Raw genomic sequence first — 55,837 nt, forward strand, 5'->3', positions numbered from 1 at the left:
GAGATCCTGAAGTACTGGTCGACGGACATGCTCGATGCTCCTTGGTGCCTGAATGATCAGTGTGCGGATGCAGGCTGGATTGTTCCTGCGTTGAACGCGTTTCAGGTCTCACCCGTGTTACGGATCAGGGGTCGCCCCGTCATACAACGTTCGAAGGCCCGTACGAGAACACGCACTCGGTCACTGCTACGCTTCCGGATCTCCGCCCGGCCACCCCCGGACGATCACATGTCATTCACATGACACACAAGGGAGAGGGAGCCCGTGGGCACAGTCGTCGACGACGCCGCCTCCGTGGAGTTCCACGCCTTCTTCGAGCGCCACTACGCCGAACTGTCCCGCCTCGCCCAGCTGTTGACCGGGGAGCCGGACGCCGCCGACGACCTTGCGGCGGACGCGTTGCTGGCGCTGTGGCACCGCTGGGACCGGGTGCGCGCGGCCGACCACCCGGCGGCGTACGCGCGCGGAGTGGTCGCCAACCTCGCCCGCACCCGTATCCGCAGCGCGGTCCGTGAGCGCCGTCGTGTCGCCCTGTTCTGGTCCCAGCGCGAGGAGAAGGTCGAGAACCCCGACGTGGCGGGCGCGGTCGACGTCCAGGAGGCGCTGCGCAGGCTGCCGTTCCGCAAGCGGGCGTGTGTCGTGCTGCGGCACGCCTTCGATCTCTCCGAGAAGGACACCGCGCTGGCCCTCGGGGTGTCGGTCGGTACGGTGAAGAGCCAGACCTCCAAGGGGATGGCCGAGTTGCAGCGGCTGCTGGGTCCCCGGAACACTCCGCTGAAGGTGCATGCCACGATGGCGCGCACCGGTGACGCCGGAGGAAGGGACCGATGACCATGCAGCGGGACGCGCACCGCGAACTGCGCGCCCGGCTGCGGGACGCGGCCGAGGCGCACGAGCCGAACCGCGAGCGGATGCTCGCCCGGATCGAACGCGGCATGTCGGAACAGACCCGCCCCGACCACCGGGCGACCCGGCCGCCGGTCTACGGCTGGGTACGGGTGGTGAGCGCCACCGCCGCGGTCGCGTGTGTGCTGGGCTTCGGCGGTTATGCGGTGGCCTCCGCCGTGAAGGACGAGCCGCCCGCGCAGAAGTCGGTCGCCGCCACGGGCACACCCACCCCCTCCCCCGACGCGACGAGCCGCCCGCCCGCCCCGTCGGCGGATCCGACGCCGCGCACCACCCCCACCCACAGGGCCGAGAAGCCGAGCGCCACACCCTCGTCCACGCCGACCGCCTCCACCGGGGTGCGGGCCTCCGGCGTCGAGGACGGCCCGCTGTGGTCGGACGGCTCGGTGGACCCGCACAGCAACGAGTTCTGGGCGCAGAGCAATCTGACCTTCAAGACCTCCGAGCAACTGACCTCCCTCAGGGTCGAGTTGAGGATCGCCCAGACCGGCGGGGTCACCAACGCGGGCGCCTGGCGCTCGCTGCCGGAGGACGACTTCACGCTGACGGTCGCCGAGAAGGACGGCTTCCTCGTATACACCTGGGTGCTCAAGGACGGCCGTACGGTCCCGAAGGGCGAGTGGGTGTTCGCCGGACAGTACGACCACAAGCGCGGCGGCCGGGACGCCAAGGACGACAGCTACACGGCGACGGCCACGGCGAAGTCCGGGGACCTCGCCGTGAAGGGCGGCTTCGCGGCGCAGGACGCCAGCACGGACGAAGGGGACTCGTAGGCCCTCGTGCCGGAGTCTCACGAAAAAGTCTCCTCGGGGCGGCAACCTTTTCCCCGCCAGTGGCCACTCAAGGGGTGCACGGCCGCTGAATGACTGCGTTTCGGTCATCCCATGGCTCCCACCCAGCCCAACACCCGCTCCTTCAGCACGAGTTCGCCCAATGGGAACAACCATTCGCCAGTCTTCGACGTCCCTAGTAATGACCTGCTGGACCGAGCCCCCCTCGGCCCGGCAGCTGCCGGCTGGAGCCCCCCTCGAGCCGGCACGAGGAACGCCCCGCCTGTGACGACAGGCGGGGCGTTCCGTCGTCGTCCCTCAGTCCATCGTGGTGCCGAGGGCGGTGGATCCGGTGGTCAGAAACGTCGTCGAGGGCAGCGAGCCGTCCGTATCGCGCGCGCCGTACGCCTGGCCGGCATCCGTCGACCTGAACGCGGGGGTCGCCACCCCGGCGTCCCAGCTGTTCGCCGCGGACACGGTGGACGAACCCAGCTTCGACGACCCGCCCTTGTCGCCCACCGCGAGATTCCGGGCCAGCCGGGCCTTGCCCGTGGCGAAGTAGAACCCGGCCCCGGCGTTGGCGTACGCCGTGTTGCGGTTCAGCGCGATCGCCCCGCTGTTGGAGTTCTCGGTGAAGCCGTGCAGCGCGTTGTCCCAGGCCGCGTTGTCGTTGACGAGGTGCGCCACCGTGACGCCGCCGCCGCCCAGCTTGAACCCGTTGCCGTTGCCCTCGAAGGCGCTGTCCCGCCATCGGTTCCTGCCGTTCCCGAAGGCCCAGCTGTGCTCGACGGTGACCGGCGAGGAGAACTGCCACAGGTCGATCCCGTCGTCGGAGTTGTCGTAGAGCCGTGCCCCGGTGATCCGGTTGCCGGTCCCGGAACCGAACTTCACGGCGATGCCGTCGGCGTTCTGACCGTGTCCGGCGGGGTCGTAGTTGCCGTGACTGTCCAGGTTCTGCACGAGGTTGTCGCTGGTGCCGTCCCCGCGCAGGGTGAATCCGGAGTCGCCGTTGTCCGCGGTGACGAGGTTCTTGAAGACGCCGCCGACGGAGGAGGTGACGACGAGGCCCTGGGCCGGCGCGTTCTGGAAGGTGAGGTTCTGGACGGTCCAGTAGTCGCCGTGGATCCCGGCCAGCCAGGACCCGGCGGGCAGCTCGGACCCGTCGATCCGCACCTTCTCGCCGCCGTACGCGCGCAGCGTGATCCGTGCCGAACTCGTCCCGTTCGCCGTGGACTTGAGGGTGGCCGACGGGGTGTACGTCCCGGCGCGGACCTGGATGACCGTACCCGCGGTCGCGTTCCTCACCGCCGCCTCCAACTGGGCCGTACGGGAGACGGTGACCGTCGTGGACGCGGCCTCGGCGCCGCCGCCCGACAGGCCGAGGTACACACCGCCCGCGCCCGCGGCCAGGGCGACCGCCGCCGCGATGGAGAGCGTGCGGGTCCGGCGGTGGCGTCCGGTGCTGTGACGCACGGGGCGTTCCTTTCGTCGCGAATGAGGATGCCCTGAAGTCGCCGCCATGACCGGTGAGGTTGCCGCGCCTCAACGAAAACAACCGAAACTTTCGCTGCGCCTCATCGCGCACCCACCGATTGACGTGCTGTTTCCCGCTCGTAACACTCCGAAGGCGCGCACAGCCCCCAACAGAAACCCCCACACCCCCACACCCTCAGGAGCGACATGCGCCCACGTATCCTCCTCGTCGCCTGTCTCTCGCTACTACTGGCCCTCCTCACCGCACCGCCCGGTTCCGCCCACTCAGGAGCACCACCCGTGAGCCACCCCAAGTACGCCGGTTACCTCTTCGCCTACTTCACCGGCGAGGGCACCGCGGACGGCGAGCAGATCCGCTACGCCCTCAGCCGCGGCAACGACCCCCTGCACTGGCGCGAGCTGAACCAGGGCAGGCCCGTCCTGACGTCGACGACCGGCGAGAAGGGCCTGCGCGACCCGTTCGTGATCCGCTCCCCCAAGGGCGACAAGTTCTATCTGATCGCCACCGACCTGCGCATGTACCGGAACAGCAGCGGCAGTTGGGACGACGTCCAGCGGCACGGCAGCAAGTCGATCATGATCTGGGAGTCCACCGACCTGGTCCACTGGACCGACCAGCGGCTGGTGAAGGTGGCCCCGGACAACGCGGGCAACACCTGGGCGCCGGAGGCCTACTGGGACGACAGCCTCGGTGAGTACGTCGTCTTCTGGGCGTCGAAGCTGTACGCCGACGACGACCCCGGGCACACGGGATCGACGTACAACAAGATGCTGTACGCCACCACGAAGGACTTCCGCACCTTCAGCGCGCCGAAGGTCTGGGACGACCCCGGCCACTCGGTGATCGACTCGACGGTCGTGAAGTACAAGGACACCTACTACCGCTACACCAAGGACGAGCGGGATCCCACCTCCAGCTCCCCCTGCGCCAAGTTCATCACCGGCGAGAAGTCGACGAGCCTGACCTCCACCACGTACGACCTGGTCGGCGAGTGCATCGGCAGCGGGGCGATGGACCGCGGTGAGGGCCCGACGGTGTTCAGGTCGAACACCGAGAAGAAGTGGTACCTGTTCATCGACGAGTGCGGCGGCCGCGGGTACGTCCCCTTCGAGACCACCGACCTCGACTCGGGCAGGTGGACCCCGTCCACGGACTACCAGCTGCCCGCGAGTCCCCGGCACGGCACCGTACTTCCGGTGACGCAGAAGGAGTACGACCGGCTGCTGGCCGCGTATCCCTCGACACCGGCCTCGGTGGTGGACGTGACGGCCACGGAGCAGAAGGGGTACGCGATCGTCACGGAGGCCGCGTCGAAGGTAGTACTGCCGATGCGGCCGGGCACCGATCTCGCCCGTCTCGCACCCGAGTTGGCGGTCGGCGCGGGCGCCAGGGTCACCCCGGGATCCGGTACCCGGCGCGACTTCCGCAAGCCGCAGCCGTACACCGTCACCGCGGCCGACGGCACGACCCGCAGGTGGACCGTCGAGGCCGTGCCGACCGGCAGCCCCGTCCTGCCCGGTCTCCACGCCGACCCGGACGTGCACTACCTGAACGGCGAGTACTGGATCTACCCGACCACCGACGGCTTCAACGGCTGGAGCGGGACCAGGTTCAAGGCGTACTCGTCGAAGGACCTGGTCCACTGGAAGGATCACGGGGTCGTCCTCGACCTCGGCGCGGACGTGTCGTGGGCCGACCGGTACGCGTGGGCACCGGCGATCGCCGAGCGGGACGGGAAGTACTACTTCTACTTCTGTGCCGAGCAGCAGATCGGCGTGGCGGTGGCGGACTCCCCGGCGGGCCCGTTCAAGGACGCGCTGGGCAAGCCGCTGGTGGCGAAGGGCGGTTCACTGCAGGGTCAGATGATCGACCCGGCCGTCTTCACGGACGACGGCGGGACGTCGTACCTCTACTGGGGCAACGGGCACGGGTACGTGGTGCCGCTGGACGGCGACATGACCTCGTACGACCCGGCGAAGATCGAGGACATCACCCCGGACAACTTCCGCGAGGGTTCCTTCGTGATCAAGCGGAACGGCACGTACTACTTCATGTGGTCCGAGGACGACACCCGCAGCGAGAACTACCACGTCGCCTACGCGACGGGACCGTCCCCGCTCGGCCCGTGGACCAAGAAGGGGACGATCCTGTCCAAGCGTCCCGAGTACGGCATCTTCGCCACCGGCCACCACTCCGTGGTGAACGTCCCCGGCACCGACGACTGGTACATCGTCTATCACCGGTTCGCCCTGAACGGGCCGGGGAAGCCCGGCGGCGACGGTATGCACCGCGAAACCACCGTCGACCGCATGGAGTTCGCGGCGGACGGCACGATCAAGCCCGTGGTGCCGACTCTCGAGGGGATCCGGCCGGTGCGGAACTAGCTCACGAAGTACGTCGGGTTCGGGAGCTTGTACGTCCGGTCGGCGTAACCGCCGTCGAGGTCGGAGTACTGGTCGCCGAAGTTGGCGATGATCTCGTACCCGAGGTCCTTCTCGATGTGCGCGCGGGTGCCGGACTTGTACTGCACGGTGGTGCAGGTCCAGGTGCCCGGCGTGGCACAGGCGTTCAGGTAGGACGGCGGGTTCGCCTTGTCCTTGAGGAACATGTGGTCGGCGTCGAGGTTCACATCGGCGCCGATCTTCTTCAGGTTCTCGACGGCGGCGGTCCGCTGCGCCTCGCTCAGACCCGAGTTGTAGAAGACCTCGACGCCCTTCTTCTCGGCGTACTGCACCAGCTCGGCGCTGCCGAAGACCCCCGGACGGTCGGCCTTGTTCACGTAGTCGGCCCAAGTGGTGCCGTTGTACGTGTAGTTGTAGCGCTTCTCGTAGTCGAGGCTGAGCAGCAGCGTGTCGTCGATGTCGAAGACGACGGCCGGCTTCTCGCCCCTGTGGTGGGTCTTGCGGGCGGCCTGGTCGATGTACTTCCTCGCGGCCTTGTCGATGGCGGCGAGGTCCTTGGCGTACGGGCTGGTGGCGGACGCCTGGTAGACACCGTTCGCGTCGGCCGTGGTGCCGTAGTAGGTGTCGATGTCCTTGACCAGGAGCCCGATGTTGTAGGGCTCGTGCGTGGAGTTCGCCGTGGACTGGTGGGCCGTGGCCGCACCGGCGCCGTACACGGCGACGCCGACGACCGCACAGGCGGTGGCGACGGCTGCGATACGCAGTGACTTATGCATGACAGACGTTCTACGCGCGTCACCATGTCGGGCGCGAGACCCGCCCGGTAAAAAACGGGTCAAGCGCCCTGGAGGTGTCAGTTCATGGTCGCGCCGATGGTGGTGCTGCCCGTCGTCAGGAACGTGGTGGCGGGCAGGGTGCCGCTGGAGCTGCGGGCGTTGTACGTCGTCGAGGCGTCCGTCGACTTGAACGCGGGGGTGCTGATCCCGCTGTCCCAGTTGTTGCCGGACGAGCTGACCTTGGAGCCCTTGCTGACCGAGCCGCCGCCGTTGCTCACCGCGAGGTTCTTGCCGAGCTTCGCGGAGCTGGTGGCGAAGTAGTAGCCCCACTTGCTGTTGGCGTAGGCGGTGGTGCGGTTGATCACGATGGCGCCGGTGTTGGAGTTCTCGGTGAAGCCGTTGCCGGCGTTGCCCCAGGCCGCGGAGTTGTTGATGACGTGCGCGACGACCTCGCCGTCGCCGCCCAGCTTGTAGCCGTTGCCGTCGCCCGCGAACGCGGAGTCGGACCAGCGGTTGACGCCGTTGCCCATGGACCACGTGTGCTCGATGGTGACGGGTGAGGAGAAGGACCAGAAGTCGATCCCGTCGTCCGAGTTGTTGTAGAGACGGGCGCCGGTGATGAGGTTGCCGGTGCCGGAACCGAACTTCACGGCGATGCCGTCGGCGTTCTCGCCGTGGTTGGCAGCGTCGTAGTTGCCGTACGAGTCGATGTTCTTGACGGTGTTGTTGACCGTCCCGTCGCCGGTGAGCGTGAAGCCGGAGTCGCCGCCGTTGATGGTCTTGATGTTGTTCCAGACCGTCCCGGTGCAGGACTGGCAGACGACCGCGCTGTCCGGGGAGTTCTGGAAGGTGATGTTGGAGACGTTCCAGTAGTCGGCGGTCAGCTTGAAGATCCAGTCGCCGGCGGGCAGGGACGAGCCGTCGATCTTCACGGTCTCCGAGCCGTACGCGGTGAGCGTGACGGGTGCGGAGGAGCTGCCGTTGGCCGTGGACTGGAGGGTGGCCGTCGGGTAGTAGGTGCCGCCGCGGACCTGGATCACCGTGCCGGCGGTGGCGTTCTTGATGGCGTTGGACAGGTCGGTCGAGTTGCTGACGACGACCGTCGCGGCCTGGGCCTGGGTGGGGAGGACGGCGAGGCCGGAGCCGAGGGCGAGGGCGGCCGTGGCGAGGAGAGCGGTACGACGAGACATGGAGAGCGGTCCCTTCTCGTGCGGGTGGGGGGATGGTTCACAGGACGGCGTCGAGCCAGTGGAAGACCTCGTCCTGCATGCGGTCGACGAAGACATGGCCGAGGTCGGGCCAGGTCTTCAGGTGCAACCGCTCCTCGGCGTGGCGGGAGTGCCAGACGGCGCGCAGCTTGTCGAACGCCACGTGGACGCCGTCGGCGGGGAACAGCGGGTCGAGCCCGCCGTTGAAGAAGAGCATCGGCCTGGGGGCGGCGATGCTCGCCACGTCGGGGAAGTCGAGGAACCGGGGCAGCCCGGGGTGGAGCATGTAGTAACTGGACTGTCCGCGCAGGGTGTTGTTGCCGGGCACCATCATGTCCTTGAGGCCGGTCATCCAGCAGACCGCGGCCGTCGCCTTGACGGCGTCGGTCAGCGCGGCGGTCTGCCAGGCGCGGTAGGCGCCCATGGAGAACCCGACGGCGGCGACACGGCGGGCGTCCACCTGGTCGAGGCCGGCGAGGAAGTCGGCGGCGCGGGCGTCCTCGCGGGCCATGAGGCCGGCGAGCGAGGAGCCGAGGTTGTAGAAATTGCCGGCCAGGGCCTGCTGCTGGTCGTAGGTGATCGGTCCGCGGTCGCCCCAGCCGAGGGCGTCCGCGCACAGGACGACGTAGCCGCGCCGGGCCAGCTCGTCGCCGACGAACCGGCCGCTGAAGTACTTGTCGGCCCAGGCCTGCGCGGAGGCGAGCCGGGGGTCGTCGTACCAGGGCCGGACCAGCTTCTCCTTGCCGATGTCGAACTTCGCCCCGTGGTCGTGGAGCAGCAGCACGGCGGGGAACGGGCCGGGGCCGTGCGGGGTGAGCAGGGCGGCGCGGACGCGTTCGTGGTGGGTGAGGGAGAGGGTGACCAACTCCCTTGTGTAACCGTCGCCTTGTGCGACCTGACCGCGCTCGGGTGCGTACGGCGTTCCGCCCTCGCGGTCGACGAGCAGGTGCTCCTCGACCTTGGCGCGGGCCTGCCGACGCCAGGTGCGGAAGTCGCGGACCGGTGAAGTCCCCCAGGCCAGCGGGAAGGTCAGCTCGGCCTTGAGCGCCTGGTGGAAGTCGGGCAGCGGGCCTTCCACGACCCCGGCTTCGGCGGGGCTCACCGCTCCCCCGGCCAGCACGGCCGCTCCGGTGCCCACGACGAACGCCCGCCGTCCCATCGGCTCACCGGCGCCCATAGGGCCTCCAGTCCCCGAGATACGTCCGCGGGGTGTGCCCGGCGGCCTCGCCGGCGGTCAGCTGGGGCCGGTTGTCGGGAACGGTGATCACCGCGCCGGGGCCGGAGTTGGCGTACTCGCGAAAGCGCATGGTCTGCCAGGGGTAGGCCTCGCGCATGTTGGTGTAGGGCGCGATCGGGTCGATGCCGGGCCCGAGCCGGCTGTCGCGCACCACCAGCGAGGGCCAGGCGGTCGTCTCGTACGACGGCACCCAGGGCCGTGCCAGTTTGTACGCCCCGTCCTCGGCCCCGGAGGTGATGCGGGAGCGGACGGCAAGGATGCCGTACGGGTTGGCGCGGGCCGTGGAGGGGGCGAAGACCATGCCCTTGGGGGTGAAGTCGACGTCCCGCTGGAGGGTGTGGAAGTGGCACTCCTCGAAGACGGCGGTGGCCCGGCCGAAGACGAAGTCGACGTCACCCTCGATGTAGCAGCGGCGGAAGTACTGCCGGTCGAAGGCGGTGAGCGCGCTCGTCTCGACGAAGAGGGTGTCCTGGTGGGCCAGGAGCCGGACGTTCTCGAAGTGGGTGCGGTCACCGTAGGTGTAGGCGGCGACCGCCTGGGTGCCGGTGATGTCGGGGTGGTCGGCGCGCAGCCAGTCGTTGGCGAGGGTGAGGTCGCGGACGGTGAGGCCGGGGGCCGCGGAGGTGAAGGTGGCGGAGCCCGCGGTGCCGTAGGTGCCTGAACCGTCGGGCTTCCGGGTGCCGTTGGCGTTGTCGTACACGATGACGGCGGCTCGGGGGTCACGGCTCGCGCCGCACAGGGTCAACTCCGCCGCGGTGGCCGGGATGTCGACGAGCTCGCGGTAGGTGCCCGGGTGCACGACGATCGTCCAGCCGGGTCCGCTGACCGCGTCCACAGCGGCCTGGACGGAGTCGCCGGGGCGGACGTGGAGGACGCGGTGGCCTCCGGTGGCGAAGGCGGGTGTCGCTCCCGCCGCGGCGAGTCCGAAGCCGGCCGCGAGAAGGGTACGTCTGCGCATCAGCATGACTCCTTCCAGGGCCGCCAGTCGCCGAGGTAGGTCTCGCGCGTCGCCGACTCCGCCTGCTCCGTGGTGAGTTGGGGCCGGTTCTCCGGGACGGTGATCCTCGCGCCGGGGCCGGTGTTGCGGTACTCGGCGAAGCGCTGGTTCTGCCAGGGGAAGGTGTCCGACATGTTGGTGTAGGGGGCGGCCGCGTCGATCCCTGGGCCCAGCCGGGTGTCCCGGACCACGAGCGACGGACGGGCCGTGGTGTCGGAGCTCGGCACCCACGGACGGGCCAGCTTGTAGGCGGCGTCCGGGGCTTCACTGGACACCCGGCCACGGGTCACCAGGTACCCGCGCGGGTTGGCGCCCGCCGTGGAGGGCGCGAAGACGAAGCCGTACGGCGCCGCCGCCAGGTCGGTCCGGTTCAGGGTCCGGAAGTGGCAGTTCTCGAAGACCGCCGTGGCCCGGCCGAAGACGAAGTCGACGTCTCCCTCGGCGTAACAGTGCGCGAAGTACTGGCGGGCGAAGGAGGGCAGGGCGATCGAGTCGGCGTACAGGGTGTCCTGGTGACCGAGGAAGCGGCAGTGGTGAAACGCGGAGCGGTCGCCCTGGACCTTGAGGGCGACGGCCTGGGTGCCGGTGATCTCGGGGTGGTCGGCGCGCAGCCAGTCGTTGGCGAAGGTGATCCAGCGGGCGGTGAAGCCGTCGGCCTGCACGGTGGTGGTGGCCGACCCGGTGGTGCCGTAGGTGCCGCCGCCGGGCTTGGGGGTGCCGGCCGCGTTGTCGTAGACGATCACGACGTCCCTGGGGTCCTCGGAGGCGCCGATCCAGGTCGCCTCGGTGCGGGTGGCGTCGACGGCGACGGTCTCCCGGTAGGTGCCGGGGGCGAGGACCAGGGTCCAGCCGCTGCCGGTGGCCGCGGTGACGGCGTCCTTCACGGTGGTGTGGTCGCCACGGCCCCGCGGGTCGACGTAGAGCGTCTGCGGGGTGAGCCGGGCGGCCGGGGATCCGAAGCGGCCGAAGGGGCGTCGGCCACCGGCGGCCCGAGCGGGGCTCGACATGAGCGCGAGCGAGGCTGCCGCTCCGGTGCTCGCGAGCAGGAATCCCCTTCTGGGCAGGGGGAGTTGTGCGTGGTGCGAGGACATGCGGGTGCTCCTAGGGAACGCGGCTCAGTGGTGGGGTTCCTCGCGTGGGGGGTGAGGTGGCCGGGGCGGCCGCTGGATTCCGCCCCGGCCGGTCAGGGGGCGGTGTCAGCAGACGTTGCCGGCGCCCGCGCCGCGGTCGACGATCCCCGGCACCTTCTTGACCGGGTCGACCTTCGTGCGCAGGGTCGGCGTCCAGCCCGCGCCGGACGACAGGGTCTCGGCGGGGATCTCCGCGTTGTGCACGGCGATCAGGTCGGTGGGCTTGCCGTTGACGTAGTTGTCGGTGGCGGTGAGCGGGGAGACGTTCCACCGCTTGAGCACCTTGGCCGCGCTGACCCCGTCCGGCAGCGTGAACGCGTTGTGCTCGGCGACGAGTTGGGACTCCTTGCCGATGCCGAAGCTGTAGGCGTAGTCGCTGTTCGCCACGAAGTGGTTGTTGTAGGAGTCGACCTGTCCGAAGCGGACGCGGGGTGCGCGCTCGACGAGGTCGGAGAACAGGTTGTGGTGGAAGGTGACCTTGAGCTTGCCCCGGTCCCCGGCCGCCGTGGACTCGCTGTCGCTGTTGCCGATCAAAATCGTCTTGTCGTGCTCGGTGAAGACGTTCCAGGAGGCGGTGACGTAGTTCGCGCCCCGGACGATGTCCAGCTCGCCGTCGTGCTGCTGGTAGAGCATGCCGAAGTAGGTCGGCGCGGCACTGTCCGGGTGGCTGCCGTCGGTGAACGTGTTGTGGTCCAGCCAGACATGGGTGGAGCCGTAGACGACGGCGGTGTCGTACTCGGAGTTCCAGTTGCCCTTGTCGCCGTCGGTCGGGTCCCACTGCGGGAAGCAGTCGATGGGGCTCTCGAAGGTGAGGTTACGGACGATGACGTTGTCGACGGCCTTGATCTGGAGGCTCGCGCCCTTGAACCCGGCGTTCTTGCCGACCCCGATGATCGTGGTGTTGGCGGGGACGTTCGCCTTGATGGTCTGGTCCTGGTTGGCGGCGGAGGCGCGGCGCAGTCCCTCGGGGCTGTCGTCGGGCTCGGCGCTCAGGTCGGTGTCCAGGCCCCACGCCTCGGGCGAGTACTTCGCCAGGTAGGCGTCGAAGTCGTACCCCGGCGCGGCGAGGGAGTCGCAGCCCTCGGAGACCGCGTCGATGGCCCCCTTCACCTTGATGATCTTCGGGGCGGTCCCGCCCGCGGCGAGGGCGGCCTTGAAGCCGGCCCAGTCGGTGACGGTGTACACGTGGGCGGCGTCGGCGGCGGCGCCTCCGGTCGTGCCGGTGCCGTCGGAGGCCCAGCCGTCGCCGGTGGCGAGGGTGTCGCGGGCGACGTCGTGCCCCTTGGCCTGGGCGGTGGTGCCGGTGACCGCGAGGACCAGGGCGGCGCAGCCCGCCACCGCCATCGCCTTTGTCATGACATGCCCATGCCATATCTGTGCGTTCATTGTGCGGCTCTCTTTCGACTGCGAAGAAGGTGGGGTCAGACGGTGGCCGGCGACGGCCAGGTGATCCAGGACTCCGGGATCTCGGCGTCCAGCCGGCGCACGTCCCGGGGCGCCAGCAGGCGGTGCCGCAGCAGTTCACGGGCGACCAGACGCGCCACCGCGATGGCACCGGGCGGATTGAAGTGCGTGTTGTCCTGCTCGGTGTCGGTCCAGTTGAAGTACTTCTTGGTCTCCTCGACACCGAGCTGCTGCCACAGCGCGATCGACAGCGCCTGGATGTCGAGCAGTGTCACGCCCTCTTCCTGGGCGAGCGCACGCATGGCCGCCGGGTACTCGCCATGGGTCGGCACGGCGTTGCCGCTCGCGTCGAACTTCCGGCGCTCCACGGGTGTGGCGAGCACCGGCCGGGCACCCTTCGCGCGGGCGCCGTCGATGTACCGGCGCAGATAGTCCTGGTAGGTCGTCCAGGGCTCCGTGTAGCGGGTCGGATCGGCGGTCTTCTCGTCGTTGTGCGCGAACTGGACGAGCAGGAAGTCGCCGGGCCTGATCAGCCCGAGAATCGCGTCGAGCCGTCCCTCGTCGACGAAGGACTTCGAACTCCGCCCGTTCACCGAGTGATTGGCGACGGGCAGATCCTTCTGCAGGAAGAAGGGAAGAGCCATCCCCCACCCGGTCTCGGGAGCGGCGTCGGAGTACTTCTGGGCGGCTGTGGAGTCACCCGCGATGTAGAGGGTGCGTGTTCTTCGAGGAGCGGCCTGAGCGGTACTGGTCGCGCTCAGAGCGACGGGCACGGCGGCCATCGCCGCAACGGTGACCTGCCTACGGGTAAGAGACATTTCAGGTGCACCTTTCTGTCTTCAGGGGCGCGGGGAACTGCGCGACCAGCCACAACCGGCCGGCAGCTCCCCACAACCGGAACCACCCGAGTTCTCAGCCGTTCTGTTCCTTCCACTCCGCCTGAGCCTTGTTCAGCTGCTCGGCCATGGTGTCCAGGAAGTCCTTGGCGCTCATGTCGCCCAGCAGCACCTTCTGGAAGTTCGGCTCGTTGTCCGCCTTGGAGATGGTGTTCCAGTCGGGCAGGTAGTACGGCAGCTGAACGATGCTCGTGGAGCCGTCGGTCAGCGCGGCCGCCGCCAACTTCGTGGGCTCCGCCTCAGAGATCCAGGCGTCCTTGGCGGCGTCGTTGTTCGACGGCACCTGCCCGGCGGACTTGTTGAACTTCGAGTTCTCCGCGTGCGAGGTCGCGAACTCGATGAACTTCCACGCGGCGTCCTTGTTCTTCGAGCTCTTGAACACGCCCAGCCCGTCAACGGGGTTGGACACCTGGACCCGCTTGCCGCCGGCGCCGACGGGCTGCGGGATACCCCGGAACTTCCCGGCGCCGAGCGCCTTCAGATGGTCCTGGTACGACCCCAGGTTGTGGTTGAGCATCCCGATCGTGCCGGAGTCCCACTGCGCGACCATCTTGGTGAAGTCGTTGTTGAGATCGGCCGCCGGAGTGTCCTTCTTGTACAGCGCCGCGTACTTCTCCAGCGCCGCCACGTTCTTCGGGTCGTTGAGGGTGGTCTTGTCACCGTTCCAGAAGGAGGTGATCCCGCTCTGCCCGTACGCCGCGTCCAGGGCCTGGGCGATGGAACCGGCGCCGCCCCGGATGGTGTAACCGAACTCGTTCTTCTTGGAGTCGGTGAGCTTGCCCGCGGCCTCGTAGAACTTGTCCCAGGTCGTCGGCTCGTCGAGGCCGGCCTTCTTGAACAGGTCGGTCCGGTAGTAGAGCACACCGTTGTTGGCGGAGGTCGGGATCGAGTACAGGGTTCCGTCCCCGCCCCCCGCCGCCTTCAGCGAGTCGACCATCTTCTCGTTGAGCTTGCCGCTCAGCGAGGACTTGGCGAGCCGGTCGTCCAGCGGCTCCAGCGCGTTCTGGGCGGAGAACCCGGCGAGCATGGCCGCACCGACACCGCCGACGTCCGGCAGGCCGCCGCCCTGGATGGCGGTGTCGACCTTGGACTGGTACTCGGTGGACGCGATGCCGACGTACTCGACCTTGATGTCGGGGTTCGCCTTCTGGAAGTCGGCGATGACCTCCTTCCAGATGTCGGTGCGCACACCGCCGTTGTTGTCCCAGAAGACGATCTTGCCCTTGCCGCTGCCCGCGTCGCCCTTGTCACCGCCCGACCCGCTGCCGTCGTCACCGCAGGCGGTGGCGGTCAGCGCCAGGACGGACCCGAGGGCGACGGCTATGGCAGCGCGCCTGCTTCTGCGGATACTGATCTTCATTGATCGGCTCTCTTCTTCTGATTCCAGCGGAGACATGAAGCTGTGGGGGGAAGTCAGTGGCGGGTGTGGGGGGCCCAGCCGTCCGTGCCCTTGAGGTAGTTCGTGACGGTGTACGTCCTCGCGTCGGCGCCGGCGAGCTGCGGCCGGTCGGCGCTCGGGGCGGCTCCCGGCCCGGAGTTGCGGTACTCGGCGAACCGCGCGTCCTTCCACGAGAAGCCGCTCATGTCGGCCCACGGCGAGGTCTTCACGGCGGCCGGCAGTTCGGTGTCACGGATCAACACCTGGCCCACGGCGGCGGGTTCACCACCCGGATGCCAGGGCCGCCCCAGGTGGAAGCTCTGGTCCGGGGCGTCGCTCACGACCTTCGACCGGGTGATCAGGAACCCGTACGGATTGCCCGTCCAGGTCGAAGCGGCGGTGACGTAGCCGTTGTTGGTGTCCGAGCCGCGGCTCAGCGCCCGGATCACGGACCGCTCGATCACGGTGGTCGCCCGGCCGTAGACGAAGTCGACATCGCCCTCGATGTACGAGTCGCGGATGTAGACCCGGCTGATCACGTCCAGCTTGGGGCTGTCGGTCATCAGGGTGTCCTGGTTGCCCAGGAAGGCGGTGTCCTCGAAGACGATCCGGTCGCCGGTCGTCTTCATCGCGAGGGCCTGCTCGCCCTTCAGCTCGACCGCGGCCTCGTCGAAGTCGTTGCTGAAGGTGAGGTGGCGGGCGGTGACGTCGTTCGCGGCGATCCGGACCGTCGCGCTGCCCGTCGAACCGCCGTACTCGGCCGGGGTGTCGTAGACGATGACGGTGTCGGACCGGTCCTGTCCAGTCCCCTGGAGCACGATCTTCGGCTTGGTCGCCGGGATGTACACCTTGGCCCGGTAGGTACCCGGCGCGACGGCGATCGTCACCGGCACGGTGTTCTGGTCCGGCACGGCGTCCACGGCGGCCTGCACGGTCGGGTAGCCCCCGGGGACGTGCAGGGTCACCCCGATCCGCTGCTGCGGGCCGGAGAACCGCGACACCAGCGCGGGCACGGCGGCAGCCGGGTCCAGCCGGTAGGCGTAGAAGGACCGCGGGTCGAACGCCGTACCCCACGCGTCCGTCCGCCCGGTCGTGTTCTTCAGGATCGACCCGCGCTGCACCAACTCGGCGGTGGTGTCGGCCTGGTAGGGATGCTGGACACCGTCGTAGTAACTGTTCTCGATGACCATCTTGGTCCGGCCGCGCGACCAGTTCCCGTACGTCCACACCGGGTCCCCGTCAGCGACCTGGGCCGAGAGGTAGTTGTTGTAGAGGTGGGCGTAGGCGCAGTTGTCGGCGGACGGATTGCGCTGCTTGGTCCCGGTGAACCAGTTGTGGTCGATGGTGATCTGGGTCAGCACATTGGGCGTCCAGCCGATCCCGAACGCCTTGTTGTGGCTGCGGAACTGGTTGTACGAGACGGTGACGTACTGGCTGTCCTTGCGGATGTCGAGCAGCCCGTCGCCCATGTGCTCGAAGCGGTTGTGGTCGATCCAGACGTGGTCGGCCGTGTCCATCTGGATGGCGTCGAAGTCGGTCGTCTTGCCGTCCCAGTCGCCCTCGACGTACGAGTCGCGGATCGTCAGGTTGCGGATGATCACGTTGTGCGTGCCGGGGTCGAGGTGCAGCTCGCCGTGGACGATCTCGCCGGTGTCGCCGACGCCGATGATCGTCTTGTTCGAGCCGACCACGATGTCCGAACCGAAGGGCTCGACGGCTATCGCGCCCGAGACCCGTATGACGTACGGCTCCTCGGCCGCCGCGTACCGCGCCAGCGCGGCCTGGTCGGTGACGGTGACGACCTTGCCGCCGGCCCCTCCGGTGGTGCCGCCGGCGAGGGAGGCGAAGCCGTGCGGCCGGTCGTCGAAGCGGTCCACGGAGGCCGACGCGCCGGAGACCTGCGCGGCGGGGGCCGCCTTCGCCTCTCCGGCCGCCCCGAGGCCCAGGGCGGCCACGAGGCCGAGTACGGCGGCCACGACTCTGCCGTACCCCGGTCTCTGCAAGCGCTTGCTATGAAGGTGCTGCGTCATTGCGGCTCCCAACAGGCTTACGGGTTCGGTCCGTTACAGGTGGTCGATCCTGAAGTGCGAGAAGGTTGCCGCGCCTGCGTGCCCTCCTCCGACGGGCGCGAGGGCGAACAGTCCGAGCAGGGCTCCGACCCAGCGCCAGGGGGTGGCGGCGAAGACGGGTCCGGAAGAGCGCGGGCCGTCGCCGAGGTCGTAGAAGAACCGGCAGCGGGCCCCTGCTCCGATCTCGATGCGCAGCCGCACCTTTCCGGTGGGTGCGGAGCGCGGATGGTCGGCGTCCCGCTCCTGCTCGGCCACACCCTCGGCGAACCGGTGCACGAGATGGACGCTCCCGTCGGCGCCCCGCTGGAGCCCGATCCAGCTGAAGGCGTCACCGAGGACGGCGAGTCCGGCCCGTGCCCCCGGCTCCTCGCTGTGCAGTTGCAGTTCCACCTCGACCGCCGAGGGCGTACCGGGCAGCCGCTGGGTGAGGACGTTCGGCAGTTTGCGCAGGTCGTGCGCGTCGGCCGAGCGGACGCAGGTGAGCCGCAGGCCGTCGCCGGAGTGGTGGGTGGCCCAGCCGTGCTGTGGGTTGGCGGTCCACTGCCACTGACGGCCGAAGCGTCCGCCGGGGAAGTCGTCGTCGGTGGCGGGCGCCGCGTCCGGCTGCGACGGCAGGTCGGGCCTCTCGTGTACGGCGACGGGGGCGCCCGCGTCGCCGAGCACCGGCCAGCCGTCGTCCCCCCAGCTCATGGGCTGCAGGTGGACGACCCTGCCGTAGGCGCCCTTCTGCTGGAAGTGCACGAACCAGTCCTGGCCGGACGGGGTACGCACCCAGCCGCCCTGGTGCGGTCCGTTGACCTCGGTGTCCTCCTGTTCCAGGACGACCTTCTCCTCGTACGGCCCGAAGAACCCGCGCGAGCGGAAGGCGCCCTGCCAGCCGGTCTCCACTCCCCCCGCGGGAGCGAGGATCCAGAACCAGCCGTCGTGCCGGTAGAGCTTGGGGCCTTCGAGGGTGAACCAGCCGGGAATCCGGTCGCCGTCGACGATCACCTTGCCCTCGTCGAGGAGTTCGCGGCCGTCTAGGTCCATCCGGTGACCGGTGAGGCGGTTCTTGACACCGGAGCGGGACTTGGCCCAGGCGTGCACCAGGTAGGCCTCGCCGCTCTCCTCGTCCCACAGCGGGCACGGGTCGATCAGGCCCTTGCCCGACTTGAGGAGGTGCGGGCGGGTCCAAGGGCCCCTGATCTCCGGGGCGTTGATCTGGAAGATGCCCTGGTCGGGGTCGCCCCAGAAGATCCAGAACCGTTCGTCGTGATAGCGCAGCGAGGGCGCCCAGACCCCGCAGTCGTGCCGGGGCTTGGTGAACTCCCCCGCCGGTTCAAGGCGTTCGAGGGCGTGGCCGATCAGGGTCCAGTTGACGAGGTCGCGGGAGTGCAGCAGCGGCAGGCCGGGGACGCGGCCGAAGCTGGAGGCGGTGAGGTAGAAGTCGTCGCCGACGCGGACGACGTCCGGGTCGGACCAGTCGGCATTCAGGACCGGGTTCGTGTACGTCGTCGCCGGGTTCGGGTGCGCGGGTGTCACTGGCTGACCGCCTTCCGTACCAGGGCCGCCGCTTCGAGCCTGGGCAGGCGTCCGTCGGCCACGACGGTGACGATCCGCCGCACGACGGTCTCGCCGGGCGGGATCGGCAGCCTTGAGTCGTGGGCGAGCGAGGAGCCCACACCCGGGTACTCGTCGGCGCGCACGAACCACGGGTCGTGGCGGGTCTGCTCGGTGGCACCGGCGAAGACGAGTGTCCAGGTACTGCCCGTGAGCGCGACCCAGTCGGCGCGGGTGCCGTGGATCGCCGCCTCGCCCTCACGGTCGGCGGTGAAGACGTCCGGTGCGTCCTGTTCCTTGCGGGCCCGCCAGAAGAAGCCGCCGTAGGCGGCGCCCGGGCGGCCGTTGGTGGCCGGGCTGCCGATCGACAGGGGGTCCTGGGTGACGTTGGTGAGGGAGAAGGTGAAGTCCAACGCCCAGGCGGCGCCGGTCAGTTCGGTGGCCGCGACGGTACGGCGCTCGCGCAGCAGCTCCGCTCCCGAGGCGACCCAGCGCAGCTCCTCCACGAAGCCGTCCGGGTCGCGGAGCTGGAAGGAACTGTGGCGCTGGGCGCCGTGGTTGTCGAGCTCGGTCGGGCCCTGGTCGCGGACGTAGGTGCGGCCGCCCCAGAAGTTGTGCCCCTCGACGTCGGGAACGGCGACACCGACGCCGAGGTGGTGGATGTGGTCGGCGGGGCTGAGTTCGGTGACCGCCGTGCCGGCCAGGGTGGTGACGGGGTGCAGATAGGGGCGCGGGGAGAGCCGGGCGGGCAGCTCGGGCCGGGTGACGTAGCGGCCGACCGGGCGGCCCGCGACACGCAGGACCGGGGAATCGGGGGTCGTCATGTGCTCACCTCGTTCGCGACGTGTGGCCGGGCCCAGTCGGCGCCCAGCTCGGAGTAGAGGGCGAGGTTGTCGGCGGCGGCCGCGACGAGTCCGTCGATGCCGGGGACGACCCGGCGGTCCTCGTCGGGGAGCAGGTGCCAGGCCGTGGCGGGGAGCGGGGTCGGGTCCGGGGCCAGCCGGATCGCCTCGACGACCTTCATGAAGGCGCCCGTCACCTCGGGGACGACCAGGAGCTCGTCGCCGTCGGTGACGTGGGCGACCAGGTTCTCCAGCAGGTCGGTGCGGCCGTGCTCGTACTCCTCGGGGCCGTGGCCGGCCCGCTGGAGCAGCACGCGGTCCTGCTTGTACCAGTAGGTGATCCGGCCGCGGCTGCCGTGCACGACGACGTACGGCTCGTCGGGGTCCTCGGCGCACAGGGTCGCCGCGACGGTGACCGGGATGCCGTTCGCGGTGGTGACGCGGACGCAGGAGGTGTCGTCGGACTCGATGTCGTTGGCGCGCAGCAGCTCGGTCTCGATGCGGGTGACGTCCTCGGCGCGGGTGGTGCCGTTCAGGGCGAGCGCGGTGGCGACGGCGTGCGCGAGCGGGTTGGTCAGCACTCCGTCGATCACGTCGACGCCGTTCATCCGCCGCTTGCCCGCCCAGGGAGCCCGCCGGTAGTACGCCTCGGCACGCGCCCAGGCACCGGCCCCGCCGACCCCGGTCACCTCGCCGATCGCGCCCTCCCCGACCAGCTCCCGGATCGCGGGCACGGCGTGCGAGCCCAGCGACTGGAAGCCGATCTGGCAGGCGACACCGGCCGCGGCGACCCCGTCGGCCATGCGGCGGAACTCGGCGTACGACGGCGCCGGGGGCTTCTCCAGCAGGATGTGCACGTTGCGGCGGGCCGCTTCCAGCGCCAGGTCCGTGTGGGTCGGGATCGGTGTGCAGATCACCGCGATCCGGGCGCCGGTGGAGTCCAGGAGCGCGCCGAAGTCCGCGGACTGCTCGGGCGTGCCCAGGCCCTCGGGGATCTCGTCGCCGGTCAGCGGGGTCAGCTCACAGATCCCCGCCAGCCGTACGATCCCCTTGTCCTGGAGCCCGCGGATGTTCTCCAGGTGCCAGCGGCCGTGCCCGCGCGCGCCCGCCAGGACGATGTCCACGGTGCCCATGGTGTCTACGTTGTTCATGGCATCCTCCCTGCGCCCGCGCCGCGTGCCACCTGTCGGTCGGCCACTGCGGCACTGTCGATCTTTGTGTGCAGGGTAGGCGTCCGGCCGCCGTCGGCCGTGAGGTCACGCTCGCTGCCGTTCCAGCTGTTGACCAGGTCGGCGGCCTCGGTGTGGCCGGGGGTGTGGAAGGCGTTGTCCTCGGCGTGGATCGCGGACTCGGTGGAGACGCCGAGGGAGTGGCGGTGGTCGTCGCCTCCGGCGGGATACCGCGTCCGGTCGATGACCGCCGCACCCGGTGTCTCGGGCACCCGTGCGTCGCTCCTCCTCAGGAGGACCCGGCCCACGGTTCGCCCCTCGCACCGGACGACGACACCCACCAGGCCCAGCACCAGGCCCCCCACCGCGATCCGACGGAGTGTCATCCCTTCACCGCCCCCGCGCTGAAGCCCGTGATCAGCCACTTCTGGATGAAGGCGAACACGATCACCACGGGGACCGCCGCGATGATGCCGCCGGCGGCGAGCGCGCCGAGGTCGACGCTGTCCGCGCTCATCAGGGTGTTGAGTCCGACCGGGATCGTCTGCTTGTCCTGGTTGTTGAGGAACATCAGGGCGAACAGGAAGTGGTTCCAGGAGTGCACGAAGGCGAAGGAACCGACGGCGATCAAGCCGGGGCGCAGCAGGGGCAGGACGACGATCCTGAAGGCCGTCAGCCTGTTGCAGCCGTCGACCCAGGCCGCCTCCTCCAGGGAGTACGGCACGTTCTTGATGAAGTTGCTGATAAGGATCATCGAAAGCGGCAGCTGGAAGACCGTCTCGGCGATGATGACACTGCCCAGCGAGTTGATCATCTTCAGCTCGGCGAAGATCTCGAACAGCGGCACCAGGAGCAGCGCGCCCGGCACGAACTGGGAGCAGAGCAGGGCCAGCATGAACGCGTTCTTGACCTTGAAGTCGAACCGGGCCAGGGCGTAGCCGCCGGCCAGGGCGACGAGTGTCGTCATCACCAGGGTGGCGAGGCCGACGTACACGCTGTTCTCGAAGTAGGTGCCGAACGCCCGTTCCGTCCACACCTTCTCGAAGTGGTCGAAGGTGATCGGCCAGGGCACGAGCGAGGTCGAGCCGGCCGGGCGCAGCGCGAAGAGGAGGATCCAGTAGAAGGGGATGAGCGTGAAGACGAGGTAGATCGACAGGGGCAGGTAGATGTGCCAGCGCGGGACCTCGTCCCAGGAGCGGCGGCGCTTCACCGACCGGGGCGGTTCGGGTGTCTCGCGCAGGGGTGCGGGGGCGACCTCCGTGGCCTCCTTGGTGATCACTTGGAACCGCCTCCGAACTTGCTCAGCCGCAGATAGACCATCGAGCAGAAGAGCAGGATCACGAACGCGACCGTGGTCAGGGCGGACGCGTAGCCGAAGTTGTGGGCGTCGACGCTGGTGTTGGCGATGTAGAGCGGGAGGGTGGTCGTCTCCCCCGCTGGTCCGCCGCCGGTCAGGGTGTAGAGCAGGTCGACGTTGTTGAACTCCCACACCGCGCGCAGCAGCGTGGACAGGATGATCGCGTCTTTCAGGTGGGGCAGCGTGATGTGCCAGAACTGCTTGATCGTGCTGGCCCCGTCGACCTCGGCGGCCTCGTACAGGTCCTTCGAGACGGACTGGAGGTCGGCGAGGATGAGGATCGCGAAGAAGGGGACACCGCGCCACAGGTCGGCGACGACCGCCGCCGAGAAGACGGTGGAGGTGTCCGACAGCCAGCTGGTGCCGTAGGAGCCGATGCCCATGTCGGCGAGGTAACGGGTGACGCCCGTCTGGGAGTTGTAGAGCAGCACCCAGATCGCGGAGGTCAGCACGCCGGAGACGGCCCACGGGGAGAAGACGAGCGCGCGGCCCACCGCCCGGCCCACGAAGGTCTGGTTGACGATCAGCGCGAGCGCCAGACCGAACAGCAGCTGGAGGCCGACCTCGACGAAGACCCACTTGGCGCTGAAGGTCAGCGTGTCCCAGAACTGCGGGTCCTTGGTGAAGATCTGGACGAAGTTGTCGAAGCCCGCGTAGCCGTTCCGCCATGGCTTGGTGGGGTTGTAGTTCTGCAGGCTGTAGTAGAAGACGCTGATCACCGGATAGGCGATGAAGCCCAGCATCAGCAGGGCCGCCGGCGCGATCAGCAGGTACGGCAGCCTGCGCGGCGTGGCGGAGGCACGGCGCCGCCGGGGTGGCGCGGGCGGTTTCGCCACGGCTGCGGCTTGGGCCATGACAGGGGCTCCGTTCTCGGTGCGGAAAGCGCTTTCTCGATGTGCATGGGTGCCACTTGCTGTTGCGTGGCGGGTGCGGGTGCGTTGTGGCTGGTCGCGCAGTTCCCCGCGCCCCTAGAGGTGGGACCAGTCACCCTGCATACGGATCTGGGACCTTGCCTTGCCTGGCCAGGAACTCGAAGTCGCAGCCCGTGTTCGCCTGGGTGATCTGGTCGTTGTAGAGGGCGCCGTAGCCGCGTTCGTAGCGGGTGGGCGGGGGTGTCCACTCCGCCCTGCGGCGCTCCAACTCCTCCTCGTCGACGTTGAGTTGGAGAGAGCGTGCCTCGACGTCCAGTGTGATCGAGTCGCCCGTGCGTACGAGGGCCAGCGGTCCGCCGACGTACGACTCCGGTGCCACGTGCAGCACGCAGGCGCCGTAACTCGTCCCGCTCATCCGGGCGTCGGAGATGCGGACCATGTCCCGCACGCCCTGCTTGAGCAGGTGGTCGGGGATGGGGAGCATGCCGTACTCGGGCATGCCGGGGCCGCCCTTGGGACCGGCGTTGCGCAGCACCAGCACGCTGTCGGCGGTGATGTCCAACGCCGGGTCGTTGATGGTGCGTTGCATGGTCTTGTAGTCGTCGAAGACGACCGCGGGCCCGGTGTGCTTGAGCAGGTGCGGCTCGGCGGAGATGTGCTTGATGACGGCGCCGTCCGGGCAGAGGTTGCCGCGCAGGACGGCGACCCCGCCCTCGTTCGCGACCGGGTTCTCCCGGGTGCGGATGACGTCGTCGTCGTGGACGACGGCCCCCTCGATCTGCTCGCCCAGGGTGCCGCCCACGGTCGGCCGGTCCAGGTGGAGCAGGTCGGTGATCCGGGAGAGGAAGGCGGGCAGGCCGCCGGCGAAGTAGAAGTCCTCCATCAGGTACGTCTGTCCGCCGGGCCGGACGTTGGCCAGCACCGGCACGGTACGCGCGATGCGGTCGAAGTCGTCGAGGGTGAGCGTGACCCCGCAGCGTCCCGCCATCGCGATCAGGTGGATGACCGCGTTGGTGGAGCCGCCGAGCCCGAGCACCGTGGTGACGGCGTCCTCGAAGGCCTCGCGGGTCAGGATCTCGGACGGCCTGAGCCCCGTCCAGGCGAGCTCGACCGCGCGGCGCCCGGAGGCCGCGGCCATCCGCTCGTGCGCGGAGTCGACGGCCGGGATCGAGGATGCGCCCGGCAGGGTCATGCCAAGGGTTTCCGCCGCCGCGGTCATCGTGGACGCGGTCCCCATGGTCATGCAGTGGCCCGGAGAGCGCGCCAACCCGCCCTGCAGCTCCCGCAGTTCGCAGTCCGTCAGGTTGCCCGCGCGGTGCTCGTCCCAGTACTTCCACATGTCGGTGCCGGATCCGAGAGTCTCCCCGCGCCAGTGCCCCGGCAGCATCGGCCCCGCGGGCACGAAGATCGAGGTGACGTCCGCCGAGGCCGCGCCCATGAGCAGCGCGGGTGTCGACTTGTCGCAGCCGCCGAGCAGCACCGCCGCGTCGATCGGATACGACCGCAGCAGCTCCTCCGTCTCCATGGCGAGGAGGTTGCGGTAGAGCATGGGGGTGGGCTTCTGGTAGGTCTCCGAGAGCGTGGCGACCGGGAATTCCAGCGGGAAGCCCCCGGCCTGCCACACCCCCCGCTTGACCGCCTCGGCGCGCTCGCGCAGGTGGACGTGGCAGGGGTTGATGTCGGACCAGGTGTTGAGGACGGCGATCACCGGACGGCCCCGGTACTCCTCCGCCTCGTAACCGAGCTGGCGCATCCGGGCGTTGTGCGACCAGGTCCGCAGCTGGCCCTCGGTGCCGTACCACTGGTGGCTTCTGAGCTCTTCGGGACGCTTCCTGTCGGTCATATGGACCACCCGGCGGCTATCGCGGCGACCTCGGAGCGCTCGGCCTCGGGCAACTCGCGGCTCGGCGGGCGCACTTCGCGGCGGCACAGGCCGAGGGAGGCGAGGGCTTCCTTGACGACGGTGACGTTGTCGGCGGAGCCGTTCGCCGCGCGGAGTTCCTCGAAGCGGCGGATCTGCTCCCAGACCTTCATGGCGGCCGGGTAGTCACCGGATCGAAGCGCTTCAATCATGTTCAGCGAGACGGCGGGGGCGACGTTCACGAGCCCGGAGGTGAAGCCGGTGGCGCCCGCCGAGAAGTAGGAGGGCGCGTACGGCTCGGCGAGTCCGGCGACCCACACGAAGCGTTCCAGTCCCGCGTCTCTCGCGAAGGCGGCGAACTTGGCCGCGTCCGGGACGGCGTACTTCACGCCGATCACGTTGGGGCAGGCGTCGGCGAGTTCGGCGAGGCGGTCACCGGCGAGCTGGGCGTTGCGGATGTACGGGACGACCCCGAGCTCCGGGACGGCCGAGGCGATCGCGCGGTGGTAGTCGATCCAGCCGCCCTGCGAGACATAGGGGTGGACGGGCTGGTGGACCATGACCATCCCGGCGCCGAGCTCCCGGGCGTGGCGGGCGGAGGCGACCGCGGTCGGGACGTCGTGTCCGACGCCGACGAGGACGTCCGCCCGGTCCCCGGCCTCCTCGACGGTCAACTCCGTGACCAGGCGGCGCTCTTCGGGGCTGAGGGCGTAGAACTCGCCGGTGTTCCCGTTGGGGGTGAGGGTGGTGATCCCGCCGTCGAGCAGCCGACGCAGCAGGGCCCGGTGGGTGTCCTGGTCGATGGTGCCGTCCTCGGCGAACGGGGTCACCGGGATCGCCACCACGTCGGCCAGGGCCGCCCGCTGGGTCTCGAAGGTCTCGCTGCTCATTCCTGGCCTTCCTGGTCCAGCACTCCGGGGAACGCTCGTTCCACGAAGGACGCGATGTGGGCGTGCAGGGCGCGGGCCGCGCCGTCCGCGTCACCGTCCAGGGCGAGCCGCAGGATCTCCCGGTGCTCGCCGGCCTCCCGGTCCCAGGAGGGCGAGGCCGCCCAGGCGACCGCGGAGACCAGGGCGGCCTGGTCGCGGACCTCGTCGAGCATCCGGCCGAGCAGCGGATTGCCGCAGGGCAGGTAGAGGGCGCGGTGGAACTCCCGGTTGGCGAGGGAGCGTTCGGCGGTGTCGGTCGCGTCGTCGGCCTTGGTCAGGGCGTCGCGCGCGGCGTCGAGGGAGGCCCCGCGCCGCACGGCCCGCTTGAGCGCCTCGGGTTCGAGGAGCAGCCGGACGTCGTAGACCTCGCGCGCCATGTCCGCGTCCACCATGCGCACCGTGACGCCCTTGTACTGGCTCATCACGACGAGCCCGGTCCCGGCCAGGGTCTTGAGCGCCTCGCGCACCGGGGTCTTGGACACCCCGAACTGTGCGGCGAGTTCGGTCTCGACCAGGGCCTGACCAGGCGTCAGGCGCCCGGTGAGGATGCGGCGTTTGATCTCCTCCAGCACGTACTGCGTGCGGGAGGGGATCGGCGTGGGCACAGAGGTCATGCGCGCCTCTCGGATCTCGCGTATCGGATCTTGCGTATCTGATCTCGCGTATCGCGTCTCATATATGACGTACGAAGTACGACGCGTTGAAGGTAAGAGGACGGTGTTGTTTCGTCAATGCTTCTGGCAGACGAAGCCGAAGTTTCTGCGCGGGCGCCTCAGACGAGCCGGGTGGCACCCTCGAAGGCCGTACTGGTGCGCCCGGCGAACGCGACGGCCGCACGCCTGGTCGCCGCCTCCCTGGTGAGCGTGGGTCCGACGTGGGTGACGACCAGCTCGCGCACCCCGGCCTTGCGGGCGATGTCGCCGGCGTCCTCGGGGGTCAGATGGACTTGTTCGCCTCCGCGATGACGGTCGATGTCCGCCTCGCACAGGAACACGTCCGATTCCGCGGCGAGTTCGACGAGGGCGGCGCAGGGTCCGCTGTCCCCGGAGTACGCGAGGACGCGTCCGGCGCAGTCGGCACGCAGGCCGTACGCCTCGGTGTCGTGCGCGACGGCCCGCGCGGCGAGCCGGAGGTTCCAGTGCCGGACGTCATGACCGTCGTACAGGGGATGGAAGTCGAGGATGCCGTCGAGGAAGCGCACGTCGGAGCGGCCGAAGAAGCCAGCGAGCCGATGGGCGCAGCCGGGCGGCGCGTACACCGGGATCGGAGCGGGCAAGGCGAGTCCGCCGTACGTGAAGGCGTAGACGGCGGAGAGCAGATCGGCCGTGTGGTCGGCGTGCAGATGGGAGATCCAGATCGCCGTCAGCCGGGAGGGATCCGTGTGCCGCTGCAACTCCGCGAAGGTTCCGGGCCCGGCGTCCACCCACACCTCGGCGCCTCCGCCGCGCAGCAGGTAGCCGGAGCAGGGGCGGCCCGGCGCCGGGTGCGGGGAGGCGGTACCGAGGACGGTGAGGCTGAGGGGCGGCATGGTGGGGAGCGTACGGTCCGGGCCTGCCGCCCGCCGCCGGTTTCCCCGCGTCTACGGCACTCTCGGACCGGTGTCTACGGCGTCCGGCCCGGGTCGCGCCCGCTGAGTCCCAGGGCCCGGTCCAGCAGTGACGCGTCCTGCGGCACCGGGACGACGGGGCCGAAGATGGCGTCCCGGCTCGGGGCGTCGGCGCAGGCCTGCAGGAAGGCGTACGACGCCGCGAGCGCGGCGGGGTCCGGGTCGTACGACTGACCGGTGGCGCGGGCCAGGTCCCAGCCGTGGACGACCAGTTCGTCGACGGCGACGGCCGCGGCGATCTCGGCGGGCAGATCGACGCCGCCCGCGCGGGTCATGCCGGTCCAGGCCGCCGGGTCGCGCCAGGCCTCGGCGAGTTCGTCGAGGACCTTGGGGAGTTCCTCGCGCCAGCCGGGGCCGATGTCCGGGACGGAGTCGGTCGGCGGGGTGTCGGTGGTGGCGCCGAGGTCCTTGCGGGCGGCGTCGCGGAAGGCGGCGGAGAGATGGAGCAGGTGGCCGAGGATGTTGCGCACCATGTACTGCGGACACGGCGTGGCGTTCCCCAGCTGATCATCGGTGACCGCTTCGGCCAGCCGGGCGATGACCTGGGTCTGCGGTCCGAGGTCCAGGGTCGGGACGGTCATGCGGTGCTCCTCGTGGTTCGCGGTGTGGTGAGGGGTTGACCGTCGCGGCTCCGAAAACTCATCGCCCGGCATCTACGGCACCTGCCCCATCCCGACGCGGGGGCCTTAGGCCCACGATGTCCAGGCATGACGAAGACATGGGCGGTGCTCCGTGACCGCAATGCCAGGCTCTACCTCACCGGAGTTCTCGTCTCCGGCTTCGGCACCTCGGCCCTGTGGCTGGTGTCCGGTGTCTGGGTCAAGGACCTCACCGGCTCGGACGGCCTGGCGGCGCTGTGCATGCTCGCGATGTGGGCGCCGACCCTCGCGGGCCCGCTGCTCGGCACGCTCGCCGACCGCGTCCGCCGCAAACCCCTGCTGATCGGCGGCAACCTGCTCCTGGCGGCCCTGCTGCCGCTCCTCCTGGCCGACCGTGCCCCGGTCATCCTCGCGGTCCTTCTGGTCTACGGCGCGACAGGCGTCGTCCATGACGCGGCGGAGTCGGCCCTGGTCGCCGGTGTCGTCGCCCCGTCCCTGCTCGGCGACTTCAACGGGCTGCGCATGGCGATCACCGAGGGCCTGAAACTGGTGGCCCCTCTGGCGGGAGCAGGTCTCTATACCCTCTTCGGCGGACCCGCCGTGGCGCTCCTGGACGCGGTCACGTTCGTGCTCGCCGCCCTCCTGTACGCCGGGCTCCGGGTCCGGGAGGACAAGCCCGAGCCGCCCCACGGCACCCCGTTCGCCGTAGGCGCCCGCCACATATGGGCCCACCCCACACTCCGCCCCCTGATCCTGGCCGGCGGCACCACCATGCTCTGCGCCGGGCTCAACGGCGCCCTGCTCTACGCCGTGATCGACGGCCTCGGCCACTCCCCCGCGTACGCCGGTGCGCTGTACGCCGTCCAGGGCGCCGGTTCCGTGGCGGTGGGGCTGCTCTCCGGGCCGGCCCTGCGCCGGCTGGGCGAGCGCCGGTTCGCCGCGTACGGCATCGCCCTGACCGCCGTGGCCGCGGGGCTGCGGGCGGTGCCGTCCGACCCGCTCGCCCTGGTCTGCAGCGCGGCCATCGGCGTGGGCCTGCCCTGCGTGCTGATCGCCACGCTCACCGCCGTGCAACGCGAGACGCCGGACGCACTGCTGGGCCGTACGGTCGCCACCGCCAACACCCTGGTGTACACCCCGAACGTGCTCGGTCTCGCGGCGGGCGCGGCCCTGGTCGAACCGGTCGACCAGCGGCCGCTGTCGGCCGTCCTGGGCGTGGCCTGGCTCGCCACGGCCCTGCCGCTGTTTCAGCGGTCGGCGAGCCCTTCCCGGATCGCGGACAGGTCGCCGTCCGACGCCAACCCCGCGTGATACAGCCGCACTTCGCTCGCCCCGGCCTCCCGCGCGCGGGCCACGTCCGCCGCGAGGGTTCCCGGAGCGCCGCCCATCTGCGAGACGACGGGGAAGTTGGCGGCGATGACCGCGTCCTCGCGGGCCCGGGCGAAGGCGGTGAGCAGGTCCGGTCCGCCCGCGCAGGGCACGACGACACCGTCCGCGACGGACAGGATGTGCTCGGGGTCGACGCCCGGGTTGGCCCCGACGTGGTACGTCACGGGGTCGGCGTGCAGCAGGATCTGGAAGCCCTCGGGAGCGGCCGCGCGGACCGCCCGTACCGTCGTTTCCTGGAGCGTGCGGGCGGTTTCGTCGCGCCACGCGCGTGTGGCCGCCGCCGTCCCGGCGCCGAGCAGCTTCTCGACCCCGGCCCAGCCCCCGTCGTCCGGCGCGCCCTGCCACAGCGGCTCCAGCGCGGCCCGTACGGCGGCGGCGAGCGAGTCGGCGTCCAGCCCCTGTTCGCCGTACCCCTCGCGGCACGTCCCGCAGAAGCAGAGCGCCATGAGGTACATCCCGGCGTCGCCGAGGGGCACCCCGCCGATCTTGTCGTGGGCGTGCAGGTGCTGGAGGCCGTACCAGCCGAGGGACTCCAGTTCGGTGCCGACCGCGCCCGGGCGCAGCGCCGCCTCGACGGCGAGGTCGACGAGGTACGCGCGCGTGGCGGGCTGTGCGATGCACGGGGCCCACGGGTAGCGGTCGCCGTAGGCGTTGACGACGGACGTGCCCGGGTGCTCGGCGCCCAGGCGGGAGTTGTGCGCGAGGACGACCCAGGTGTGCACTTCGAGACCGGCCCGGGTGAGTTCCGACAGAGCCTCCCCGAAGGCGTCGCCGGGCGCCCAGTCGCCGGCCGGGTACGGACGCAGGTCCCGGCCTTCCCAGCGGGAGTCCGTCGGGTACAGCACGGCCGCGTGCTCGGCGGTGACGATGCGGTGGCGCGGGTGACGGGGGGTCAACGCGCGCGTGGAGTGGTAGGCGGAGGCGAGGGTCGCCTGCTGCACACCGAGTCCCGCGATGCGGGCCGCGGCCTCCGGGTCCCCGTTGACGTCCCAGGGGTAGACGAACGTCGACGCCTTCACCGTGCCTCCTCCAGCAGCGCGTACCCGCGCTCGATGATCTCCGCGAGCTGCTTCACATGATCCTCCCCCGGCTCGTGCAGCGGCGGGCGGACCTCCCCCACGTCGAGGCCGCGCATCCGGACACCCGCCTTGACGAGGGAGACGGCGTAGCCGCGGCCACGCGCGCGCAGTTCCACGAAGGGACGGTAGAAGCCGTCGAGCAGACGGTCGGCGGTGGCCCGGTCGCCGTCGGCGAGCGCCCGGTGGAAGGCGAGGGCGATCTCGGGGGCGAAGCAGAAGACGGCGGACGAGTACAGGGGGACGCCGATGGCCTGGTAGGCGAGCTGGGTCTGCTCGGCGGTCGGCAGTCCGTTGAAGTAGAGGAAGTCGCCGGGCACCTCGGTGCGTACCGCGCTGACGATCCGCTGCATCAGGTCGAGGTCGCCGAGGCCGTCCTTGAGGCCGATGATCCCCTCGGTGCGGGCCAGTTCGACGACGGTCTCGGGGGTGAAGACGGCGTTGTCGCGCTGGTAGACGATCACCGGCAGGGCGGTCGCGGCGGCCACCTCGCGGTAGTGCCGCAGCAGCCCCTCCTGCCCGGCGACCACGAGGTACGGCGGCATGGCGAGCAGTCCGTCGGCCCCGGCCGCCTCGGCGAGCCGCGCGTACCGTACGGCGAGCGCGGTGCCGTATCCGGCGCCCGCGACCACCGGCACGCGCCCCGCCGTCGCCTCGACGGCCGCCCGGACGCACGCCTCGAACTCCTCGGGCGTGAGCGCGTGGAACTCCCCGGTGCCGCAGCACGCGAACACGGCCGCGGCCCCCGCGTCCACGCCTCGGCGTACGTGCGCCTGATACACGGCCAGGTCGACGGATCCGTCCGGTCCGTAGGCGGTGACGGGGAAGAACAGCGGCCCACTGGGGATGCCGAGTCGGTGGGCGAGGTCGGCGGACGGCGTCACAGGCTCTCCCTAGAGTGGCATGCAGAATACTGATCAGAGTTTATGTTTATGAACACACATCGCGCCACCCTTGACGTGGACAAGACCGAATCCCAAACTTGTCCACGCATGTGAATACCGTACTCATGAGGCCGTTCAAGGAGACCCTAGAATGCCCGCTCCCCGTACCGTTCTGCTCACCGGCGCCGCCGGCGGGCTCGGCACCCTGATGCGGGATCTGCTCCCGGCCTACGGTTACGACCTGCGTCTGCTCGATCTGCGGCCCATCGAGGGCGAACCGGACGCGGTCGTCGCCGACCTCGCCGACAAGGACGCCGTGCGCGAGGCCGTGCGGGGTGTCGACGCGATCATCCACCTCGCGGGCATCTCCCTGGAAGCCCCCTTCGAGAAGATCCTCAAGGCGAACATCGAGGGCACCTACCACCTGTACGAGGCCGCGCGCGCGGAGGGCGTCGGACGGATCGTCTTCGCCTCCTCCAACCACGCCGTCGGCTACACCCCCCGGCCGCAGGGCGACGACCCGCTGATCCCGATCGACCCCCCGCGCCGCCCGGACACCTTCTACGGCCTGTCCAAGTCGTTCGGTGAGGACCTCGCGCAGTTCTACTGGGACAAGCACGGCCTGGAGACCGTCTCCGTGCGCATCGGCTCCTGCTTCCCCGAGCCGACCAGCGTGCGCATGCTCTCGCTGTGGATGAGCCCGGCCGACGGCGCCCGCCTCTTCCACGCGGCCCTGACCGCCGAGCAGGTCGACCACACCGTGGTCTACGGCTCCTCCGCCAACACCCGACTGTGGTGGGACCTCACCACCGCGCGGGCCCTCGGCTACGACCCCCAGGACGACTCCGAGCCCTACGCGGAGAAGCTGATCGCCGAGCAGGGCGAACTCCAGGACGGCAACGAGGGACACGCCTACCTGGGCGGCCAGTTCGTGACGGACCCGCCGATCTGGCCGTACTGACACCCCTGACAACGACGGGCGGGCACCGAACGGGCCCGCCCGCAGCCATTCCGGGCACGGGCTGCGACCCTTGATGGTGGCGCGCCGGCGCCCCATCAGGGGCGCGGGGAACTGCGCGACCAGCCACAACAAACCCGCAGCCGCCACCCGACCGCACCACCCGAGGTCGTGGGCCCACGCCGCCCGAACGGGCACACGCGGGCACTATCCCCCTCGTAACAGACCTGGTCACCGCCACCCACCCGCTGTAGAACTTCCCCCATAGGGCCCGAACGGGCAGACGGCGAAGGAAAGCGGGTGACCACATGTCCGCAACCGCGGAAGAACGCCAGCGGCACATCGTGCATGCCGCCCGCACCACAGGCGCCGTCGACGTCAACACCCTCGCCACCCAACTCGGCGTGGCCAAGGAAACCGTGCGCCGAGACCTCCGCGCCCTGGAGGACCACGGTCTGGTCCGCCGTACGCACGGTGGGGCCTACCCCGTGGAGAGCGCCGGGTTCGAGACCACGCTCGCCTTCCGCGCCACCAGCCATGTGCCCGAGAAGCGCCGGGTCGCGGCCGCCGCGGCCGAACTGCTCGGGGACGCCGAGACGGTCTTCGTCGACGAGGGCTTCACCCCGCAGCTCATCGCCGAGGCCCTGCCCCGGGACCGGCCGCTGACCGTGGTCACCGCGTCCCTGCCGGTCGCCGGCGCCCTCGCCGAGGCCGAGAACACCTCCGTCCTGCTGCTCGGCGGCCGGGTCCGCCCCGGCACCCTGGCGACCGTCGACCACTGGACGACCAAGATGCTGGCCGGCTTCGTCCTCGACCTGGCCTTCATCGGCGCCAACGGCATCTCCCGCGAACACGGCCTCACCACCCCCGACCCCGCGGTCAGCGAGGTCAAGGCGCAGGCGATCCGGGCCGCGCGCCGCACGGTGTTCGCCGGAGTGCACACCAAGTTCGGCGCGGTCAGCTTCTGCCGGTTCGCGGAGATCGGCGCGCTGGAGGCGATCGTGACGAGCACCCTGCTGCCCTCTTCCGAAGCCCACCGGTACTCCCTGCTGGGACCCCAGGTCATCCGCGTCTGAACGTCCAACTGACGGGCTCAGCGGGCCTTCCATGCCGCGAAGCGCCCTTTATATCCCTCTATGTCCAGGAGCGATCCATGCGAACCCAGAGCCGACGACGGCCACCGCGAGCCACGCTCGCCATGGCCGCCGCAGGGACGCTGCTCGCCCCGCTGCTCTCCGGCTGCTGGGTCGGAGCCGGCGGGGCGGGGTCGGGCGGTGACGCCATCAACGTCCTGATGGTCAACAACCCCCAGATGACCGAGCTGCAGAAGCTGACCCGGGCCCACTTCACCAAGGAGACCGGGATCAAGGTCAACTTCACCGTCCTGCCCGAGAACGACGTCCGCGACAAGATCAGCCAGGACTTCGCCAACCAGGCCGGCCAGTACGACGTGGCGACCCTCTCGAACTACGAGATACCCATCTACGCCCGCAACGGCTGGCTGCACGAGATGGACTCGTACGTGGCCAAGGACCCGTCGTACGACGAGAAGGACGTCCTGGCGCCGATGCGCCAGTCCCTGACCGGCGACGACGGCAAGCTCTACGGCCAGCCCTTCTACGGCGAGTCGTCGTTCCTGATGTACCGCAAGGACGTCTTCGCGCAGAAGGGCCTGACGATGCCGGCCCGTCCCACCTGGCAGCAGGTGGCCGACCTGGCGGCGAAGGCCGACGGGGCTCAGCCCGGGATGAAGGGCATCTGTCTGCGCGGCCTGCCGGGCTGGGGCGAGGTCATGGCCCCGCTCACCACGGTCGTGAACACCTTCGGCGGCACCTGGTTCGACAAGAGCTGGAAGGCCCGGCTCGACTCCCCGGAATGGGAGAAGGCGACGAAGTTCTACGTCGACCTCGTGCGCGAGCACGGCGAGTCCGGCGCCGCCCAGTCGGGCTTCGCCGAGTGCCTGAACAACATGACCCAGGGCAAGGTCGCCATGTGGTACGACGCCACCTCCGCGGCCGGTTCCCTGGAGGCGAAGGGCTCCCCGGTCAAGGGCAAGGTGGGCTACGCCCCCGCCCCCGTCGAGGAGACGAAGTCCTCCGGCTGGCTCTACACCTGGGCCTGGGGCATCCAGGACGCCTCCCGCAACTCCGGCAAGGCCTGGAAGTTCGTCTCCTGGGCCTCCGGCAAGCAGTACGAGCAGCTGGTCGGCGACCGGGTCGGCTGGTCCGACGTCCCGGCCGGCAAGCGCGCCTCCACGTACACCAACCCCGCGTACGTCAAGGAGGCCGCCGCCTTCCAGGAGATGACCAAGGAGGCCATCGAGCAGGCCCGGCCGAACGACCCGGGTGTGCAGCCGCGCCCCGCGCCCGGCATCCAGTTCGTCGGCATCCCCGAGTTCACCGACCTCGGCACCAGGGTCTCCCAGGAGATCAGCGCGGCCATCGCCGGACGCCAGTCCGTCGAGTCGGCCCTGAAGAAGTCCCAGCGGATCGCCGAGAAGATCTCCGAGGAGTACGAGGGACGATGACCGCGACCACCACGGCCCCCCTGGCCACCCCGACCGTACGCACCGCGCGGCAACCCTCGGGCCGACTGCGCGCCTGGGCCACCCGCGGCCCGCTGCTCCCCGCCCTGGTCTTCATGATCGTGGTCACCCAGCTCCCCTTCGTGGCCACGGTGGTGATCTCGTTCTTCGACTGGAACTCCCTCTATCCCAAGGCCCGGCACTTCACCGGCGTCGACAACTACCAGGAGGTTCTCACCGACGCCGACCTGCGCCACTCGGTGTGGACGACGGTCCTGCTGACGGTCACAGTCGTCCTGGTCAGCCTGGTCCTCGGACTGCTCCTGGCCCTGCTCCTCGACCGCCGCTTCAAGGGCCGGGGCGTGGTCCGCACCCTGCTGATCGCCCCCTTCCTGGTGGTCCCGGTGGCGGCGGCCCTGCTCTGGAAACACGTGCTCTACAACCCTGAATACGGCCTGCTCAATGGGTTGTTGCACTATGTGGGCGGCCCACAGCCGGACTGGATCTCCAGCACCCCGCTGCTCGCGATCGAGGCCTCCCTGGTCTGGCAGTGGACCCCGTTCATGATGCTCATCCTGCTGGCCGGCCTGCAGAGCCGCGACCAGCAGCAGATGGAGGCCGCGCGGGTGGACGGCGCGAGCGACTGGCAGATCTTCCGCTATCTGACCCTCCCGCATCTGCGCAGGTACCTCGAACTCGGCGCCCTGCTGGGCTCGATCTACATCGTCCAGAACTTCGACGCCGTCTTCACGATCACCTCCGGCGGCCTCGGCACCGCCAACCTGCCCTACACCGTCTACCAGAGCTTCTACCAGGCCCACGAGAACGGCCTCGCCTCGGCCGCCGGCGTCCTGGTCGTCATCGGCTCGATCATCATCGCGACCTTCGCCCTGCGCGTGGTGTCGTCCCTGTTCCGCGAGGAGGCGGGCCGCGCATGAGCAACACGATCGCCGTGAAACGCAAGGGACTTGGCCTGGGACTGGTGGCCTGGCTGCTGGGGATCGTCTTCTTCCTGCCGATCGCGTGGATGGCCCTCACGTCCTTCCACTCGGAGACGGACGCGGCCACCAACCCGCCGTCCTTCGGCGCCGCCCTCACCCTGGACGGCTACCGCGAGTTCTTCGGCACGGGCGGCGGCGCGAGCCCCTGGCCGGCACTGATCAACTCGACGGTCGCCTCGCTGGCCTCGACCCTCTTCGTCCTGCTCCTGGCCCTCCCGGCGGCGTACGCGCTCTCCATCCGCCCGGTCAGGAAGTGGACGGACGTCCTGTTCTTCTTCCTGTCGACGAAGATGCTGCCGGTGGTGGCGGGGCTGCTGCCCATCTACCTGTTCGCGAAGAACACGGACATGCTCGACAACATCTGGCTGCTGGTCATCCTCTACACCTCGATGAACCTGCCGATCGCCGTCTGGATGATGCAGTCCTTCCTCGCCGAGGTCCCGGTCGCGGTGATCGAGGCCGCGCGCGTGGACGGCGCCCGCCTTCCGACGATCCTCGCGCGCGTGGTGGCCCCGATCGCCCTGCCGGGCATCGCGGCAACAGCCCTGATCTGCTTCATCTTCAGCTGGAACGAACTGCTCTTCGCGAGGGTGTTCACCGGTGTGGTCGCCGAGACCGCCCCCGTCTTCCTGACCGGCTTCATCACCAGCCAGGGCCTCTTCCTGGCGAAGGTGTGCGCCGCGTCGCTCGTCATCTCCCTGCCGGTGCTCGCCGCGGGGTTCGCCGCCCAGGACAAACTGGTCCAGGGCCTGTCGCTGGGAGCCGTGAAATGAAGGCCGCCGTCATCGAGTCCGTGGGCCGTGCCGTCGTCACCGAGGTCCCCGACCCGACACCCGGCCCGCGCGAGGTCGTCGTCGAGGTCGCCGCGTGCGGCCTGTGCGGCACCGACCTGCACATCCTCCAGGGCGAGTTCGCCCCCGAGCTGCCGATCGTGCCGGGCCACGAGTTCGCGGGCGAGGTGGTCGGGGTCGGCTCCCGGGTCACCGAGCTGGCAGTGGGCGACCGGGTGGCCGTGGACCCGTCCCTGTACTGCCACGAGTGCCGGTACTGCCGTACGGGCCACAACAACCTCTGCGAACGCTGGGCCGCGATCGGCGTGACCACGGCGGGTGGCGCGGCGCAGTACGCCCTCGCGCCGGTGGCCAACTGCGTACGGCTGCCCGAGCACGTCCGCACCCAGGACGCGGCGCTGGTGGAGCCGCTGTCCTGCGCGGTCCGGGGCTACGACGTCCTGCGGTCCCGCCTGGGCGCCCACGTCCTGGTCTACGGCTCGGGAACGATGGGCCTGATGATGCTGGAGCTGGCCAAACGGACCGGCGCGGCGAGCGTGGACGTGGTCGACGTGAACCCGGCCCGCCTGGAGACGGCCCGCAAGCTCGGCGTCTCGGCGTCCGCCGCGAACCCGGACGAGCTGGACCGTCCGCAGGGCTGGGACCTGGTCATCGACGCGACGGGCAACGCCGCGGCGATCCAGGACGGCCTGGACCGGGTGGCCAAGGCGGGCACCTTCCTCCAGTTCGGCGTGGCCGACTACGCGACACGGGTGACGATCGACCCGTACCGCGTCTACAACCAGGAGATCACCATCACCGGCTCCATGGCGGTCCTGCACAGCTTCGAGCGCGCGGCGGAACTCTTCGCGACCGGTGTCCTCGACCCGGAGGTCTTCATCAGCGACCGGCTGCCCCTGGACCGGTATCCGCAGGCGCTGGAGCAGTTCGCCTCGGGGGTGGGACGCAAGATCGTGGTGGTGCCGCAAGCCACGAAAGATTAAGGGAACGGTAAAGCGGCGTCGCTCGTTCACCGGGCATGACAGCTATGACCCCCGGCTCGAACATCCCCCTCCCCGTCGCCCGCGTGACGGTGGACGTCTCCGCACCGGTGCGGCTCGACGTATCGGGCCTGCTGCTCACCGCCGACGGCAAGGTGCGCTCCGACGACGACTTCATCTTCTACAACCAGCCGACGGGGCCGGGGGTCACCTACCGGTCGGGCGGCGGTACGGCGCCGGACGCGATCAGCGTCGACACCGCCGCCCTGCCCCCGGGCATCGAGAAGATCGTCGTCACCGCGAGCCCGGACGCGGCGGGCCAGACCTTCCAGGGCATCGAGCCGACGGCGACGATCCGCAACGCGGACGACAACAGCGAGCTGGCCACGTTCACGCCGCCGCAGCTCGGCACCGAGACGGCGCTGGTGGTCGTGGAGATCTACCTGCGCAACGGCGCCTGGAAGGCCCGCGCCGTCGGGCAGGGGTACGCCAACGGGCTGGCGGGCATCGCGACGGACTTCGGCGTCTCCGTGGAGGAGCCCGCCCCGACGCCGGTGGCTCCGCCGGTCACGCCGGCCGTACAGACCCCGGTGGCTCCGCCCGCCCCGGCCGTGGACCCCCGGATCGCCGCGCCGCCGGCGCCCGCCGCTCCTCCGGCTCCGCCCGCTCCCGGTGCCGGGAAGATCAACCTCGACAAGGGCCGGGTCAGCCTCCAGAAGAACCAGACCGTGTCCCTGGTCAAGGGCGGCCGCCCCCTCCTCTCCCAGGTCAAGATGGGTCTCGGCTGGGAGCCGGCGTACCGCGGCAAGGACATCGACCTCGACGCGTCGGTCATCGCCTACGGCCCGCAGCGCAACCACATCGACAGCTGCTACTTCGGCAAGCTGTCCATCGTCGGCGGCGCGATCAAGCACTCCGGCGACAACCTCACGGGTGAGGGCGGCGGTGACGACGAGGTGATCGTCGTCGACCTCGGCCGGCTCCCCCAGGAGGTCACCGGCCTCGTCTTCACGGTCAACTCCTTCTCCGGCCAGAAGTTCACCGAGGTCGCCAAGGCGTACTGCCGCCTCATCGACGCCGCGAGCGGGGAGGAACTGGTCCGCTTCGACCTCACCAACGCGGAGGCGCAGACGGGCGTGATGATGGCCAAGCTGATCAAGCAGTTCTCCGGCGAGTGGGAGATGACCGCGATCGGCGACTTCGTGAAGTCCCGCACGGTGCGGGGGATGGTGAAGCCGGCGGCGCAGGCGCTGTAGGGGTGAGCCCCCCTGAGGGGGTACAGCCGGGCATGCCCGGCTGTACCCCCTCAGGGGCGCGGGGCTGTATCAATCTGCGGCTCCGCCGCGGGGCGCGACCAGCCCCCGCTCACCCGCAGCCCCTCCGTGAGCAGGGTCAGGTACCGCCGGATCGACTCCCCACCCCCGTCACCCAGCTCCGCCGCACCCGCCACCCCGTGCGCCAGCCGAAGCAGCTCCACCGGCTCGACATCCCCCCGCAGCGAGCCTGACTCCTGTGCCGCCGACACCAACCGCTGCGCCGCACCCCGCACATGCGTCCCGCACACGGTGACCGCCGCGTCCGTCATCGCGGACCCCAGCAGCGTCTTCAGCCCGCGCACCTCGATCGTCCCGACGCACAGCTCGTACAGCCACTCCCCCAGGGCCTGCCCCGGCGGCAGCTCCCGCGCGAGCTCGTCGGCACGCCGGGCGAACCCCTCTACGCGGTCCAGGTACGCCGCCTCCAGCAGGGCCTGCCGGGTCGGGAAGTGCCGGTAGAGCGTCCCGGACCCCACCCCCGCCCGCTTGGCGATGTCGTCGAGCGACGCACCCTCCCCATGCTCGGCGAACGCCTCCGCGGCCACCTTCAGCAACCGCTCGTAGTTGCGCCGAGCGTCCGCACGCATGGGCCTGACCTGCGTCATCCAGATACTCCTTGCGAACCGGGGGCTCGCTCCGCATGGTATCGAAATGGTATCGAACGGGCTAGAACAGGGCGCTGTACCCGTTGAGCGCCGGCTGCCCGCCGAGGTGGGCGTAGAGCACGGTGGAGTCGGCGCCGATCTCCCCGCGCCCGACGAGGTCGATCATCCCGGCCATGGACTTGCCCTCGTACACGGGGTCGGTGACCATCCCCTCTGTGCGGGCGGCGAGCCGCATCGCCTCCAGCGTGGTCTCGTCGGGGATGCCGTAGACACCCGCGTGGTACCGCTCGTCCAGCTCCACGTCCTCCTCAGTCAACTCCTTCTGTACGCCGATGAGTTGCCCGGTGTTGTGGGCGATCCGCGCGATCTGCTCCCGGGTGGTGACGGGCTTGGCGGAGGCGTCGATGCCGAGGACCCGCCGGGGCCGCCCGCCCGCCTCCTCCAGCGCCCGGAACCCGGCGACCATGCCGGCCTGGGTGGACCCGGTCACCGAGCAGACCACGACCGTGTCGAAGAAGACACCCAACTCACGCTCCTGGTCCGCGACTTCGTACGCCCACGCGGCGAAGCCCAGGCCGCCGAGCGGGTGGTCGGAGGCACCGGCGGGAATGGCGTACGGCTTGCCGCCGCCCTCCTCGACGTCCCTGAGCGCCTGCTCCCAGCTCTCCTTGAACCCGATCCCGAACCCGGCCTTCACCAGCCGTACGTCGGCCCCGGCGAGCCGGCTGATCAGGATGTTGCCGACCTTGTCGTAGACGGCGTCCGGCCAGTCCACCCAACTCTCCTGCACCAGCACGCACTTGAGCCCCGCCCGGGCGGCGCAGGCGGCGACCTGGCGGGTGTGGTTGGACTGGACGCCGCCGATCGAGACGAGGGTGTCGCAGCCCTTGGCGAGCGCGTCGGCGACCAGGTACTCCAGCTTGCGGGTCTTGTTGCCGCCGTACGCGATCCCGGAGTTGCAGTCCTCGCGCTTGGCCCACAGCGCGGCCCCGCCGAGGTGCGCGGTGAGGCGCTCCAGGCGGTGGACGGGGGAGGGTCCGAAGAGGAGGGGGTAACGGTCATAGGACGAAAGGGGCATGGGGACCTCCCGGGTGGGTCGCGGTGGGCTCAGTCGCTGTCGGCGAGTTCGGCCAGGCCCCGCCAGATCTCCGCCGTGACCCGGACCGCCTCGTCCACGTCACCGGCAGCGCAGGCCTCGATCAGCCGGTCGTGCAGACCTGCCGAACGGCAGTTGCCGCCCTCGCCGAAGCGCCTGCGCTCCAGCCGGCGGATGAGGGGGGTGTAGCGGGCAGTGGTGGCGGCGGCCGCGCGGTTTCCGCTGACGCGGACGAGGACGTCGTGGAGTTGGTCGTCGGCGTGCAGGGCGGCGTCCACGTCACCGGCGGTGACGGCGGTCGCGAAGCGTTCGTTGGCCGCGCGCATCGTCTCGATGTCGGCGGCGAACAGCCGGGGCACGGCGACCCGCGTGACCAGTTCGTGCATGGCCCCGACCACGGCGGCGGCGTCCCGCACGTCGGCGGCGACGACCTGGGTCACCCGGGTGTAGCTCTGCGGCTTGCTCTCCAGCAGCCCCTCGTCGACCAGCCGCGTGAAGGCCTCCCGCACCGGCGCCCGCGACAGCCCGAGCCGCTCGGCGAGCTCGGCGTCCCGCACGACCGCTCCGGGCTCGATCTCCCCGGCCACGATGGCGTCCCGGATGGACGCGTAGGCGCGGTCGCGGAGGAGGGTGCGAGCGAGTGGTCGTATGGCCTTCATGAACTGAAATGTTAGATGTCAGTTATCCGGACAGGCAAGGGTGGGCAGGGGTGGGCAGGGGTGTGGCCCGCACCCCCGTGAAGTGCGGGCCACGTTCGGGGCTCAGACCGCCCAGGGCCAGTCGGCGTCCTGGGCCGCCTCGAGCAGCGGAACCATCCGGAAGGCCGCGTCCGTGAGGCCTCCGAAGGTGTGGCGGTTACCGGTGCCGGAGGGGCCGTGGCCCGCCCGGTAGCCGGCGAGGTTCCAGGTGTAGACCGGCACGTCGGCCGGGACCTGCTCGGTCGGGCCGCCGTGGCGGTTGTACGAGTACTGCTCGTCGGTGACGATCAGCACCCGGTCCTGGCCCCGGTAGTGCGCGCGGATCGCCGAGGTGGTGTCGGTGCCGCCCAGATCGCCGAAGCGGCCGAGGATCTTCAGCACCGACTCGCCCCTGCCGATCGTCAGCCGCCGGTTGCTCGTGCCGAACTCGACGAGATCCGCGTCTTCCGCACGCAGCGCGAGCGCCGTGCCGAAGATCGCCGCCGCGTCGGCCCGGTTGAGCTGGGAGCGGTCGGACAGCCGCGCCCACATCGAGCCCGAACGGTCCACGAGCACCAGGGTCCGGCCGGGCAGTGCGGGCACGTTGGCCAGCGAGTGGCCGAGCGCCTGCTCCAGCGGGTACGCCCAGCGCAGCGAGGGCGCGTGCTGGTAGGCGGCGAGGTACCGGAAGGGGAACTGCCGCGACCGTACGACCTCCGCCGGGTCGCTGATCCGGGCCGCCACCTGAGCCGCGACCTCGTCGCTGACTCCGGCCTCGTCGAAGTTCCTCAGGTTCCTGACGAGTGACATCGCCCCCATCGACGGAATCACGGCCTCCCAGGCCGCCTTGTCCATCGGACCCTGCAGCCAGCCCGCCAGCGCCTCCCACGTCATCCCGGCCGCGGCCAGCCGCTCGGCCCCGCTCTCGGACGTGACCACGGCACGGCGCCGCTCGACCGGCAATGCCATCAGCTCGCGGTGCGCGGTGAGCAGACGGCTCGACTCGGGCGGCACGGCCGTGTCCGGGTTGTGCCGCCGGTCGAGGGCGTACTGGAACAGCTCGCCCTGCCACGGCTTGTCCGGGTCCGGGGCCGCGTGCACGAGGTTGAGGATGTCGCCGAAACGGTAGCCCTTGGACGCGGTGTCGTACTTCAGCAGCGACTTGCCGCTGTAGAGCCGCCGTACGGCGTCGGCGATCCCGCGCTTGACGGGCTTCGGGACGTTACGGCCGTACTGTGCCGTCCAGTACCCGAGGAACTCGCCGGGCTCGTCGGGCCGCTGGAGTACGGAGGCCACCACCTGCCGGTTCGAGGGACCGTCGGTGACACCCGCGTCGAGTCGCGCCTTCACGTACTCGGCGGCGCCCACGAGCGAGGCGGTACGGAGGTTGCCCTCGCCGCGCAGCCAGCCGAGCAGGCCGGCGGTCCAGGTCGGGTCGGTGACGGCGAGCTGCCCTACGAGGCCGGCGAACCGGTCGTCGCGGTCCGCGCCGGACTCGTAAAAGGTCTGCTGGGAAACGAAGTTGGCGACCGCGAGCAGAAAGAGCTCGGAGCGCGCGTCCCGCTCACGGCCGAGGCCGCCCTCGTAGGTCCGCAGAACGCGTCCCGTCGAGGTGATCCGGGAAGCGGGACGGGCCCGCGCGGCCTTCTTGTTGAATCGCGCCATGGTGAATTCCCCCGAATTCGTTGCCGTTTCGGAAGGAGGCGCAGCAAAAGGAGGGTGTCCGAGGTCGAAGTCGACTGCGGTGCTTATAAACTGGCGCGTCTTCCGTTCCGCCACATCGGCCTGAGCCGATGACGGGATTCGAACCCGCACGAGGGATGTACCCCCACCAGTTCCCGAAGTATCCGCTGCCTGCGCACCGGGCACCCACCATGAGCTGCGCCTCCCGAGATCAAGTCGGCGGCGGCGTGGGATTCTTTGAGAGAGAAGTAGCCGCTGCCTTCGCACCGGGAGGTGCGCTGTCTTGATCTCACTGTAGGAGGCACAACTCGGGGGTGGCGACCGAATTAACTAGCCGCGCTTCTGCCGCTTCCACGGCCCCGTGATCGCCAGCATGATCCCCGGAGTCTGGATGTTGGCGTACAGCGTCCTGCCGTCGGGCGAGAAGGTGACGCCGGTGAACTCGCTGTACTCCGGCGCCTCTTCGGTGCCGATGTTCAGCTCGTTGCGGGCGATCGGGTAGGTGCGGCCGCTCTCCGTGGCGCCGAACAGGTGCTGGACGCCCTCGCCGTCCTCGGCGATGACGAGGCCGCCGTAGGGGGAGACGGTGATGTTGTCGGGGCCGTCGAAGGCGCCGTCCTTGGACGGGTCGGGGTTGACGCCGAGAAGGACCTTCAGGGTGAGGGTGCGGCGCTTGGGGTCGTAGAACCAGACCTGGCCGTCGTGCTGGACGGGGCTCTCCTCACGGGCGTACGAGGAGACGATGTACGCACCGCCGTCTCCCCACCACATGCCCTCCAGCTTGCGGGCGCGAGTGACCTGGCCGTCGGTGAACTGCTTGCGGACCGAGACCGTCTTGGCATCGCGGTCGGGTACGTCGACCCAGTCGACGCCGTACACCGTGCCGATCTTGGTGGCGCGGGAGAGGTCGTCGACGAACTTGCCGCCGGAGTCGAAGCACTTGAAGGCCTGCAGGACCCCCGCGTCGTCGGCGAGGGTGCGCAGCTTGCCGCGGCCGTGGTGGAAGCCCGCCGGCGGAGTCCAGCGGAAGAGCAGGCCGTTGGGGCCGGATGCGTCCTCGGTCAGGTAGGCGTGGCCGCGCTTGGGGTCGATGACGACTGCCTCATGGGCGTACCGGCCGAACGCCTTGACGGGCTTGGGGTCGCGATTGCCGCGGCGGTCCTCGGGGTCGACCTCGAAGATGTAGCCGTGGTCCTTGGTCATGCCGTTCTGGCCGGCCTTGTCCTCGGTCTCCTCGCCGGTGAGCCAGGTGCCCCAAGGGGTGCTGCCGCCCGCGCAGTTGGTGGAGGTGCCGGCGATGCCGACCCACTCGGCGACATGCCCGTGGCGGACCTCGACGACCGTGCAGCCACCGGAGGCGGCGGGGTCGTAGACGAGGCCCTCGGTGAGCGGCACGGGGTGAGGCCAATTGGCTCGCGGGCCTTTGAGCTCGTGGTTGTTGACCAGGAGGGTCGCGCCGCGGGGGCCGCAGAAGGTGGCCGTGCCGTCGTGGTTGGAGGGGGTGAACTCGCCGGACTCCAGCCTGGTTTTGCCGCTGTAGGTGATGACGCGGTACTTGAACCCGGCGGGCAGTGCGAGCAGACCGTCGGGGTCGGCGATCAGGGGGCCGTAGCCGACGCCGCCGTGCGCGCCCGCGGACTGCGCGTCCGCGCTCTCGACGTCGGTGGCCGCGAGCGCGTTGGGGGCGGTGGCGAGGGCGCCGACCGTGCCCGCCAGTGCGACACCGGCCCCGGTGATCGCGGATTTCGCGGCAAAGTCCCTGCGGGTGAGCGACATGGTGTCTCCTGAGACGGTGGGTATGCCGTGGAGGGTGGGGGACCTCGAATCGGCGCAACCGTCTCGCCCATGTCTGAACAGCGGTTGAACAGCGGGAGGATTCAGTGGACCAACTTCAATGAATCAACAAAGGATGCGGAAAACCACCCAGGGGCGCGGGGCTCTGCCGATGTGCGGCTCCGCCGCGCGGGCGCGACCAGCCACAGCGGACCCGCACCCGCACCCGCACCGCTCAACCCCCCTGCTGCGACCGCGCCTTGAACGCCGCCTTACGGGCCTCCTTGGCCACCTTCTTGTCGGGATGCAACCGCCCCATCGCCTCCAGCACATCCGCGGTGGCCGGATGATCCACTCGCCAGGCCGCCGCGAAGAACCCGCTGTGCTGCTGGGCCAGCCCTTCCACCAGCCCCTGCAACTCCTCGGAGTTCCCCTCCGCGGCGAGCTGCGCGGCGATGGTGTCGACGGTCAGCCAGAACACCATGTCCTGGGAAGGCGCGGGCACCTCCCCGAACCCCCGCTCGGCCAGCCAGACCCGGGCCAGCCCACCCAGCTCGGCGTCGTCGAGGACCTCCCGCAGCGCGGGCTCGGCGACCGCGCCGACCAGCGACAGGGCCTGCTGGCAGCGCAGCCGGCGCAACGGCGCCCCCGCGTCGCTGCCCCGGGCCGCAGCCAGCAACTCCCGCGCGGCCACCAGAGGTTCACGCCGGTCCAGCCACTGCTCGGTCTCGGCCTGGGCGGCCGAAGGGGGAAACGCCCCAGTCCCGTCCAGCAGCACGTCCGCCCCCTTGTCGGCGAGGTCACCGACGGCCGGTGCCGGGATGCCCGCCTCCAGCAGCCGTGAGCGGAGCCCGTACAGCCCGAGCGGGGTCAGCCGCACCATGCCGTACCGGGAGACATCGGTCTCGTCGACGACCGCGGCGGGCTCCTCGTCGGCGTCGGCCATCAGCGCCTCGTCGACGGGCTGGTACTCGACGATCCCCACCGGCTCCAGGATCCGGAACTGGTCGTCCAGCCGCATCATCGCGTCGGACACCTGCTCCAGGACGTCGTTGGTCGGCTCGCCCATGTCGCTCGGCACGATCATCGACGCCGCCAGGGCGGGCAGCGGCACGGGTCCGTCGCCGGGGCCGTCCGCGCTGACCGTGAGCAGGTAGAGGTTCCCGAGCACACCGTCGAGGAACTCCTGCTCGGCCTCCGGATCCCAGTCCAGGGAGGCGAAGTCGACCTCGCCCCGCTCGTCCAGGGCGTCGACCAGGTCGTCCAGATCCGGCACGCTCGCGTCGGCCAGCGCCGTCTCCAGAGCGGTCGTCCACACGCCGAGCACGTCCTGCGGGGACCCGGACAGCAGGGCCAGGTCCGCGCCCGTGGCGACGGTGCCCTCCTCCTCGTCGACGATCTCGACGAGCCCGGTGTCGACGGCGACCCGCCAGGCCTCGCTCGCGTGGGCCGCCGCCTCGTCGCCGGTCAGTCCGAGGTGCGCGGCCGCCGCGGGCAGTTGCTCCTCGACGAGTCCGCCCCCGGCGTCGACCCGCGTGTCCTCGCCGGCCCAGCGGGCGAGCCGGGCGGCCCGGGCGAGCAGCGGCGTGGACAGGGCGTCGCGCGCCAGCTCCGCTTCGGGATGCAGCCGCACCGGCGGCAGGGGGGAGCTGTCTGACATCGGCTGGTTCTCCTCGGACGCGTCGTGCCACTCAGCCGCTCAGCCTAGACGGATATCGACCCATGCCGCCCGGTTCATCTCCCCGACCACTCCCGTCCATGGCTGAAACCTTGACAACTGGACTGACCAGGCAGGAGATTGACGCGCGTAGAAATCCGGCGGACATCTGTTCACTGTATTTTCTACGCGCGTCGCAACCGCCCCCACAGGTCGCGGCTCCCACCGTTCCACGTTCACCCTCGTCCCGGCGCCTACGTTCGTCCCCGGAGGGATCCCGTTGCCGAGCAAGAAGTCCGCGCGTCTCGCCGCGCTCACCGTCGCCGCCCTGTCCGCGGCCTCCACCGTCGTCCTCGTGTCGCCCGCACACGCGGCCGCCGTGAGCATCCATGACATCCAGGGCGCGACCCGGATATCCCCGTACGCCGGTCAGAAGGTCACGGATGTGGCCGGAATCGTCACCGGCGTCCGCACCTACGGCTCCTCCAAGGGGTTCTGGATCCAGGATCCGAACCCCGATGCCGACCCGGCCACCAGTGAGGGCGTGTTCGTCTTCACCAGCTCCGCCCCGAAGGTCGCCGTCGGTGACGCCGTCACGGTCACCGGCACGGTCTCGGAGTACGTCCCGGGCGGCACGTCGTCCGGGAACCAGTCGGTCACCGAGATCACCAAGCCGACGGTCACCGTCGTCTCCAGCGGCAACGCGGTCCCGGCGGCCACGGTGGTCGACGCGAGGTCGGTGCCCGCCGCGTACGCCCCGGAGGGCGACCCGGCCGCGGGCAACTCGGTCAACGCCCTGACCCTGCAGCCGAAGAAGTACGCCCTGGACTTCTACGAGTCCCTGGAGGGCATGAACGTCCAGGTCAAGGACGTCCGTGTGGTCGGCGCGACCGACCCGTACACCGAGCTGTGGGTGACGGTGAAGCCGCGCGAGAACGCCACCGAGCGCGGCGGCACGCTCTACGGCTCCTACAGCTCGCAGAACACCGGCCGGCTCCAGATCCAGTCGCTGGGCTCGACCTCGGCGTTCCCGGTCGCGAACGTCGGTGACGTCCTCACCGGCACCACCGCGGGCCCCCTCGACTACAACCAGTTCGGCGGCTACACCCTCGTCGCGGGCCAGCTCGGCACGCTGAAGAGCGCCGGTCTCCCGCGGGAGACCACGCAGAAGCAGCGGAACGGCGAGCTCGCGGTCGCGACGTACAACGTCGAGAACCTCGACCCGACCGACGCCACCTTCGAGGAGCACGCCTCCGCCATCGTGAACAACCTGAAGTCGCCCGACGTCGTGTCCCTGGAGGAGATCCAGGACAACAACGGCGCGAAGGACGACGGTACGGTCGCCGCCGACGTGACGGTGAACAAGCTGATCGACGCGATCGTGGCGGCGGGCGGCCCGAAGTACGACTGGCGCTCGATCGACCCGGTCAACGACCAGGACGGCGGCGAGCCGGGCGGCAACATCCGCCAGGTGTTCCTGTTCAACCCGGAGCGGGTCTCCTTCGTCGACCGCGCGGGCGGCGACTCGACGACCGCCGTCGGCGTCACCAAGGTGCACGGCAGGGCCCAGCTGACAGCCTCCCCCGGCCGGATCGACCCGGCGAACGACGCCTGGAAGTCCAGCCGCAAGCCGCTGGCCGGCGAGTTCGTCTTCCGCGGCCGCACGGTCTTCCTGATCGCCAACCACCTCAACTCCAAGGGCGGCGACTACGGCCTGACCTCGGCGACCCAGCCGGTGCCGCGCAGCTCGGAGATCCAGCGCCACGCGCAGGCGACGCTGGTGAACGCGTTCGTCAAGAGCATCCTCGACGTCCAGAAGAACGCGGACGTCATCGCCCTCGGCGACATCAACGACTTCGAGTTCTCCGACACCGCGAAGATCCTGGAGGGCGACGGCGAGCTCTGGTCGGCGATCAAGTCGCTGCCGAAGAGCGAGCGTTACACCTACGACTACCAGGGCAACCAGCAGGTCCTGGACCAGATCCTGGTCAGCCCGTCGATCCGGCGCGGCTGCGACTTCGAGTACGACAGCGTGCACATCAACTCGGAGTTCAACGACCAGATCAGCGACCACGACCCGCAGGTGCTGCGCTTCAAGCCGTAACCCGCGGAGGGTCAGGCCTGGTTGAACACGCCGTTCAGCCAGGCCTGCCACTCGTTCTCGCACTCCTTGATGTCGGAGTCCGCCGCGAAGTCGTGCAGGGAGATGCCGACCGGGTGGCCCCAGTGGTTGCGCCCGAAGACGCGGGTGAGGCCCCGGTCGGTGCGCAGTCCGATGAACCAGGGGTTGCGGAAGTCGACGACGGCCTCGAAGGTGTCCGGGCCGTGGACCGTCACGCGCGTGCCCGCGGCCACGTCCTCGCCGACACCGAGCGCCCGTCCCACGACGGCGAGGGCGTCGGGGGCCTTGGACGCCTCGGGTCCGTCGAAGGTGGCGAAGGCGGCCGGGCGGGGCGCGAAGTGGGTCAGGTACTCGCGCAGGGTGTGCAGATAGAAGTCGGTGTGCTTGGCGGCGCCGTCGTACTGGTTGTCCCAGTCGTCGACGAAGATCCCGCTGTGGACGTAGCGCACCCAGGCCCGGCGGCCCTCGTCGCGGGGTTCGACGGTGTAGTCGAGCTGGTTGAGGGTCTGTTCGGTGATGCCGTCGACGTTCTCGACCCGGTTGGTGTAGCGGTGCGGCGGGTCCCAGGCGGTGACCTTGGATCCGAAGGGGCCGGTGCCGCCGACGCGGGGCTCGGGCGGCTCCATCGGCCACAGGTAGCCGCCGGTTCCGGTGGTGATCGCCTCCCACACCTGCTCGGGGGTGGCGTCGACCTCGAACTCGCGGGCGATCTCGAACTCTTTGGACATGGTCTACTCCAACTCGGTCTGTTCGGTCTTCTTGAGCGTCGGGTGGACCGCCACGACGATCCGGTGGTCCCTTCCGCCCTCGGCGTCCGGCGCGTCGTACTTGCGGATCAGGGCGGTGACCCCGGCCGTCAACTCCTGGATGAACGCGGCCCGTTCGGCGGCGGAGGCGAAGCGCACCTCACCGTCCAGCGCGTAGGTCGCCAGCCGCCGCCGGGCCTTGGCCGCCCCCGTGATCAACTGACCGACGTCCCGCACCAGTCGGGCCCCGAGGGCGAGCAGCCAGCGCGCGGAGAGCTGGTCGCGGAAGCGGTCCGGGTCGGGCTGCACGGCGGCGAGGGCGAGCGGCGAGATCACGTACGACGCCGCGGTCGCCCGCATCAGCCGCTCGGTGACGTTGCCCTTGCGGCGCTCCCCCGCGAGCTCGACCAGGCCGTGCCGCTCCAGCGCCTTCAGGTGGTAGTTCACCCTCTGCCGGGGCAGCCCGACCTTGCCGGCCAGCATGGCGGCCGACGCGGGGCCGGCCGCCAGCTCGGCCAGCAGCCTCGCCCTTATGGGGTCCAGGGAGACGGCTGCGGCCTCGGGGTCCTCGATCACGGTGACGTCCAGCATGGGTCCACCCTCTCACCGAACACTTTTTTTGTCCAGACGAGTGGAGTTGTCGGACGGGGTTCTATCCGGGGAGCAGACCGAGGACGTGGTCGTACCGGCTGACCACGCTGCTCTTCAGCCCCGGCCAGGTCTGCACGCGCTCCCAGCGGTCCGAGCCCGAGCCGATCCCGTCCCCCGGGGCGGCGAGCGCGTCGAGGTGGGCCTGAGCGCTCTCCCACTCGGCGTAGTTGAGGACCCGGGTGCCGTCGGTGCTGAGGTGGAAGTGGCCGCTGATGCCGCCGGGATGCGGGTTCGGTTCGCTCTCCAGCGCCTCGATGACGGCGTCGACCCAGGCACGCTGCCGGTCGGGGTCAGGGCCCTCGAACTCGATGTCGACGATCACTATGCAGCCCGGAACCCGCTGGTCACCGTCCTGGGCGACGCTGCGGTAGCGCCGGTACCGGCCGAGCCCCACCCGCTCGATGCCCGGGACGGCGGTGTCGATCTCGTCGACGCGCTCCAGCCGCTGGGTCCGCGCGAACGCCTCGTAGGTCTGCTCGTCCGTCCACTGCGAGTGGTGCAGGAGGCTCGCGGTGTCGTGTCCGGTGTAGACGTGGTAGCCGAGGAGCCCGTCGGCGGGCCACGGCCGGCGTTCCCAGGCGCCGGCGATGGCCTCGACGGTCTGCCGCTGCCGCAGCGGGTTGCCCACCCGCCAGGTGCTGAAGAGGGACGCGCCCACCTCGGGCCGGGCGGGGTCGGGATGGTCGTGGGTTCGGCGGGTCATGCGGGACCTCCTCGGATCACTGCTCGGTGTGTGCGCCACCCACCCTCCGACCTCAACCGAGATTCAGGTCAAGTCCGCTGTTCAGGAGGCGATTCGAGCGGGGGTTTCGGGAGACCCGCCTCGGCATGGACGAGCAGGCCGAGGAACAGCCGCACAGCCCCTCCAAGTTGCCCGCGCGATCCTGGCGCGCGGTGCTGCGGCGTACGGCGAAGGAGTTGCTGGACGACGAACTCGCCGACCGTGCGGCGGCGTTGACGTACTACGGTGTCCTGTCGCTGTTTCCCGCCCTGCTGGTGATGGTCTCCCTGCTGGGCGTGGTGGGACAGCGCGCCACGGACAAGATCCTGGACAACATCGGGGACCTCGCGCCGGGCCCGGCCCGGGACATCCTGCGGGACGCGGTGGTCCAGCTCGGCGACAGCGGCGGCACGGGCAGCGTGCTGGCGGTCCTCGGACTGCTCGCCGCGCTGTGGTCCGCGTCCGGGTACGTCGCCGCCTTCATCCGTACGTCCAACGCGGTGTACGACCTTCCCGAGGGGCGCCCGGTGTGGAAGCTGACGCCGCTGCGGCTGGCGCTGACCGTGACGCTGATGCTGATGCTGGCGGTGAGCGCGCTGATGGTGGTGTTCACGGGCCCACTGGCCATGGGGGTCCCCCCGGTCGAACGAAGTTGAGACTGGGGGAGGGCGGGCCGGGCAGTGGGGTTCGGCGACGCGGCGATCGCGATCTGGGGGGTGACCAAGTGGCCGGTGCTGCTGCTCCTGGTCGTCGTGATGATCGGGCTGCTGTACTGGGCCGCCCCCAACGTCCGCGGCGGGGGCTTCAGCTGGATCTCCCCGGGCAGTGTCCTCGCCACCCTGGTCTGGCTCGCCGCCTCCCCGGGTTTCGCCCTCTACGCCGCCAACTTCGGTTCGTACAACAAGACGTACGGCACCCTCGCCGGTGCCATCGTCTTCCTGGTGTGGCTGTGGCTGACGAACCTGGCGATCCTGCTGGGCCTGGAGTTCGACGCGGAGCTGGCCCGGGAGCGGGCGATCGCCTCCGGCGCGGCCGAGACGACGGAGGAGCCGTACGTGGAGCCCCGGGACACACGGAAGTGGCCGCCGAGGTTGCGGGCGCGGCTGTCCCGGGGCAAGTGACGCGCCCCCGCGGCGGCCGGACCGCACGCAGGGATGTGGGCGGCACCCCGCGGTTCCGGGTGCCGCCCACATCGGCCTTCGGCGTACCGCGGCCTACTTCTTCGGGTACCGCCAGGACACGACGACGATCGCGGCCAGGGCCGCGCCGACGATCAGCACCGGCCGCGGATGCCGGATCGCCGCCAGCACCAGGGGCCGGGCCGGCTGGGGCACGCTGTGCTCCGCCCTGCGCTCCAGCGCGGCACTCGTCTCCGACGCCTTGCCCTGGGTGAGCCGGCCCGCCCGCTGCGTGCGGTCCTGGACCTGATGACCGGTCTTCGCCGCCCGGTCCTGGACCTTGTGACCGGCCTGGGTGGCCTTCTCCTGCACGGTGTGACCTGCCTGCGTGGCCTTGTCGTGCACGGTGTGGCCGGCCTGCGCCGCGCTGCTGCGCAGCTGCACGGTCATCGCGCCCGCCTTGTCCCTGAGGTCCGCCGCACGCGCCCTCGCCCGGCCCTTCACGTCCATCTTTCCTGCCAACTCCTCAACTGTGTCGCCGAGTTCACTGCGGGTCCGCTCGATCTGCTGCCGCAGTTCGTCGGGGCCCTTGGCCCCCGTCACGGGGGGCTCGCTGCCCGTCCTGTCCGTCATCGGTGCGCCCTTTCCTTGATCTCCTCGACGTCCGCCTTGACGCTGCCGAGGGCCTCCTCGGGCGTCGGGGGTGTGGCCTGGCGCAGCTGGGCGCGGCCGACGGCGGCGAGCACGCCCGCGATCACGAAGAGCACAGCCGTCACGATGAGTGCCGAGGCCCACACCGAAAGCACCAGTGCGAGAGCGGCGGTGGCCGTTCCGGCCAGGGCGAGCAGTCCCGCGTAGGCGAAGGCGCCGGCGGCACCGAGCAGCCCGCCGCCCTTCCCGGCCCGCCGGCCCTTCTCGGCCAGCTCCTCCTTCGCGAGGGCGACTTCCTGCCGCATCAGCCTGGAGACCTGTTCGGTGGCCTGTCCGACGAGTTCGCCCACCGAGTGATGTTCGTCGTGCGCCGGCCTGGGGGCCGTGGTTCCGGTCACGGTGTTCCGCCTCCTCTCGGTCGGAACACCCGGGTACCCGGCCCGGCCCCCGCTACCCCACCTGCGGACCGCCGTCCGGGCCGCGCTGCCCGAGCCGGGCCAGCTGGCTCTGGAACCAGTCGAGCCGGGCCTGCAACAGGGCAGCCTCAGCAGCGAGTTCGGGCACTCCGAGCCCCTCGGGCAGGCCGGGATCAGCATCCGTGAGCACGGTGGCGGGCCGTGCCACCACCCGCAGCCCCTCACCGGCCAGCCGGGCGAACCCGGCGAGCGAGACGGCCGTACGTCCACGCAGGCAGCCCGCGCAGGAGGGGACCAGGGCCCGCCAGCCGGGTCTGCCCCAGCCGGCGTCGGCGAGCGCCGCCGCGACCAGGCCGCAGGCGCAGGGTCCGACGGTGGCGGTCCGCACCCGCTGGCGGGCGTAGCGGAAGCCGAGCTCGAAGCGGAGGTAGCGGCCGAGGACCAGGACGTCGAGGAGGACGGCCGTACGGTGCTCGGCCGTGCACAGCAGCGCCTCGGCCGCCGCGCGATCGTGTACGCAGTGGAAGCCGCAGTCGCAGCGGCGGTTCGGTGCCCGGTGCCGCAGGCCGTAGACGCAGGACGCGTCGGCCAGGACGCCGTACGGCAGCGCGCCGCCGAGCGAGACACCGGTGAACCCGGCCCGAGTGCCGTCCTGGGACAGCACCGGGTGGGCGATCTTGTATCCGGTCGGCGGCTCCGTCGGGCGTTCCTCCGGAAGCCGCAGCCTCATCGGGCCGCCGGGACCTCTTCGGGGGCCTTCAGTTCCTTGATCTCCTCGGGGAGCTCGAGCTCCTCCTCGTGGATCTCCGGCCGCTCTTCCGCGACTCCGGTGGCGAGTGCCTTGCCGAGCTTCATGACGCCTCCAGGACCAGGGGTCGTGCACCGTCCTGACCATGGTGACCCATGCGGGCCCGATTTGGACATAGGACCTTTTCGCAGCATCCCTTACCGGTACACCGTAGGAGAATTAAGTGGAGCTTCACGGTCGACCGGCCGAGACTACGCGTATGACGACAACCTCCCCGCCCTTCGGCCGCGCCCTGTGCGCCATGGTCACGCCCTTCGACGAGGCCGGCGCCCTCGATCTCGACGGCGCCCAGGCGCTAGCCGACCACCTGGTGAGGGAGGGCTGCGACGGGCTCGTCCTCTCTGGTACCACCGGCGAGTCGCCGACCACTACGGACGCGGAGAAGGCCGCGCTCGTGAGGGCGGTACGGGAGGCGGTGGGCGAGCGGGCCTCGGTCGTGGCGGGGGTGGGCACCTTCGACACCCGGCACACCGTGGAGCTGGCCCTCGCCGCCGAAAAGGCGGGCGCGGACGGGGCGTTGGTGGTCAGCCCCTACTACAGCAGGCCGCCGCAGGACGCGCTGGAGGCCCACTTCCGGGAGATCGCGGACGCCTGCGCACTGCCCGTCATGCTCTACGACATCCCGGCCCGCACCGGTACCCGCATCCAACCGGAGACGATTATCCGGCTCGCCGAGCACCCCCGGATCGTCGCGGTCAAGGACTGCTCCTACGACCTTCTCGGCACGCAAAAGGTCCTGCACCACACGGAGTTGGCGTACTACGCGGGCTGCGACGAGCACATCCTCGCCCTGTACGCGGTGGGCGGGGCGGGGTACGTCAGCACGGTGGCCAACGTGGTCCCCGCTCAACTCCGCGCGGTCCTCGACATGTTCGAGGCGGGCGACACCCCCGTGTCCGCCCGCCTCCAACAACGGGCCACGCCGCTGATCGAGGCGATGATGTCGGCGGGCCTGCCCGGCACGGTGACCGCCAAGGCCCTCCTCAACGCGCTCGGTCTGCCCGCGGGCCCGGTCCGTGCCCCGCTGCGGCCCGCCGGCCGGGAGGCGGCCGACGGGCTGCTGGCGGAGTACGAACGACTGGTGGCCGCCTGATCAGGGTTGTGACCGCTCTGATCAGGGCTGGGCGAAGAGCGGCCCCCAACGCCCGGCGCCGTCGGGTGTGTCGCCTTCCCTGAAGCCGCTGAGCGGGGTCTCCTTGTCGCTGCCGATCGTGACCAGCACGAGCCGGTTGTGGTGCTCGTTCTTGTCGTTCTCGGCCATGTCCCACGCGATGAGCTGCTTGTTGCCCACCCAGGCGATCAGCTGCTGCCCGCGCACCTCGGTCTTCTCACCGGTCATCGCGTCGACGACGTACGAGGACGTCTTCCACTTCCTGCCCGCGAAGCCACCCGCGACGAGCTTGCCGTCGGGGGACCTGCCCGCCTCGACCGACCAGTCCAGGTACGCGTAGCCCGCCGGCACGGGGACCTCTTTGCCCGTGAGGTCGTAGAACGCATAGCCGGGCTCCATGGGGCGGCCCTCCCAGACATGGCGCCCGTCGTCGGTGAGGGAGAAGTCCTGGCGGCTGTTGAGCATGGCGCCGCGCAGGGGGTCGTCGGAGTTGCCCGCGATCTTGATCTCGGTCCAGGCGCCGTCCCCCGAGGACACGTCGAGGACGTAGAAGCCGGTGCGGCTCGACGTCCACGGCCGGCCCCACTCGACGTTGCCCTTCACCTTGATCAGCCGGTCGGGATTCTCGCTGTACGTCGTCGCGACCAGCCTGCGGCCGTCGCGCGAGAAGGTGAGCCCGCCGACACCGTGGTCCACCTTGATCCACCGCACGACCTTGCCGGTGGTCAGATCGAGCAGGCCGATCCGCGAGGCGGGCAGATTCCGTTCGAGGACGGCGGCGGTCTTCCCGCCGGGGGCTACGGCGACCCAGGACCAGTCCGCGGCCTCGGCGTACTTGCCGGTCTTCGGGTTCAGCAGGTGGTAGGTGCGCTCGTAGACGGCGCTGTCCGCGCTCTTCTTGACCGTCTCCGCGACGCAGTACCCGGCCAGGGTCGTGCCCCCGACGGAGATCTCGTCGCGCGGCGGCGACTGGTCGGGGTGGGACTCGACCTTCTTCGGGGTCACGATGCCGCCGGAGGGCCGTACGTCCCCCTTGCCGGAGTCCAGCAGCGGTACACCCACCCCCACGGCGACCGCTGCCACGGCGGCCACGGCGACGACCGCGGCCCTACGGGTCCGGCGGCGGCGCCGGACGGCGAGCACCCGGTCGGCGAACCCCGCTGCCGCCGGGGGCTGTTCGGCGGCCTGCTCGCGCAGAGTGTCGCGCACGATGTCGTCGACGTTCACGGACGCACCTCCACGGGCGAGTAGTCACGGGTGCCGAACCGCTCGGCCTCCGCGGGGCCGAGGGCGGCCAGTTCGGGAGCGAGCCGGCGCAGCCGGGCCAGCGAACGGTGGGTGGTGGACCGCACGGTGCCGACCGAGCAGCCCAGCAGACGGGCCACATCGGCCTCGGGCAGGTCCTCGAAGTAGCGCAGCACCAGCACGGTGCGCTGGCGTGCGGTGAGCCGGGACAGGGCCTGGCGCATCACCAGGCGCAGTTCGGCCGCGGTGGCGGCGTCGGCGCCCGGCTCGCCGGTGCCCGGTGGTTCGGGCGGCTCGGCGACACTGACCTCCCGCCGGGGCCACTTCAGCCGCCAGCGGCTGACCTGCTGACGGTAGAGGACCTGCCGTACGTAGGCCTCCGGCTCGTCGATCTTC

Annotated in this window: 51 protein-coding genes and 2 pseudogenes (2 of these 53 cut by a window edge); 14 read left to right on the top strand and 39 right to left on the bottom strand. The window is 70.3% G+C overall.

What is annotated here, in order from left to right; all coding sequences use genetic code 11:
• Positions 1–29, bottom strand: partial view of an NCS2 family permease gene (locus tag ABZT06_RS37280; RefSeq protein ID WP_355751553.1) — the beginning only. 1,375 nt of this gene lie to the left of the window's left edge; 29 of the gene's 1,404 nt are visible here — the first part of the coding sequence; the start codon lies at positions 27–29; its stop codon lies beyond the left edge, outside the window.
• 235 nt (positions 30–264) lie between these two features.
• On the opposite strand from ABZT06_RS37280, the gene ABZT06_RS37285 reads away from it, so the two are divergent.
• Together ABZT06_RS37285 and ABZT06_RS37290 are read left to right on the top strand one after the other, a co-directional pair.
• Positions 265–831, top strand: coding sequence for a SigE family RNA polymerase sigma factor (locus ABZT06_RS37285; protein WP_355751555.1), 567 nt, complete (start codon positions 265–267; stop codon positions 829–831).
• Positions 828–1,679 carry a hypothetical protein gene (locus ABZT06_RS37290; protein WP_355751557.1) on the top strand — a complete coding sequence of 284 codons (852 nt, stop codon included), beginning with the start codon at positions 828–830 and terminating at the stop codon, positions 1,677–1,679. Before ABZT06_RS37285 ends, ABZT06_RS37290 begins: the two co-directional genes overlap by 4 nt.
• Positions 1,680–1,994: 315 nt before the next feature.
• Here ABZT06_RS37290 and ABZT06_RS37295 read toward each other — a convergent pair whose 3' ends face one another.
• A complete protein-coding gene (locus ABZT06_RS37295) occupies positions 1,995–3,149 on the bottom strand; it encodes a right-handed parallel beta-helix repeat-containing protein (protein WP_355751559.1) in 1,155 nt (384 codons plus the stop codon).
• 207 nt (positions 3,150–3,356) lie between these two features.
• Between ABZT06_RS37295 and ABZT06_RS37300 the strand changes: the two genes are divergently transcribed.
• On the top strand, positions 3,357–5,555 hold the full coding sequence (locus ABZT06_RS37300) for a family 43 glycosylhydrolase (protein WP_355751561.1): 2,199 nt from the start codon (positions 3,357–3,359) through the stop codon (positions 5,553–5,555).
• Here ABZT06_RS37300 and ABZT06_RS37305 read toward each other — a convergent pair.
• From ABZT06_RS37305 to ABZT06_RS37400, 20 genes and pseudogenes are all read right to left on the bottom strand, one after another.
• Complete coding sequence (locus tag ABZT06_RS37305) at positions 5,552–6,349, bottom strand: HAD family acid phosphatase (RefSeq protein ID WP_355751563.1); 798 nt, start codon at positions 6,347–6,349, stop codon at positions 5,552–5,554. The two genes, ABZT06_RS37300 and ABZT06_RS37305, sit on opposite strands and share 4 nt — an antisense overlap.
• Positions 6,350–6,426: 77 nt before the next feature.
• Positions 6,427–7,539: a chondroitinase-B domain-containing protein gene (locus ABZT06_RS37310; RefSeq protein WP_355751565.1), complete on the bottom strand. Its 1,113-nt coding sequence runs from the start codon at positions 7,537–7,539 to the stop codon at positions 6,427–6,429.
• Positions 7,540–7,576: 37 nt separating this feature from the next.
• Positions 7,577–8,734 carry a dienelactone hydrolase family protein gene (locus ABZT06_RS37315; RefSeq protein ID WP_355751567.1) on the bottom strand — a complete coding sequence of 386 codons (1,158 nt, stop codon included), beginning with the start codon at positions 8,732–8,734 and terminating at the stop codon, positions 7,577–7,579.
• A complete protein-coding gene (locus ABZT06_RS37320; protein WP_355751569.1) occupies positions 8,721–9,752 on the bottom strand; it encodes a pectinesterase family protein in 1,032 nt (343 codons plus the stop codon). Before ABZT06_RS37320 ends, ABZT06_RS37315 begins: the two co-directional genes overlap by 14 nt.
• The gene (locus tag ABZT06_RS37325; protein ID WP_355751571.1) at positions 9,752–10,882 is read right to left on the bottom strand and encodes a pectinesterase family protein; all 1,131 of its coding nucleotides are present in this window, start codon (positions 10,880–10,882) and stop codon (positions 9,752–9,754) included. The genes ABZT06_RS37320 and ABZT06_RS37325 overlap by 1 nt, the downstream gene beginning before the upstream one ends.
• Positions 10,883–10,987: 105 nt before the next feature.
• The gene (locus ABZT06_RS37330) at positions 10,988–12,307 is read right to left on the bottom strand and encodes a polysaccharide lyase family 1 protein (RefSeq protein ID WP_355751573.1); all 1,320 of its coding nucleotides are present in this window, start codon (positions 12,305–12,307) and stop codon (positions 10,988–10,990) included.
• A gap of 35 nt (positions 12,308–12,342) precedes the next feature.
• Positions 12,343–13,143: a rhamnogalacturonan acetylesterase gene (locus ABZT06_RS37335; protein WP_355751575.1), complete on the bottom strand. Its 801-nt coding sequence runs from the start codon at positions 13,141–13,143 to the stop codon at positions 12,343–12,345.
• 94 nt (positions 13,144–13,237) lie between these two features.
• Positions 13,238–14,581 (bottom strand): sugar ABC transporter substrate-binding protein, encoded by a 1,344-nt coding sequence (locus tag ABZT06_RS37340; protein ID WP_355751577.1) that lies wholly within the window; start codon positions 14,579–14,581, stop codon positions 13,238–13,240.
• A gap of 53 nt (positions 14,582–14,634) precedes the next feature.
• Positions 14,635–16,629, bottom strand: coding sequence for a pectinesterase family protein (locus ABZT06_RS37345; protein ID WP_355751579.1), 1,995 nt, complete (start codon positions 16,627–16,629; stop codon positions 14,635–14,637).
• A gap of 33 nt (positions 16,630–16,662) precedes the next feature.
• Complete coding sequence (locus tag ABZT06_RS37350; RefSeq protein WP_355751581.1) at positions 16,663–18,189, bottom strand: family 43 glycosylhydrolase; 1,527 nt, start codon at positions 18,187–18,189, stop codon at positions 16,663–16,665.
• Positions 18,186–19,031, bottom strand: coding sequence for a PmoA family protein (locus tag ABZT06_RS37355; RefSeq protein WP_355751583.1), 846 nt, complete (start codon positions 19,029–19,031; stop codon positions 18,186–18,188). The genes ABZT06_RS37350 and ABZT06_RS37355 overlap by 4 nt, the downstream gene beginning before the upstream one ends.
• Positions 19,028–20,182, bottom strand: coding sequence for a Gfo/Idh/MocA family oxidoreductase (locus tag ABZT06_RS37360; RefSeq protein WP_355751654.1), 1,155 nt, complete (start codon positions 20,180–20,182; stop codon positions 19,028–19,030). The genes ABZT06_RS37355 and ABZT06_RS37360 overlap by 4 nt, the downstream gene beginning before the upstream one ends.
• A 14-nt stretch (positions 20,183–20,196) precedes the next feature.
• Positions 20,197–20,436: pseudogene (locus ABZT06_RS37365) on the bottom strand (pectate lyase); the annotation flags it as partial.
• A 164-nt stretch (positions 20,437–20,600) separates the two neighbouring features.
• Positions 20,601–21,497, bottom strand: coding sequence for a carbohydrate ABC transporter permease (locus tag ABZT06_RS37370; protein WP_355751585.1), 897 nt, complete (start codon positions 21,495–21,497; stop codon positions 20,601–20,603).
• On the bottom strand, positions 21,494–22,429 hold the full coding sequence (locus tag ABZT06_RS37375; RefSeq protein WP_355751587.1) for a sugar ABC transporter permease: 936 nt from the start codon (positions 22,427–22,429) through the stop codon (positions 21,494–21,496). Before ABZT06_RS37375 ends, ABZT06_RS37370 begins: the two co-directional genes overlap by 4 nt.
• Before the next feature lie 130 nt (positions 22,430–22,559).
• The gene (gene araD, locus ABZT06_RS37380; protein ID WP_355751589.1) at positions 22,560–24,290 is read right to left on the bottom strand and encodes an L-arabinonate dehydratase; all 1,731 of its coding nucleotides are present in this window, start codon (positions 24,288–24,290) and stop codon (positions 22,560–22,562) included.
• Positions 24,287–25,198 carry a dihydrodipicolinate synthase family protein gene (locus tag ABZT06_RS37385; RefSeq protein ID WP_355751591.1) on the bottom strand — a complete coding sequence of 304 codons (912 nt, stop codon included), beginning with the start codon at positions 25,196–25,198 and terminating at the stop codon, positions 24,287–24,289. Before ABZT06_RS37385 ends, araD begins: the two co-directional genes overlap by 4 nt.
• Complete coding sequence (locus ABZT06_RS37390; protein ID WP_031044780.1) at positions 25,195–25,851, bottom strand: GntR family transcriptional regulator; 657 nt, start codon at positions 25,849–25,851, stop codon at positions 25,195–25,197. The genes ABZT06_RS37385 and ABZT06_RS37390 overlap by 4 nt, the downstream gene beginning before the upstream one ends.
• A 158-nt stretch (positions 25,852–26,009) precedes the next feature.
• A complete protein-coding gene (locus tag ABZT06_RS37395; RefSeq protein ID WP_355751594.1) occupies positions 26,010–26,765 on the bottom strand; it encodes an MBL fold metallo-hydrolase in 756 nt (251 codons plus the stop codon).
• Between the two features lie 74 nt (positions 26,766–26,839).
• Positions 26,840–27,424, bottom strand: a complete 585-nt coding sequence (locus ABZT06_RS37400; RefSeq protein WP_355751596.1) for a TIGR03086 family metal-binding protein — start codon at positions 27,422–27,424, stop codon at positions 26,840–26,842.
• Between the two features lie 126 nt (positions 27,425–27,550).
• Between ABZT06_RS37400 and ABZT06_RS37405 the strand changes: the two genes are divergently transcribed.
• Positions 27,551–28,753, top strand: a complete 1,203-nt coding sequence (locus ABZT06_RS37405; protein WP_355751597.1) for an MFS transporter — start codon at positions 27,551–27,553, stop codon at positions 28,751–28,753.
• On the opposite strand, the gene ABZT06_RS37410 is transcribed toward ABZT06_RS37405, so the two are convergent.
• Positions 28,690–29,850 carry a hypothetical protein gene (locus ABZT06_RS37410; protein ID WP_355751599.1) on the bottom strand — a complete coding sequence of 387 codons (1,161 nt, stop codon included), beginning with the start codon at positions 29,848–29,850 and terminating at the stop codon, positions 28,690–28,692. The genes ABZT06_RS37405 and ABZT06_RS37410 overlap by 64 nt on opposite strands.
• Entirely contained in the window at positions 29,847–30,791 is a 945-nt protein-coding gene (locus tag ABZT06_RS37415) for a 5-dehydro-4-deoxyglucarate dehydratase (RefSeq protein ID WP_355751600.1), read from the bottom strand. Before ABZT06_RS37415 ends, ABZT06_RS37410 begins: the two co-directional genes overlap by 4 nt.
• A 151-nt stretch (positions 30,792–30,942) precedes the next feature.
• On the opposite strand from ABZT06_RS37415, the gene ABZT06_RS37420 reads away from it, so the two are divergent.
• The 7 genes from ABZT06_RS37420 to ABZT06_RS37450 all read left to right on the top strand — a co-directional run bounded on the left by ABZT06_RS37420 (position 30,943) and on the right by ABZT06_RS37450 (position 38,301).
• The gene (locus ABZT06_RS37420) at positions 30,943–31,752 is read left to right on the top strand and encodes an NAD(P)-dependent oxidoreductase (protein WP_355751602.1); all 810 of its coding nucleotides are present in this window, start codon (positions 30,943–30,945) and stop codon (positions 31,750–31,752) included.
• 305 nt (positions 31,753–32,057) lie between these two features.
• Positions 32,058–32,825, top strand: a complete 768-nt coding sequence (locus ABZT06_RS37425) for a DeoR/GlpR family DNA-binding transcription regulator (RefSeq protein ID WP_355751604.1) — start codon at positions 32,058–32,060, stop codon at positions 32,823–32,825.
• A 77-nt stretch (positions 32,826–32,902) separates the two neighbouring features.
• Complete coding sequence (locus tag ABZT06_RS37430; RefSeq protein WP_355751606.1) at positions 32,903–34,276, top strand: sugar ABC transporter substrate-binding protein; 1,374 nt, start codon at positions 32,903–32,905, stop codon at positions 34,274–34,276.
• Complete coding sequence (locus ABZT06_RS37435; RefSeq protein WP_355751608.1) at positions 34,273–35,211, top strand: sugar ABC transporter permease; 939 nt, start codon at positions 34,273–34,275, stop codon at positions 35,209–35,211. Before ABZT06_RS37430 ends, ABZT06_RS37435 begins: the two co-directional genes overlap by 4 nt.
• On the top strand, positions 35,208–36,047 hold the full coding sequence (locus ABZT06_RS37440) for a carbohydrate ABC transporter permease (RefSeq protein ID WP_355751610.1): 840 nt from the start codon (positions 35,208–35,210) through the stop codon (positions 36,045–36,047). Before ABZT06_RS37435 ends, ABZT06_RS37440 begins: the two co-directional genes overlap by 4 nt.
• Positions 36,044–37,048, top strand: coding sequence for a zinc-dependent alcohol dehydrogenase family protein (locus ABZT06_RS37445; protein WP_355751612.1), 1,005 nt, complete (start codon positions 36,044–36,046; stop codon positions 37,046–37,048). Before ABZT06_RS37440 ends, ABZT06_RS37445 begins: the two co-directional genes overlap by 4 nt.
• A 44-nt stretch (positions 37,049–37,092) precedes the next feature.
• Entirely contained in the window at positions 37,093–38,301 is a 1,209-nt protein-coding gene (locus ABZT06_RS37450; protein WP_355751656.1) for a TerD family protein, read from the top strand.
• Positions 38,302–38,351: 50 nt separating this feature from the next.
• Here ABZT06_RS37450 and ABZT06_RS37455 read toward each other — a convergent pair whose 3' ends face one another.
• The 6 genes from ABZT06_RS37455 to ABZT06_RS37480 all read right to left on the bottom strand — a co-directional run bounded on the left by ABZT06_RS37455 (position 38,352) and on the right by ABZT06_RS37480 (position 45,855).
• Complete coding sequence (locus ABZT06_RS37455; protein WP_355751613.1) at positions 38,352–38,966, bottom strand: TetR/AcrR family transcriptional regulator; 615 nt, start codon at positions 38,964–38,966, stop codon at positions 38,352–38,354.
• 61 nt (positions 38,967–39,027) lie between these two features.
• Positions 39,028–40,044: a 1-aminocyclopropane-1-carboxylate deaminase gene (locus ABZT06_RS37460; RefSeq protein WP_355751615.1), complete on the bottom strand. Its 1,017-nt coding sequence runs from the start codon at positions 40,042–40,044 to the stop codon at positions 39,028–39,030.
• Between the two features lie 29 nt (positions 40,045–40,073).
• Entirely contained in the window at positions 40,074–40,721 is a 648-nt protein-coding gene (locus tag ABZT06_RS37465) for a GntR family transcriptional regulator (protein ID WP_355751617.1), read from the bottom strand.
• A 102-nt stretch (positions 40,722–40,823) separates the two neighbouring features.
• Positions 40,824–42,404, bottom strand: a complete 1,581-nt coding sequence (locus ABZT06_RS37470; RefSeq protein ID WP_355751619.1) for a TROVE domain-containing protein — start codon at positions 42,402–42,404, stop codon at positions 40,824–40,826.
• Positions 42,405–42,752: 348 nt separating this feature from the next.
• The gene (locus ABZT06_RS37475) at positions 42,753–44,198 is read right to left on the bottom strand and encodes an alkaline phosphatase PhoX (RefSeq protein WP_355751621.1); all 1,446 of its coding nucleotides are present in this window, start codon (positions 44,196–44,198) and stop codon (positions 42,753–42,755) included.
• Positions 44,199–44,430: 232 nt separating this feature from the next.
• Complete coding sequence (locus ABZT06_RS37480) at positions 44,431–45,855, bottom strand: hypothetical protein (RefSeq protein WP_355751623.1); 1,425 nt, start codon at positions 45,853–45,855, stop codon at positions 44,431–44,433.
• A gap of 277 nt (positions 45,856–46,132) precedes the next feature.
• On the opposite strand from ABZT06_RS37480, the gene ABZT06_RS37485 reads away from it, so the two are divergent.
• Complete coding sequence (locus tag ABZT06_RS37485; protein WP_355751625.1) at positions 46,133–47,956, top strand: endonuclease/exonuclease/phosphatase family protein; 1,824 nt, start codon at positions 46,133–46,135, stop codon at positions 47,954–47,956.
• Between the two features lie 11 nt (positions 47,957–47,967).
• Here the strand turns inward: ABZT06_RS37485 and ABZT06_RS37490 are convergent, their stop codons facing one another.
• The 3 genes from ABZT06_RS37490 to ABZT06_RS37500 all read right to left on the bottom strand — a co-directional run bounded on the left by ABZT06_RS37490 (position 47,968) and on the right by ABZT06_RS37500 (position 50,074).
• On the bottom strand, positions 47,968–48,702 hold the full coding sequence (locus tag ABZT06_RS37490) for an SRPBCC domain-containing protein (RefSeq protein ID WP_355751627.1): 735 nt from the start codon (positions 48,700–48,702) through the stop codon (positions 47,968–47,970).
• Positions 48,703–48,705: 3 nt separating this feature from the next.
• Positions 48,706–49,311: a winged helix-turn-helix domain-containing protein gene (locus tag ABZT06_RS37495; RefSeq protein ID WP_355751629.1), complete on the bottom strand. Its 606-nt coding sequence runs from the start codon at positions 49,309–49,311 to the stop codon at positions 48,706–48,708.
• Positions 49,312–49,372: 61 nt separating this feature from the next.
• Positions 49,373–50,074 (bottom strand): antibiotic biosynthesis monooxygenase, encoded by a 702-nt coding sequence (locus ABZT06_RS37500; RefSeq protein WP_355751631.1) that lies wholly within the window; start codon positions 50,072–50,074, stop codon positions 49,373–49,375.
• Positions 50,075–50,199: 125 nt separating this feature from the next.
• On the opposite strand from ABZT06_RS37500, the pseudogene ABZT06_RS37505 reads away from it, so the two are divergent.
• Positions 50,200–51,213 (top strand): annotated as a pseudogene (locus ABZT06_RS37505) (YihY/virulence factor BrkB family protein).
• 93 nt (positions 51,214–51,306) lie between these two features.
• Here the strand turns inward: ABZT06_RS37505 and ABZT06_RS37510 are convergent.
• The 4 genes from ABZT06_RS37510 to ABZT06_RS37525 are packed head-to-tail and all read right to left on the bottom strand — an operon-like array spanning position 51,307 to position 53,132.
• On the bottom strand, positions 51,307–51,843 hold the full coding sequence (locus ABZT06_RS37510) for a DUF3618 domain-containing protein (protein WP_355751633.1): 537 nt from the start codon (positions 51,841–51,843) through the stop codon (positions 51,307–51,309).
• Positions 51,840–52,259, bottom strand: coding sequence for a phage holin family protein (locus ABZT06_RS37515; protein WP_355751635.1), 420 nt, complete (start codon positions 52,257–52,259; stop codon positions 51,840–51,842). Before ABZT06_RS37515 ends, ABZT06_RS37510 begins: the two co-directional genes overlap by 4 nt.
• 52 nt (positions 52,260–52,311) lie before the next feature.
• A complete protein-coding gene (locus tag ABZT06_RS37520; RefSeq protein WP_355751636.1) occupies positions 52,312–53,007 on the bottom strand; it encodes a hypothetical protein in 696 nt (231 codons plus the stop codon).
• Entirely contained in the window at positions 53,004–53,132 is a 129-nt protein-coding gene (locus ABZT06_RS37525; protein WP_256122893.1) for a hypothetical protein, read from the bottom strand. Before ABZT06_RS37525 ends, ABZT06_RS37520 begins: the two co-directional genes overlap by 4 nt.
• 152 nt (positions 53,133–53,284) lie before the next feature.
• On the opposite strand from ABZT06_RS37525, the gene dapA reads away from it, so the two are divergent.
• Entirely contained in the window at positions 53,285–54,178 is an 894-nt protein-coding gene (gene dapA / locus ABZT06_RS37530) for a 4-hydroxy-tetrahydrodipicolinate synthase (protein WP_355751638.1), read from the top strand.
• Between the two features lie 21 nt (positions 54,179–54,199).
• Here dapA and ABZT06_RS37535 read toward each other — a convergent pair whose 3' ends face one another.
• On the bottom strand, positions 54,200–55,423 hold the full coding sequence (locus ABZT06_RS37535; protein ID WP_355751640.1) for a WD40 repeat domain-containing protein: 1,224 nt from the start codon (positions 55,421–55,423) through the stop codon (positions 54,200–54,202).
• Positions 55,420–55,837, bottom strand: partial view of a SigE family RNA polymerase sigma factor gene (locus ABZT06_RS37540; RefSeq protein ID WP_355751658.1) — the 3' portion only. The gene runs 152 nt beyond the window's last position; the window shows 418 of its 570 coding nt (coding positions 153–570); the start codon falls outside the window, past its right edge; it ends in the stop codon at positions 55,420–55,422. The genes ABZT06_RS37535 and ABZT06_RS37540 overlap by 4 nt, the downstream gene beginning before the upstream one ends.

It is taken from the genome of Streptomyces sp. NPDC005483 (assembly GCF_040606035.1).
Classification (GTDB): Bacteria; Actinomycetota; Actinomycetes; order Streptomycetales; family Streptomycetaceae; genus Streptomyces.

Bases quoted from the DNA above. Each gene is read 5' to 3' on its own strand.
- ABZT06_RS37290 (WP_355751557.1), top strand. From the start codon at position 828: ATGACCATGCAGCGGGACGCGCACCGCGAACTGCGCGCCCGGCTGCGG.
- ABZT06_RS37300 (WP_355751561.1), top strand. From the start codon at position 3,357: ATGCGCCCACGTATCCTCCTCGTCGCCTGTCTCTCGCTACTACTGGCC.
- ABZT06_RS37305 (WP_355751563.1), bottom strand. From the start codon at position 6,349: ATGCATAAGTCACTGCGTATCGCAGCCGTCGCCACCGCCTGTGCGGTC.
- ABZT06_RS37310 (WP_355751565.1), bottom strand. From the start codon at position 7,539: ATGTCTCGTCGTACCGCTCTCCTCGCCACGGCCGCCCTCGCCCTCGGC.
- ABZT06_RS37315 (WP_355751567.1), bottom strand. From the start codon at position 8,734: ATGGGCGCCGGTGAGCCGATGGGACGGCGGGCGTTCGTCGTGGGCACC.
- ABZT06_RS37320 (WP_355751569.1), bottom strand. From the start codon at position 9,752: ATGCGCAGACGTACCCTTCTCGCGGCCGGCTTCGGACTCGCCGCGGCG.
- ABZT06_RS37325 (WP_355751571.1), bottom strand. From the start codon at position 10,882: ATGTCCTCGCACCACGCACAACTCCCCCTGCCCAGAAGGGGATTCCTG.
- ABZT06_RS37330 (WP_355751573.1), bottom strand. From the start codon at position 12,307: ATGAACGCACAGATATGGCATGGGCATGTCATGACAAAGGCGATGGCG.
- ABZT06_RS37335 (WP_355751575.1), bottom strand. From the start codon at position 13,143: ATGTCTCTTACCCGTAGGCAGGTCACCGTTGCGGCGATGGCCGCCGTG.
- ABZT06_RS37340 (WP_355751577.1), bottom strand. From the start codon at position 14,581: ATGAAGATCAGTATCCGCAGAAGCAGGCGCGCTGCCATAGCCGTCGCC.
- ABZT06_RS37345 (WP_355751579.1), bottom strand. From the start codon at position 16,629: ATGACGCAGCACCTTCATAGCAAGCGCTTGCAGAGACCGGGGTACGGC.
- ABZT06_RS37355 (WP_355751583.1), bottom strand. From the start codon at position 19,031: ATGACGACCCCCGATTCCCCGGTCCTGCGTGTCGCGGGCCGCCCGGTC.
- ABZT06_RS37360 (WP_355751654.1), bottom strand. From the start codon at position 20,182: ATGGGCACCGTGGACATCGTCCTGGCGGGCGCGCGCGGGCACGGCCGC.
- ABZT06_RS37375 (WP_355751587.1), bottom strand. From the start codon at position 22,429: ATGGCCCAAGCCGCAGCCGTGGCGAAACCGCCCGCGCCACCCCGGCGG.
- araD (WP_355751589.1), bottom strand. From the start codon at position 24,290: ATGACCGACAGGAAGCGTCCCGAAGAGCTCAGAAGCCACCAGTGGTAC.
- ABZT06_RS37385 (WP_355751591.1), bottom strand. From the start codon at position 25,198: ATGAGCAGCGAGACCTTCGAGACCCAGCGGGCGGCCCTGGCCGACGTG.
- ABZT06_RS37390 (WP_031044780.1), bottom strand. From the start codon at position 25,851: ATGACCTCTGTGCCCACGCCGATCCCCTCCCGCACGCAGTACGTGCTG.
- ABZT06_RS37395 (WP_355751594.1), bottom strand. From the start codon at position 26,765: ATGCCGCCCCTCAGCCTCACCGTCCTCGGTACCGCCTCCCCGCACCCG.
- ABZT06_RS37400 (WP_355751596.1), bottom strand. From the start codon at position 27,424: ATGACCGTCCCGACCCTGGACCTCGGACCGCAGACCCAGGTCATCGCC.
- ABZT06_RS37405 (WP_355751597.1), top strand. From the start codon at position 27,551: ATGACGAAGACATGGGCGGTGCTCCGTGACCGCAATGCCAGGCTCTAC.
- ABZT06_RS37420 (WP_355751602.1), top strand. From the start codon at position 30,943: ATGCCCGCTCCCCGTACCGTTCTGCTCACCGGCGCCGCCGGCGGGCTC.
- ABZT06_RS37425 (WP_355751604.1), top strand. From the start codon at position 32,058: ATGTCCGCAACCGCGGAAGAACGCCAGCGGCACATCGTGCATGCCGCC.
- ABZT06_RS37430 (WP_355751606.1), top strand. From the start codon at position 32,903: ATGCGAACCCAGAGCCGACGACGGCCACCGCGAGCCACGCTCGCCATG.
- ABZT06_RS37435 (WP_355751608.1), top strand. From the start codon at position 34,273: ATGACCGCGACCACCACGGCCCCCCTGGCCACCCCGACCGTACGCACC.
- ABZT06_RS37440 (WP_355751610.1), top strand. From the start codon at position 35,208: ATGAGCAACACGATCGCCGTGAAACGCAAGGGACTTGGCCTGGGACTG.
- ABZT06_RS37445 (WP_355751612.1), top strand. From the start codon at position 36,044: ATGAAGGCCGCCGTCATCGAGTCCGTGGGCCGTGCCGTCGTCACCGAG.
- ABZT06_RS37450 (WP_355751656.1), top strand. From the start codon at position 37,093: ATGACCCCCGGCTCGAACATCCCCCTCCCCGTCGCCCGCGTGACGGTG.
- ABZT06_RS37455 (WP_355751613.1), bottom strand. From the start codon at position 38,966: ATGACGCAGGTCAGGCCCATGCGTGCGGACGCTCGGCGCAACTACGAG.
- ABZT06_RS37460 (WP_355751615.1), bottom strand. From the start codon at position 40,044: ATGCCCCTTTCGTCCTATGACCGTTACCCCCTCCTCTTCGGACCCTCC.
- ABZT06_RS37465 (WP_355751617.1), bottom strand. From the start codon at position 40,721: ATGAAGGCCATACGACCACTCGCTCGCACCCTCCTCCGCGACCGCGCC.
- ABZT06_RS37470 (WP_355751619.1), bottom strand. From the start codon at position 42,404: ATGGCGCGATTCAACAAGAAGGCCGCGCGGGCCCGTCCCGCTTCCCGG.
- ABZT06_RS37475 (WP_355751621.1), bottom strand. From the start codon at position 44,198: ATGTCGCTCACCCGCAGGGACTTTGCCGCGAAATCCGCGATCACCGGG.
- ABZT06_RS37480 (WP_355751623.1), bottom strand. From the start codon at position 45,855: ATGTCAGACAGCTCCCCCCTGCCGCCGGTGCGGCTGCATCCCGAAGCG.
- ABZT06_RS37490 (WP_355751627.1), bottom strand. From the start codon at position 48,702: ATGTCCAAAGAGTTCGAGATCGCCCGCGAGTTCGAGGTCGACGCCACC.
- ABZT06_RS37495 (WP_355751629.1), bottom strand. From the start codon at position 49,311: ATGCTGGACGTCACCGTGATCGAGGACCCCGAGGCCGCAGCCGTCTCC.
- ABZT06_RS37500 (WP_355751631.1), bottom strand. From the start codon at position 50,074: ATGACCCGCCGAACCCACGACCATCCCGACCCCGCCCGGCCCGAGGTG.
- ABZT06_RS37510 (WP_355751633.1), bottom strand. From the start codon at position 51,843: ATGACGGACAGGACGGGCAGCGAGCCCCCCGTGACGGGGGCCAAGGGC.
- ABZT06_RS37520 (WP_355751636.1), bottom strand. From the start codon at position 53,007: ATGAGGCTGCGGCTTCCGGAGGAACGCCCGACGGAGCCGCCGACCGGA.
- ABZT06_RS37525 (WP_256122893.1), bottom strand. From the start codon at position 53,132: ATGAAGCTCGGCAAGGCACTCGCCACCGGAGTCGCGGAAGAGCGGCCG.
- dapA (WP_355751638.1), top strand. From the start codon at position 53,285: ATGACGACAACCTCCCCGCCCTTCGGCCGCGCCCTGTGCGCCATGGTC.